52 protein-coding genes and 2 pseudogenes (2 of these 54 only partly in view) are annotated in these 56932 nt (G+C 71.0%); 8 read left to right on the forward strand and 46 right to left on the reverse strand.

Annotated elements, in window-relative coordinates; translation table 11 throughout:
- The 8 genes and pseudogenes from rlmN to rpsB form a co-directional block, all read right to left on the reverse strand.
- Positions 1-923: the 5' portion of a 23S rRNA (adenine(2503)-C(2))-methyltransferase RlmN gene (rlmN, locus tag ABZ464_RS19160; protein ID WP_359278319.1), read on the reverse strand. It extends 184 nt beyond the left edge of the window; the window shows 923 of its 1107 coding nt (coding positions 1-923); it begins with the start codon at positions 921-923; its stop codon lies beyond the left edge, outside the window.
- A gap of 137 nt (positions 924-1060) precedes the next feature.
- Positions 1061-1294 (reverse strand): annotated as a pseudogene (locus ABZ464_RS19165) (DUF4265 domain-containing protein); the annotation flags it as partial.
- Positions 1295-1422: 128 nt separating this feature from the next.
- Complete coding sequence (locus ABZ464_RS19170; RefSeq protein WP_359278321.1) at positions 1423-1872, reverse strand: SRPBCC family protein; 450 nt, start codon at positions 1870-1872, stop codon at positions 1423-1425.
- 156 nt (positions 1873-2028) lie between these two features.
- Entirely contained in the window at positions 2029-3237 is a 1209-nt protein-coding gene (locus tag ABZ464_RS19175; protein WP_359278324.1) for a phosphatidate cytidylyltransferase, read from the reverse strand.
- A complete protein-coding gene (gene frr / locus ABZ464_RS19180) occupies positions 3237-3794 on the reverse strand; it encodes a ribosome recycling factor (protein WP_055633754.1) in 558 nt (185 codons plus the stop codon). The genes ABZ464_RS19175 and frr overlap by 1 nt, the downstream gene beginning before the upstream one ends.
- 176 nt (positions 3795-3970) lie before the next feature.
- Positions 3971-4729, reverse strand: a complete 759-nt coding sequence (gene pyrH / locus ABZ464_RS19185; protein WP_359278327.1) for a UMP kinase — start codon at positions 4727-4729, stop codon at positions 3971-3973.
- A 192-nt stretch (positions 4730-4921) separates the two neighbouring features.
- On the reverse strand, positions 4922-5758 hold the full coding sequence (tsf, locus tag ABZ464_RS19190; RefSeq protein WP_359278330.1) for a translation elongation factor Ts: 837 nt from the start codon (positions 5756-5758) through the stop codon (positions 4922-4924).
- Between the two features lie 158 nt (positions 5759-5916).
- Positions 5917-6849, reverse strand: a complete 933-nt coding sequence (gene rpsB, locus ABZ464_RS19195; protein WP_359278333.1) for a 30S ribosomal protein S2 — start codon at positions 6847-6849, stop codon at positions 5917-5919.
- 328 nt (positions 6850-7177) lie between these two features.
- Here rpsB and ABZ464_RS19200 point away from each other — a divergent pair.
- A pseudogene (locus tag ABZ464_RS19200) lies at positions 7178-7666 on the forward strand (M23 family metallopeptidase); the annotation flags it as partial.
- Positions 7667-7671: 5 nt separating this feature from the next.
- On the opposite strand, the gene ABZ464_RS19205 reads toward ABZ464_RS19200, so the two are convergent.
- The 18 genes from ABZ464_RS19205 to proS all read right to left on the reverse strand — a co-directional run bounded on the left by ABZ464_RS19205 (position 7672) and on the right by proS (position 22443).
- Positions 7672-8229: a helix-turn-helix domain-containing protein gene (locus tag ABZ464_RS19205; protein ID WP_359278522.1), complete on the reverse strand. Its 558-nt coding sequence runs from the start codon at positions 8227-8229 to the stop codon at positions 7672-7674.
- 94 nt (positions 8230-8323) lie between these two features.
- Positions 8324-9166, reverse strand: coding sequence for an RNA polymerase sigma factor WhiG (gene whiG, locus ABZ464_RS19210; protein ID WP_359278336.1), 843 nt, complete (start codon positions 9164-9166; stop codon positions 8324-8326).
- 284 nt (positions 9167-9450) lie between these two features.
- Positions 9451-10611, reverse strand: a complete 1161-nt coding sequence (dprA, locus tag ABZ464_RS19215) for a DNA-processing protein DprA (protein WP_359278339.1) — start codon at positions 10609-10611, stop codon at positions 9451-9453.
- Positions 10608-12233: a YifB family Mg chelatase-like AAA ATPase gene (locus ABZ464_RS19220; RefSeq protein WP_359278342.1), complete on the reverse strand. Its 1626-nt coding sequence runs from the start codon at positions 12231-12233 to the stop codon at positions 10608-10610. Before ABZ464_RS19220 ends, dprA begins: the two co-directional genes overlap by 4 nt.
- 1 nt (position 12234) lies before the next feature.
- Positions 12235-12597, reverse strand: a complete 363-nt coding sequence (locus ABZ464_RS19225; RefSeq protein ID WP_359278345.1) for a YraN family protein — start codon at positions 12595-12597, stop codon at positions 12235-12237.
- Between the two features lie 108 nt (positions 12598-12705).
- Positions 12706-13014 carry a DUF2469 domain-containing protein gene (locus ABZ464_RS19230; protein WP_005311352.1) on the reverse strand — a complete coding sequence of 103 codons (309 nt, stop codon included), beginning with the start codon at positions 13012-13014 and terminating at the stop codon, positions 12706-12708.
- A 56-nt stretch (positions 13015-13070) separates the two neighbouring features.
- Positions 13071-13595 (reverse strand): NUDIX hydrolase, encoded by a 525-nt coding sequence (locus ABZ464_RS19235; RefSeq protein ID WP_359278348.1) that lies wholly within the window; start codon positions 13593-13595, stop codon positions 13071-13073.
- Complete coding sequence (lepB, locus tag ABZ464_RS19240; protein ID WP_359278351.1) at positions 13585-14367, reverse strand: signal peptidase I; 783 nt, start codon at positions 14365-14367, stop codon at positions 13585-13587. Before lepB (ABZ464_RS19240) ends, ABZ464_RS19235 begins: the two co-directional genes overlap by 11 nt.
- 101 nt (positions 14368-14468) lie before the next feature.
- A complete protein-coding gene (lepB, locus tag ABZ464_RS19245; RefSeq protein ID WP_359278354.1) occupies positions 14469-15452 on the reverse strand; it encodes a signal peptidase I in 984 nt (327 codons plus the stop codon).
- Positions 15340-16437 (reverse strand): signal peptidase I, encoded by a 1098-nt coding sequence (gene lepB, locus ABZ464_RS19250; protein ID WP_359278357.1) that lies wholly within the window; start codon positions 16435-16437, stop codon positions 15340-15342. Before lepB (ABZ464_RS19250) ends, lepB (ABZ464_RS19245) begins: the two co-directional genes overlap by 113 nt.
- Positions 16430-17161 carry a signal peptidase I gene (lepB, locus tag ABZ464_RS19255; protein ID WP_359278360.1) on the reverse strand — a complete coding sequence of 244 codons (732 nt, stop codon included), beginning with the start codon at positions 17159-17161 and terminating at the stop codon, positions 16430-16432. Before lepB (ABZ464_RS19255) ends, lepB (ABZ464_RS19250) begins: the two co-directional genes overlap by 8 nt.
- 79 nt (positions 17162-17240) lie before the next feature.
- A complete protein-coding gene (gene rplS, locus ABZ464_RS19260; protein WP_020128707.1) occupies positions 17241-17591 on the reverse strand; it encodes a 50S ribosomal protein L19 in 351 nt (116 codons plus the stop codon).
- Positions 17592-17724: 133 nt separating this feature from the next.
- Positions 17725-18558: a tRNA (guanosine(37)-N1)-methyltransferase TrmD gene (gene trmD / locus ABZ464_RS19265; protein ID WP_359278363.1), complete on the reverse strand. Its 834-nt coding sequence runs from the start codon at positions 18556-18558 to the stop codon at positions 17725-17727.
- Positions 18558-19133: a ribosome maturation factor RimM gene (gene rimM, locus ABZ464_RS19270; RefSeq protein WP_359278366.1), complete on the reverse strand. Its 576-nt coding sequence runs from the start codon at positions 19131-19133 to the stop codon at positions 18558-18560. Before rimM ends, trmD begins: the two co-directional genes overlap by 1 nt.
- 82 nt (positions 19134-19215) lie before the next feature.
- The gene (locus tag ABZ464_RS19275; RefSeq protein WP_003973401.1) at positions 19216-19455 is read right to left on the reverse strand and encodes an RNA-binding protein; all 240 of its coding nucleotides are present in this window, start codon (positions 19453-19455) and stop codon (positions 19216-19218) included.
- Positions 19456-19457: 2 nt separating this feature from the next.
- Positions 19458-19877 (reverse strand): 30S ribosomal protein S16, encoded by a 420-nt coding sequence (rpsP, locus tag ABZ464_RS19280; RefSeq protein WP_359278369.1) that lies wholly within the window; start codon positions 19875-19877, stop codon positions 19458-19460.
- A gap of 290 nt (positions 19878-20167) precedes the next feature.
- Positions 20168-20767, reverse strand: a complete 600-nt coding sequence (locus ABZ464_RS19285) for a hypothetical protein (protein WP_067257435.1) — start codon at positions 20765-20767, stop codon at positions 20168-20170.
- Positions 20768-21027: 260 nt separating this feature from the next.
- A complete protein-coding gene (gene proS, locus ABZ464_RS19290; RefSeq protein WP_359278374.1) occupies positions 21028-22443 on the reverse strand; it encodes a proline--tRNA ligase in 1416 nt (471 codons plus the stop codon).
- 199 nt (positions 22444-22642) lie between these two features.
- On the opposite strand from proS, the gene ABZ464_RS19295 reads away from it, so the two are divergent.
- Positions 22643-23596, forward strand: a complete 954-nt coding sequence (locus tag ABZ464_RS19295) for an SAM-dependent methyltransferase (protein WP_359278377.1) — start codon at positions 22643-22645, stop codon at positions 23594-23596.
- Positions 23597-23601: 5 nt separating this feature from the next.
- Here ABZ464_RS19295 and ftsH read toward each other — a convergent pair whose 3' ends face one another.
- The 6 genes from ftsH to ABZ464_RS19325 form a co-directional block, all read right to left on the reverse strand.
- On the reverse strand, positions 23602-25554 hold the full coding sequence (gene ftsH / locus ABZ464_RS19300) for an ATP-dependent zinc metalloprotease FtsH (RefSeq protein ID WP_359278379.1): 1953 nt from the start codon (positions 25552-25554) through the stop codon (positions 23602-23604).
- Positions 25555-25665: 111 nt separating this feature from the next.
- Positions 25666-27216, reverse strand: a complete 1551-nt coding sequence (ffh, locus tag ABZ464_RS19305) for a signal recognition particle protein (RefSeq protein ID WP_359278382.1) — start codon at positions 27214-27216, stop codon at positions 25666-25668.
- Between the two features lie 110 nt (positions 27217-27326).
- Positions 27327-29825: a [protein-PII] uridylyltransferase gene (locus ABZ464_RS19310; RefSeq protein ID WP_359278385.1), complete on the reverse strand. Its 2499-nt coding sequence runs from the start codon at positions 29823-29825 to the stop codon at positions 27327-27329.
- Between the two features lie 26 nt (positions 29826-29851).
- Positions 29852-30190, reverse strand: a complete 339-nt coding sequence (locus ABZ464_RS19315) for a P-II family nitrogen regulator (protein ID WP_003997576.1) — start codon at positions 30188-30190, stop codon at positions 29852-29854.
- Entirely contained in the window at positions 30187-31521 is a 1335-nt protein-coding gene (locus tag ABZ464_RS19320; protein WP_359278388.1) for an ammonium transporter, read from the reverse strand. The genes ABZ464_RS19315 and ABZ464_RS19320 overlap by 4 nt, the downstream gene beginning before the upstream one ends.
- A 345-nt stretch (positions 31522-31866) precedes the next feature.
- On the reverse strand, positions 31867-33351 hold the full coding sequence (locus ABZ464_RS19325; RefSeq protein ID WP_359278391.1) for a hypothetical protein: 1485 nt from the start codon (positions 33349-33351) through the stop codon (positions 31867-31869).
- A 447-nt stretch (positions 33352-33798) separates the two neighbouring features.
- On the opposite strand from ABZ464_RS19325, the gene ABZ464_RS19330 reads away from it, so the two are divergent.
- On the forward strand, positions 33799-34455 hold the full coding sequence (locus ABZ464_RS19330) for a bifunctional DNA primase/polymerase (RefSeq protein WP_359278394.1): 657 nt from the start codon (positions 33799-33801) through the stop codon (positions 34453-34455).
- 123 nt (positions 34456-34578) lie between these two features.
- Here the strand turns inward: ABZ464_RS19330 and ftsY are convergent, their stop codons facing one another.
- Positions 34579-35784: a signal recognition particle-docking protein FtsY gene (gene ftsY, locus ABZ464_RS19335; protein WP_359278397.1), complete on the reverse strand. Its 1206-nt coding sequence runs from the start codon at positions 35782-35784 to the stop codon at positions 34579-34581.
- Positions 35785-35915: 131 nt separating this feature from the next.
- On the opposite strand from ftsY, the gene ABZ464_RS19340 reads away from it, so the two are divergent.
- Positions 35916-36887, forward strand: coding sequence for an LLM class flavin-dependent oxidoreductase (locus ABZ464_RS19340; protein ID WP_359278400.1), 972 nt, complete (start codon positions 35916-35918; stop codon positions 36885-36887).
- Positions 36888-37863: 976 nt separating this feature from the next.
- Here ABZ464_RS19340 and ABZ464_RS19345 read toward each other — a convergent pair.
- From ABZ464_RS19345 to ABZ464_RS19360, 4 genes are all read right to left on the reverse strand, one after another.
- Entirely contained in the window at positions 37864-39282 is a 1419-nt protein-coding gene (locus tag ABZ464_RS19345; RefSeq protein ID WP_359278403.1) for a sugar porter family MFS transporter, read from the reverse strand.
- Positions 39283-39354: 72 nt separating this feature from the next.
- The gene (gene smc / locus ABZ464_RS19350; RefSeq protein ID WP_359278406.1) at positions 39355-42960 is read right to left on the reverse strand and encodes a chromosome segregation protein SMC; all 3606 of its coding nucleotides are present in this window, start codon (positions 42958-42960) and stop codon (positions 39355-39357) included.
- Between the two features lie 261 nt (positions 42961-43221).
- A complete protein-coding gene (locus ABZ464_RS19355; protein WP_030793895.1) occupies positions 43222-43425 on the reverse strand; it encodes a hypothetical protein in 204 nt (67 codons plus the stop codon).
- Between the two features lie 378 nt (positions 43426-43803).
- Positions 43804-44085: an acylphosphatase gene (locus tag ABZ464_RS19360; RefSeq protein ID WP_133915839.1), complete on the reverse strand. Its 282-nt coding sequence runs from the start codon at positions 44083-44085 to the stop codon at positions 43804-43806.
- Between the two features lie 167 nt (positions 44086-44252).
- Here ABZ464_RS19360 and ABZ464_RS19365 point away from each other — a divergent pair, with 167 nt between their 5' ends.
- Positions 44253-45380, forward strand: coding sequence for a CAP domain-containing protein (locus ABZ464_RS19365; RefSeq protein WP_359278410.1), 1128 nt, complete (start codon positions 44253-44255; stop codon positions 45378-45380).
- Positions 45381-45404: 24 nt separating this feature from the next.
- Here the strand turns inward: ABZ464_RS19365 and ABZ464_RS19370 are convergent, their stop codons facing one another.
- On the reverse strand, positions 45405-45992 hold the full coding sequence (locus tag ABZ464_RS19370; RefSeq protein WP_359278413.1) for a flavodoxin family protein: 588 nt from the start codon (positions 45990-45992) through the stop codon (positions 45405-45407).
- Between the two features lie 114 nt (positions 45993-46106).
- On the opposite strand from ABZ464_RS19370, the gene ABZ464_RS19375 reads away from it, so the two are divergent.
- The gene (locus ABZ464_RS19375) at positions 46107-46508 is read left to right on the forward strand and encodes a helix-turn-helix domain-containing protein (RefSeq protein ID WP_359278415.1); all 402 of its coding nucleotides are present in this window, start codon (positions 46107-46109) and stop codon (positions 46506-46508) included.
- Here the strand turns inward: ABZ464_RS19375 and mutM are convergent.
- From mutM to ABZ464_RS19415, 8 genes are all read right to left on the reverse strand, one after another.
- The gene (mutM, locus tag ABZ464_RS19380) at positions 46481-47341 is read right to left on the reverse strand and encodes a bifunctional DNA-formamidopyrimidine glycosylase/DNA-(apurinic or apyrimidinic site) lyase (RefSeq protein WP_359278418.1); all 861 of its coding nucleotides are present in this window, start codon (positions 47339-47341) and stop codon (positions 46481-46483) included. The genes ABZ464_RS19375 and mutM overlap by 28 nt on opposite strands.
- Positions 47342-47412: 71 nt before the next feature.
- A complete protein-coding gene (gene rnc, locus ABZ464_RS19385; protein WP_359278421.1) occupies positions 47413-48264 on the reverse strand; it encodes a ribonuclease III in 852 nt (283 codons plus the stop codon).
- Positions 48265-48271: 7 nt separating this feature from the next.
- The gene (gene rpmF, locus ABZ464_RS19390) at positions 48272-48445 is read right to left on the reverse strand and encodes a 50S ribosomal protein L32 (RefSeq protein WP_003951102.1); all 174 of its coding nucleotides are present in this window, start codon (positions 48443-48445) and stop codon (positions 48272-48274) included.
- Positions 48446-48447: 2 nt separating this feature from the next.
- Positions 48448-49098: a DUF177 domain-containing protein gene (locus ABZ464_RS19395; RefSeq protein WP_359278424.1), complete on the reverse strand. Its 651-nt coding sequence runs from the start codon at positions 49096-49098 to the stop codon at positions 48448-48450.
- Between the two features lie 131 nt (positions 49099-49229).
- Positions 49230-50294 (reverse strand): ATP synthase F0 subunit B, encoded by a 1065-nt coding sequence (locus ABZ464_RS19400; protein ID WP_359278427.1) that lies wholly within the window; start codon positions 50292-50294, stop codon positions 49230-49232.
- A gap of 58 nt (positions 50295-50352) precedes the next feature.
- Complete coding sequence (gene coaD, locus ABZ464_RS19405; RefSeq protein ID WP_359278525.1) at positions 50353-50832, reverse strand: pantetheine-phosphate adenylyltransferase; 480 nt, start codon at positions 50830-50832, stop codon at positions 50353-50355.
- 26 nt (positions 50833-50858) lie between these two features.
- Complete coding sequence (gene rsmD / locus ABZ464_RS19410) at positions 50859-51443, reverse strand: 16S rRNA (guanine(966)-N(2))-methyltransferase RsmD (protein WP_359278430.1); 585 nt, start codon at positions 51441-51443, stop codon at positions 50859-50861.
- Positions 51444-51550: 107 nt separating this feature from the next.
- Positions 51551-54760 carry a helicase-related protein gene (locus ABZ464_RS19415; RefSeq protein ID WP_359278433.1) on the reverse strand — a complete coding sequence of 1070 codons (3210 nt, stop codon included), beginning with the start codon at positions 54758-54760 and terminating at the stop codon, positions 51551-51553.
- Positions 54761-54926: 166 nt separating this feature from the next.
- Here ABZ464_RS19415 and ABZ464_RS19420 point away from each other — a divergent pair, with 166 nt between their 5' ends.
- Positions 54927-56771 (forward strand): HSP90 family protein, encoded by a 1845-nt coding sequence (locus ABZ464_RS19420; protein ID WP_359278436.1) that lies wholly within the window; start codon positions 54927-54929, stop codon positions 56769-56771.
- On the forward strand, positions 56768-56932 hold the 5' portion of the coding sequence (locus ABZ464_RS19425) for a tetratricopeptide repeat protein (RefSeq protein WP_359278439.1). Its footprint extends 2808 nt past the window's final position; the window shows 165 of its 2973 coding nt (coding positions 1-165); its start codon is at positions 56768-56770; the stop codon falls past the right edge of the window. Before ABZ464_RS19420 ends, ABZ464_RS19425 begins: the two co-directional genes overlap by 4 nt.

A 56932-nucleotide genomic window follows, 5' to 3' on the forward strand; every position in this document is an offset into this window, starting at 1 on the left:
GGCTTGCCCCGGAGCAGCCGCCCGAGCCGGTCCCCACGCCAGGCCTGGTCGTTGATGTCACGGATCAGCGCGTACTCGATGGACAGCCGCCGTCCCGACTTCTCCACGTAGTCGAATCCGGCATCGAGCACCTCACGCACCTTCCAGCGCGTGTTCACGGGGACGAGGGTGTCGCGCAGCTCGTCGTCCGGCGCGTGCAGCGAGATCGCGAGCCGGCACTTGAAGCCCTCGTCGGCGAACCGGTGGATGGCGGGCACGAGCCCGACCGTCGAGACGGTGATCCCGCGCTGCGACAGCCCGAGGCCGTCCGGAGCGGGATCGGTGAGGGCCCGGATCGCGGTGACGACCCGCTTGTAGTTGGCGAGCGGCTCCCCCATCCCCATGAAGACGATGTTGGACAGCCGCGCCGGCCCGCCCGGGACGTCCCCGTCCCTGAGCGCCCGCATCCCGTCCACGATCTGGTGCACGATCTCGGCGGTGGACAGGTTCCGGTCCAGCCCGGCCTGCCCGGTCGCACAGAACGGGCAGTTCATCCCGCAGCCCGCCTGCGAGCTGATGCACATCGTGACCCGGTCCGGGTACCGCATCAGCACCGACTCGACGAGCGTGCCGTCGAACAGCCGCCACAGCGTCTTGCGGGTGGTGCCCGCGTCGGTCGACAGATGCCGTACGACGGTCATCAGCTCGGGCAGCAGCGCCTCCCGCAGCTTCTCCCGCGCACCGGCGGGGATGTCGGTCCACTCCGCCGGGTCGTGCGCGTACCGCGCGAAGTAGTGCTGCGAGAGCTGCTTGGCACGGAACGGCTTCTCACCGATCTCCGCGACGACGTCCTTCCGCTCCGCAGGCGAGAGATCGGCAAGATGCCGCGGCGGCTTCTTGGCTCCGCGCGGCGCGACAAAAGTGAGTTCTCCGGGCTTAGGCATGGCTGTACCAGTGTCGCAGATCGAATCGTGTGACCTGCGCCGCGTGCCGTGAGCGGTGGTCTCTGCAGGTCGTTGCCGGTCGCCGGGGTCCTTTATGCGCTCCACCACGCGTCGGTGCCGGTGCCGTGAGGGCCACCGATCGTGCGATTGCCCGCGGAACGGACCCGCCCGATGGCCCAGTGCGGCCCGTCGGTATCGGTCCGAAACTGGACGACGTCACCCTCGGCCACGCCGTTCTGGAGGAACGGAGCGTTCCGGATCCTGGCCGTGTCCGCACCGAGCCGCGTCGCCCACAGACCCTCCGTGTCCTGCTGGAGCCAGCCCTCACGCGGGACGAACCGGAACCAGACCTTGATCTCCGAGGGAGAGATTCCGGACTGAAGCTGCGGCCCGGCCGAAGTGCGAGCTCCCCTCGCAACAGGCCCCTGCCGGTGCCTTTCCACAGCCGGCAGGGTCCTGGCATTGCCGCGAGAGTGGCGGGGCATGTCAGGGACGCGCACTATGCCGTCCGGTGCTCCAGTCGGTCCTTCAGAAGTCGTTCGTTGAGCGGGAGCTCCTTGCGGACCTGAGGGCGGACGACCAGGGGAAGAAGGACCTTGCCGATGCCCTTGCCCTCGAAGTCGAGTTCCATGGTCACGCGGGAGCGGTCGCCGGCGCCGAGCGGGGTGATCTCGCCGTGGACATGGCCGCGGATCGGACCGTCGACGCCCTGCAGGCCCCAGGCGTGCGGAGGGTCGTACTCGGTGTACTCCATGGTCATCGGGATCTCCCGACGGCCTACGTGGCGGGTGATGCGCAGCCGGGAGCCGACCTGGACCGGGCCGGGGTCGAGCTGCTCGGCCGATACCGCGCTCGCCTGCCATTCGGGCAGATGGGACGGGTCGATGAGGTACGCCCACACATCGTCGGGGCTGCGGTCCACGTCGATCGATTCACGGAAGCCGGACATGATGCCCATCCCCTTTCATGACATTCCCGGGAAGAGGGATCTTTCGGGACTTCCAGGGGAAATCGTCCCACTCGGCCGGCCCTCGGGTAAAGGCGGCGGGCCCCCGTCCTGGTCGTTCAGGACGGGGGCCCGCGAGCTGCGCGCGTGGGTCGCCGGTCAGCCGGAGCCCACGAACAGCACGAGCAGCAGCCAGACGACCGGAGCCGTCGGGAGCAGGGAGTCCAGCCGGTCCATGATGCCGCCGTGGCCCGGCAGCAGCGTGCCCATGTCCTTGATGCCCAGGTCCCGCTTGATCATGGACTCGCCGAGGTCGCCGAGCGTGGCGCTGGCCGCGACCGCGAGGCCCAGCAGCAGACCCTGCCACCAGCTGCCGCCGTCGATCAGGAACTCCATGCACAGCGCGCCCACGACCATCGCGAACGACACCGCGCCCAGCAGTCCCTCACGGGTCTTGCCGGGGCTGATGCGCGGGGCCAGCTTGTGCTTGCCGAAGCGCCAGCCGACGGCGTACGCACCGGTGTCGCTGACGACCGTGAGGAGGAAGAACATCAGCACGCGCTGCGGACCGTCGTCCGCGGTGAGCATCAGGGCGACGAAGGTGGCCAGGAAGGGGACGTAGAACGCCGCGAAGACGCCGGCCGTGACGTCCTTGAGGTAGCCCTCGGGCGGTTCCGTCATCCGCCAGACCAGGACCGCCAGCGCGGTCAGGGCCATGGCGACCCAGGCCCCCTCGGGCCCCCGGACATATCCGGCGATGACCATCGCGGCGCCGCCGAGCGCGAGCGGCACGAGCGGCGCCTTGATCTGCTTGCGCTCCTGCAGCCTGCTGGTCAGTTCCCACAGACCCACGACGACGGCGACCGCTATGACGCCGACGAACACGGCCTTGACGATGAACAGCGACGCGACGATCACCGTACCGAGGCCGACCGCGACCCCTATGGCCGCGCCCAGGTCTCGGCCCGCGCTCTTCTTCTGCGGTGCGGGCGCGGGGTGCGGGGCGTCGGGCATGTGATCCGGATTCTGCGGCACCGCCGCGGGGGGCTGTGCCGACGGGGTCTCGTGGCGGAACGTCTCCGCACCGAAGGACGCCTGGTCGGGCGCCATGGAGCGGTACGCCTCGTCGCGGAACGAGGGGCCGCCCAGCCGAGCGGCCCCCGGGTCGTCATCCTGGTTTCCGCCGTGCGCGGGTACGTCGGGGACGATGGGCATGGGGCGAGTGTGCTGCGCCTCAGGCGCATCGTACGGGGGACCCGCCGGGGCGGCCCCCTGGACAGGCCCCTGGTAGGCCCCCTGGTCGGTGGGCCCCCAGTACCCGGCCTGTGTCCCGGCTGGTGGCGGAGAGCCCCAGGAAGAGTCGTTCATCAGACCTCGAGCAGCTCCGCTTCCTTGTGCTTGAGGAGCTCGTCCACCTGAGCGACGTACTTCGCGGTGGTGTCGTCGAGCTCCTTCTCCGCACGGCGGCCCTCGTCCTCGCCGACCTCGCCGTCCTTGACGAGCTTGTCGATCGCGTCCTTGGCCTTGCGGCGCACGGAACGGATGGACACCCGGGAGTCCTCGGCCTTGCCCTTGGCGACCTTGATGTAGTCCCGGCGGCGCTCCTCGGTGAGCTCGGGGAACACCACACGGATGATGTTGCCGTCGTTGCTGGGGTTGACGCCCAGGTCGGAGTCGCGGATGGCCTGCTCGATGTTGCGCAGCGCCGTCTTGTCGAACGGGGTCACGACCGCCATGCGCGGCTCCGGCACGGAGAACGAGGCCAACTGGTTGATCGGCGTCAGCGCGCCGTAGTAGTCGGCCACGATCTTGTTGAACATCGCCGGGTGCGCACGACCGGTGCGGATCGCGGCGAAGTCCTCCTTGGCGACCACGACGGCCTTCTCCATCTTCTCCTCGGCCTCGAGGAGGGTCTCTTCGATCACCACTTGCTCCTGCGTGTCTTGAGTAAGGCCCGGCTGCAGTTCACTGTCGGTGGCGGCGGCCGGCTGCGTCGCGTCTTCTTCCTGCACGGTTCCCGACCGGCAGGACATTGTCCATCCTCCGACCAGGGTCCGTCCCCCGGTCAGGTGTTGTCGTACGAACCCGGGGATTTTCCCGGTCAGCCCCGGCTGCTCTGCTCACCCACCAGCGTGCCGATCTTCTCACCCTTGACGGCGCGGGCGATATTGCCCTCCGCCAGAAGCTCGAAGACGAGGATCGGGAGCTTGTTGTCGCGGCACAGCGTGATGGCGGTGGCGTCGGCGACCTTGAGGTCGCGCGTGATGACCTCGCCGTAGCCGAGGGCGTCGAACTTGACGGCCTCGGGGTTGGTCTTGGGGTCGGAGTCGTAGACGCCGTCCACCCCGTTCTTGCCCATGAGCAGCGCCTGGGCGTCGATCTCCAGGGCGCGCTGGGCGGCGGTGGTGTCGGTGGAGAAGTAGGGCATGCCCATACCGGCGCCGAAGATGACCACGCGCCCCTTCTCCAGGTGGCGTACGGCGCGCAGCGGGATGTACGGCTCGGCGACCTGCCCCATGGTGATGGCGGTCTGCACGCGGCTGTCGATGCCCTCCTTCTCCAGGAAGTCCTGGAGGGCGAGGCAGTTCATGACCGTGCCGAGCATGCCCATGTAGTCCGAGCGGGCCCGGTCCATGCCGCGCTGCTGGAGTTCGGCGCCGCGGAAGAAGTTGCCGCCGCCGATGACCACGGCGATCTCGGCGCCGTCCCGCACCACGGCCGCGATCTCACGGGCGATCTTGTGCACCACGTCGGGGTCCACGCCCAGGCCCCCGCCGCCGGAGAATGCCTCACCGGACAGCTTCAGCAGAAACCGGCCGTGTACTGTGCCGTCGTCGTTCTTCTGGGCCTTGGTGGTCATGGGAGATCCCGCCTCTTTCACGTGGTGCACATACGAAGAAGGCCATTGCCGGTGGGGTGTCGTTCGCAACCCATGCGCGGCAATGGCCTCCTCGTCAGATCTGCTGTCGTCCGTCACGCACGCGCGCGTGACGGCGTACCGGGACGACTGCTTACGACCTTATAGGGGCCGGGCGTCCGTCGCGGTACGGACTCAGATGCCGACCTTGATGCGCGAGAAGCGCTTCAGGGCGACACCGGCCTCGTCCAGGACCTTCTGGACGGACTTCTTGTTGTCGAGCGCGTACGGCTGACCGAGCAGCGTCGCGTCCTTGAAGAAGCCGTTGAGACGACCCTCGACGATCTTGGCGATCGCGGCCTCGGGCTTGCCCTCGGCGCGGGTGGTCTCCTCGGCGATGCGGCGCTCGGACTCGACGACCTCGGCCGGCACGTCCTCCTTGGCGAGGTACTTCGGCGCGAAGGCGGCGATGTGCTGGGCGACGCCGCGGGCGACCTCGGCGTTCGGCTTGTCGAGCTCGACGAGGACACCGATCTGCGGGGGCAGGTCGGGCATCGTGCGGTGCAGGTACGCGGTGACGAAACCGTCGTTGAACTGCGCGAAGCGGTCCAGGACGATCTTCTCGCCGAGGTTGGCGTTGGCCTCGTCCACGTACGCCTGGACGGTCTTGCCGGCCTCGATCTCGGAGGCGAGGAGCGCCTCGAGGTCGGCCGGGGAGGTCGCGGCGACGTGCTCGGCGATGGCCTTGGCGACGCTCTGGAACTTCTCGCCCTTGGCGACGAAGTCCGTCTCGCACTTCAGCTCGACCAGGACACCGGAGGCGTTGTCGTCGGCGATGATCGCGACCACTGCGCCGTTCTCGGCGGAGCGGCCCTCGCGCTTGGCGACGCCCTTCTGGCCCTTGATACGGAGCGCCTCGACGGCCTTCTCGACGTTGCCCTCGGCCTCGTCCAGCGCCTTCTTGCAGTCCATCATGCCGGCGCCGGTGAGCTCACGGAGCTTCTTGACGTCGGCGGCGGTGTAGTTCGCCATGAGTCTGTGAATCTTTCTCGAAGTCTGGAAGATCGAAGATCTGCACGGTCTGGGAACTCCAGTTGGCGGTAGCTCTCCGACTCTGTGCCGACCTACGGGTGAACGGCGGGGGCGGACTTGATGTCGCCGCCCCCGCCGTCAACCGTGACGCTGGACGGTCAGGCCTGCTCGGCGTCCGCGGCCGGAGCCTCGGCGGGGGCCTCGGCGGCTTCGGCGGCTTCTGCGGCCGGGGCCTCGGCGGCGGCCTCAGCGGCCGGAGCCTCGGCGGCGGGAGCCTCAGCGGCGGGGGCCTCGGCGGCCGGAGCCTCGTCGGCCTTCTTCTCGCCCTCGAGCAGGTCGCGCTCCCACTCGGCGAGCGGCTCGCTCGCGGCCTTCTCACCCTTGTCGCCGGTGGCGACGCCGGAACGGGAGATGAGTCCCTCGGCGACGGCGTCGGCGATCACACGGGTGAGCAGGGTGACGGAGCGGATCGCGTCGTCGTTGCCCGGGATCTTGTAGTCGACCTCGTCGGGGTCGCAGTTCGTGTCGAGGATGGCGACGACCGGGATGTTCAGCTTCCGGGCCTCGCCGACCGCGATGTGCTCCTTCTTGGTGTCCACGATCCAGACGGCGCTGGGAACCTTGGACATCTCGCGGATACCACCGAGGGTCTTCTCCAGCTTGGCCTTCTCGCGCGAGAGCACGAGAAGCTCCTTCTTGGTCAGACCGGACGCGGCGACGTCCTCGAAGTCGATCTGCTCGAGCTCCTTGAGGCGCTGCAGACGCTTGTAGACGGTCGAGAAGTTGGTGAGCATGCCGCCCAGCCAGCGCTGGTTGACGTAGGGCATGCCGACGCGGGTGGCCTGCTCGGCGATGGCCTCCTGCGCCTGCTTCTTCGTGCCGACGAACATGACCGTGCCGCCGTGGGCGACGGTCTCCTTGACGAACTCGAAGGCGCGGTCGATGTACGACAGCGACTGGAGCAGGTCGATGATGTAGATGCCGTTGCGCTCGGTGAAGATGAAGCGCTTCATCTTCGGGTTCCAGCGACGGGTCTGGTGACCGAAGTGGACGCCGCTCTCCAGCAGCTCCCGCATCGTGACGACGGCCATGGCCGTTCTCCTTGGGTTTCTCGGTTGTGCCGCGGGGGCCGGACGGCTCCCGCGCCTGACGCCCGCGGTGCGCCGAGCCACGAAGGACCGAGGGGCGCGGATACCGGAGAACCGACCGTGGCCGGCCCCCGATACCGGGGCGTGCGAAGTCGACCCGGTGACCCGGATCGCCAGAAGAAGTGTACGGGACCGGCGGGGCACCGGGTGACGCCGCTCTCCACAACCGGCGGGTTGTCCACAGCCCCGGCCGTGATCGGCGCGCTCGCGGGACGGTTCTCCCATGAACGCGCCGCACCGCATCTGTCTGCTGCTGCTCCTGCTGCTCACCCTGACGACGACGCCGACCTGGGCGGATCCCCCGCCCGGCCCGCCCGAGCCGCCTCCTCGGGTCCCGGCGATCGCCCGGACCTGGCCGGTGGGCGCCCGCCCGCCGGTGCTCCGCGCCTGGGAACCCCCGCCGACGCCCTACGCACGCGGCCACCGCGGAGTCGATCTGGCGTCCGCGCCCGGCACGCCGGTACGAGCGGTGGCGGCGGGCCGCGTGTCGTACGCGGGCCGGGTGGCGGGACGGGGCGTGGTGTCCGTGGAACTGACGGGCACGGACCTCAGAACGACGTACGAGCCGGTACGGCCCCTGGTCGGGAAGGGCGCCGAGGTGACCCCGGGCGAGGTGATCGCCGAGCTGGAACCCACGGGCTCCCACTGCACGACGACCTGCCTGCACTGGGGCCTGCGGCGGGCCCGGGCCTACCTGAACCCCCTCGACCTGCTGCCGCCCCGGCTCCTGCGGAGAGGCCCGGCACGGCTGCTCCCGCTCGCGGCTCAGCCGCAGACGCCCCGCAGCACCATCCGCACGGCGGCCTCGGTGATCGCCTCCGGCGCCTCCGCCGCGCCCAGCTCGATCCTGCGCACGGCCGAGTCCACGACCCCCTGCACCAGCATCGCCGCCAGCCGGGGCTCCGCATGCCCCATCTCCCCCAGCGCTTCCACGATCATCGCCACCAGACCCCCGTGCGCGGCCCGGATCTTCTCCCGGGCCCCGGCGTCCAGCTCACTCGCGGAGATCGCCACCACGGCTCGGTGCCGCCGGTCCCCGACCAGCGCCAACTGTCGCCGCACATAGGCCTCGACCTCGGCCCGGGGCCCGTCCGCCGCGGCCATCGCCGCCTCGACCTCCGCCGCCCACACGGGGAAGTCGACCTCGCACAGCTCCTCGACCACGGCCGCCCGCGACCGGAAGTACTCGTACACGGACGAGCGCGCGAGCCCCGTCCGCTCGGCGAGGGCGGGGAAGGTGAGGGCCTCGGTCCCGCCCTCGGACAGCAGGGAGCGTGCCGCGTCCAGCAGGGCGGCACGCTGCATCGACCGGTGCTCGGCCACGGAGGCCGCTCGAATCCTTGGCACGTCGACCACTTTACGGACGCGGACCGCCCGACGGGAGTGACCGAGCCCGCACGGTTCGTGTCCGGCCGGGTCAGCGGCCGAAGCTCGCCAGTTTCGCGCGCAGCTGGAGCACCGACTTGGTGTGGATCTGGCTGACCCGGCTCTCGGTCACCCCCAGCACGTTCCCGATCTCGGCGAGGGTCAGCCCCTCGTAGTAGTAGAGCGTGACGACGGTCTTCTCCCGGTCGGGCAGGGTGTTGATCGCCCTGGCCAGGAACCGCCGCAGTTCCCGGTCCTCGGCCACCTCCACGGGGTTGTCCGCGGCGGTGTCCTCCAGGGTGTCCATGAAGCTGAGCCCGTCGCCGCCCTCGTCGCCGACGTGCAGCAGTTCCTCCAGGGCGACCACGTTGGCGAGCGAGAGCTGGCTGAAGACCGCGTGCAGCTCGTCGACGCCGATGCCCATCTCGGCGGCCACCTCGCACTCCGTCGGGGTCCGCCGCAGCCGTGCCTCCAGCGTCGCGTACGCCCGCTCGACGTTGCGCGCCTTCTGCCGTACGGAGCGCGGGATCCAGTCGAGCGCCCGCAGCTCGTCGATCATGGCGCCCCGGATCCGGGTGATCGCGTACGTCTCGAACTTGATCTCCCGGTCGAGGTCGAACTTCTCGATCGCGTCGATCAGCCCGAAGATCCCCGAGGAGACGAAGTCGGCCTGTTCCACGTTGGGCGGCAGACCGACGCTCACCCGGCCCGCCACGTACTTCACCAGCGGCGAGTAGTGCAGGATCAGCTGCTCCCGCAGCCGCTCGTCCCCGGTCGCCTTGTACGACCGCCACAGCTCGTCGAGCGTCGAGGGAGCGGGCGGCCGCACGCTGCCACCGTCGCGGGCGGCTGGGGGAACCGCCGCCCGGTCGGACCCGGAGGTGTGCTGGGGCATTCGTCGCCTTGTGCCGTTCTGCCGTGAAGTACGTGGAGTCGGGGGTACCTGGGTGTCCTGCTGGTCTGAAGTCGCTCTACTGCCGTTCTGTACCGGAATCCTCGTGAGCGTAGCGTGACTGGGGTGTCGCGGTGCGCGAAGGGCGTGTCGGCACCGGTACGCAGATACGTTCCGCTGACCGCCCCGCCGGGGCGCGGCGATCGCTCCGGGTGACCGCCGCGGGGCGTCAACTGCGGGAAATCCCAAGGTCTTCGGCGTTCCCCCGGACGGCCGAACACGCTCGGTCAGGACGGCTGGGGACCCCCTCGAACGGAGGCGATCGCCTGGCGTGTCAACTTCCAGCCGTCGCCGTGTCGTTCGACGTAACCGAGTGCTCTGAGTTCGTACAGTCTCGCGATCGCGTCGTCCGGGGTGGTTCCGGCGCCGCGGGCGATCTCCTCGGCGTGCGCGGGGCGGCGGGCGGGGAGCGCCGCGAGGACGCGGCGGGCGCCGGGTTCCAGCAGGTCGCGCGGGAGTACCGGGCCGCGTCGGGCCGGGGCGAGTTCGCCCATGTCACCGACGAGTTCGACGACCTCCGCGGCGTCGGTGACCAGTTCGGCCTCGCCGCGCAGCAGCTCGTGCACCCCGGCGGAGAGTCCGCTGGTGGCGGGGCCGGGGACGCCCATGGTGTGCCGGCCGAGCCGCTGGGCCGCCCGTGCGGTGACCAGGGAGCCGCTGCGGTGGGCGGCCTCCACGACCACGGTGCCCCGGGTGAGCGCGGCGATCACCCGGTTGCGCAGGACGAATCTGCTGGGCGTCGGATGGTCGCCGGGTGGCAGCTCGCCCACGACCAGTCCCTGCTCGGCGATGCGGTTGATCAGCTCGGTGTGGCCGCGCGGGTAGGGCCGGTCGACCCCGCAGGCCAGGACGGCGACGGTGGCGCCGCCGGCGCCGAGGGCGCCCCGGTGGGCGGCGCCGTCCACGCCGTAGGCCCCGCCGGAGACGACCACCCAGCCGCGCTCGGCGAGGCCGGCGGCGAGGGTGGCGGCCATGTGGGCGCCGTACTCGGTGCAGGCGCGGGCGCCGACGACGGCGACGGACCGGAGGCCCCACATGCGCAGGCTGGGCCGGCCCCGCACCCACAGTCCGAGCGGGCGGGCGTCGCCGAGGTCGTCCAGGGTCCTGGGCCACTCCGCGTCGCCGGGACACAGAAACCGCACCCCGGCGGCCTCGGCGACCGCGAGATCCCGGGCCGGCTCGGCCGCCGCGGCCCGGGCCCTGAGCCCTTCCCACCGCCGCTCGCTCACCCCGGCGGGCGGCCGCCCTTCCTCCCGCAACCGCCGCACCAACTCCACAGCCCCCCACTCCCGCACCCACCGCCCACCGACCTCGTCCCCGGGTTCGAGCACCCGCCCGAGAAAGACCCGGGCGAGCCGGACGGGGTCCGGCTCACCGGTGCTGTTCACGCCAGGGCTCCGAGAGCCATCGGCACCCCGCGCGGCACCCCTGTCCGCAGTTGCAGGGCCAGGGCGACGTCGGTGGCGTCGGGCCGGTCGTGGCCGACGAGGTCGGCGACGGTCCAGGCGACCCGCAGGACGCGATCGAGCCCGCGAGCGGTGAGCACGCCCCGCTCCAGGTTCCGCTCGGCCTCGTCCATCGCGCCGGACCTCGCGTGCCAGCGGCTGCGCAGTTCCCGTCCCGGCACCTCGCTGTTGGTCCGCCACGGGGTGTCGACGAGCCGGGCCGCGGCACGCTCGCGCGCGGCCCGGACCCGGTCGGCGACCGTCGCCGTGGACTCGCCTCCGGGACCGCGGTGAGCGAGCTCGTGCCGGCCGACGGGGTCCACCTCGACCCGCAGATCGACCCGGTCGAGGAGCGGGCCGGAGAGCCGGGCCTGGTACCGGCGGATCGCCGAGGGCGGGCACTCGCACAGGGTGTCGCGCTGCGAGAAGCGGCCGCAGGGGCAGGGGTTGGCGGCGAGCACCATCAGGAACCGCGCCGGGAAGCGCACCACGCCCGCACTGCGGGCGATCACGACATGACCTGCTTCCAGGGGCTGGCGCAGGGCGTCGAGGGTCTGTGTGCTGAATTCCGGGGCCTCGTCCAGGAACAGCACGCCCCGATGCGCGAGGGAGACGGCGCCGGGGCGGGCGATTCCCGGTCCGCCGCCGACCAGCGACTGCATCGTGGCCGAGTGGTGCGGGGCGCAGTACGGGGCCACGTCGATCAGCGGCTTGCCCGGTGGCAGGAGCCCGGCGATCGAGTGAACCGCCGTGACTTCGAGGGAGTCCTCCCTGGTCAGAGCGGGCAGGACGGCCGGCAGCCGTTCCGCGAGCATGGTCTTGCCCGCGCCCGGCGGGCCCTCGAGAAAGAGGTGGTGACCGCCGGCGGCGGCGACTTCCACCGCTGTGCGCGCCGAGCGCTGTCCGACCACGTCGGCCAGATCGTGCCCCTGGTCGTGCTGTGCGGCGCCGAGGCTGTGCATGCCGGTGGCCGCGCCCGTGCCGGGCATGCGCAGACCGGCGAGGAGGGGATCAGGGCGGCCCAGGTCGTCCGGTTCCTCCTCGGGCACGGGTTCGTCCGCGAGGACCGCGATCAGCTGGCGCAGGCTGCGCACCCCGAGCACGGAGACGCCCGGCACCAGCGAGGCCTCGGCCGCCGCGCATTCGGGGACGACGACCTGTTCGTAGCCCGCCTCCGCCGCGGCCAGCACGGCGGGCAGGATGCCCCGGACCGGGCGTACCCGGCCGTCCAGCCCGAGCTCCCCGATCATCACGATGTCGGCGAGGACCCGGGGGTCGATCCGTTCCGACGCGCCCAGCACCGCGCAGGCGACGGCCAGGTCGAAGCCGCTGCCGGCCTTCGGCACCGACGCGGGACTGAGTCCGACGGTGAGTTTCTTCTGCGGCCACTCGTCGCCCGAGTTCACCACCGCCGCCCGCACCCGGTCCCTGCTCTCCGTCAGGCTCTTGTCGGGCAGGCCCACCAGGGTGAAGGCCGCCACGCCGGGCTCCAGGTCCGCCTGGACCTCGACGACGACGCCCTCGACGCCCACCAGCGCCACCGAGCACGTACGCGCGAACCCCATCTCAGGCCACCCCCCGTACGTGCTCCACGACGGGTGCTCCGCGGTCCGGGAGCAGGACTCCGACCAGGTCGATGCGGACGCCGCCGGGCGGTGCGCCGCCATGGGTCTGGATCCAGCGCTCCGCGAGGTCCCGCAGCCGCCGGGCCTTTCGCGGGGTCACCGCGGCCATCGGGTGCTCGTAGGAGCCGCCCTTGCGGGTCTTCACCTCGCAGACCACGAGGACGTCCCCGTCGTGGGCGACGATGTCGATCTCGCCGGTCCTGCCGCAGCGCCAGTTGCGCTCCAGAATCGTCATACCGGCCACGGACAGCCGCCGCGCGGCCACGTCCTCGCCGTACTTGCCCATCGCACGTCGTGCGTTCATGCAGGCACCACCTCCGGCGCCCACACTCACGCACCCACCCCACAGAAGTGGATCTTGGTGGATGAGTCACCTCTTGTGGATAACTCCGTCACCCACAAGCCGGACACCTCAGCTGCCCGGCAGCTCCAAGTCGCTCTTGTTCAGCTCCTCGATGTTCACGTCCTTGAACGTGAGCACCCGCACCTGCTTCACGAACCGCGCCGGTCGGTACATGTCCCACACCCAGGCGTCGGCCATCGAGACCTCGAAGAACACCTCGCCCTGGACCGAGTGCACCTGCATCTCGTAGTCGTTGGTCAGGTAGAAGCGCCGCTCGGTCTCGATCACGTATTTGAACAGACCGACGACATCGCGGTACTCCCGGTAGAGCTTCAGCTCCATCTCGGTCTCGTACTTCTCGAGGTCCTCGGCGCTCATGGCATGTTCCCCTTCAGCCGTGCGATCCCCCCATTGTGCGCCAGTCCCGTGGGCCTCTAGACGATTTCCGTGTCGAGGGTTACGGGTCTGGCCGGGGGACCTTCGTCTAGCAGCCTGCCCAGCAGTTCGGCGAGTCTGGTCGGATACACCGTCTCATGCGCCCGGCCCAGTTCCTGACACGTCCACCAGCGCGCTCCGGAGACACTGCGCCGCTCCAGCTCGGTCAGGGCCGTGGCCCGGGTGGCCGTCACCGTCGTACGGGCCAGGTAGTACCACTCGTCCTGGTCCCAGCGGCGGCCGGCGAACGGGAAGGAACAGGTCCTTCGCCACAGCACCGGGCCGAGTTCGACCTCGGTGATGCCGGTCTCCTCGGCGAGTTCCCGCAGCGCGGCCTGTTCACGGGTCTCGTCGCCCTCCACGCCACCGCCGGGCGTGAACCACCAGTCGTCGGCGGGATCGTCCGGTTCATGGCCGTGCAGCAGCAGGATGCGGTCCGCCGGGTCGAGGAGGACGACCCGGGCGACCTTGCGCAGACCCGCCTCGGAGAGGCCGAAGGGCCCCTCCGCCGTCTCAGCGGGCACCGGCCGGCTCCGGCCGGGTGCGGGGGCGGCGGCCCGAGGTCCGTTTGGCGATCGGGCCGTACGCGGCGCCGCCGAAGATCAGCACGGTGCCGCCGACGATCGTCCAGAGGATCATCCGCAGCGGGCCGGGCTGGGACAGGGTGCCCAGGGCCTTGAAGCCCGTGGGGCTCTTCAGCATGCCCTTCCACGGAAAGACGACGGCGTCCACCCGGGACCTGACCGCGCTGCGCGCCACCGTGCCCTGGGCCGCGTCCGTGAGGTGGGCGGTGGAGTCCAGGGAGCCCTGCCGTTCGTCGCCCAGCAGGAAGAGCCGGCCCTCGGGGACCGTCACGGTCGGGAAGTCCTGGATCTCGGCCAGGCTGCCCTCGGGCAGATACGGTTCCTCGATCTCCTTGCCGTTGACGGTCAGCTTGCCGTTGGTGCAGCAGGCGACGGTGTCGCCGCCGACCGCGACCACGCGCTTGACCACGAGCGCGTTGCTGACCCACGCCTTGTCGCTGAACACGACGACGTCACCGCGGCGCACCTCGTCGCCGTCCACCTTCTGCGCCAGCACTCTCGAGCCGGCCTCGATGGTCGGGCTCATGGAGCTGGTGGGCACGGTGTAGGGCCGGTAGACCAGGGCCGCCCAGCCGAAACCGCCCAGGAACAGCGCGAGGCCCAGTGCGACGACCAAGCCGGACAGACGCTGTCCGGTCCGGCTGCCCACCGGGCCACTGCTGGTGCCACCGCCGCTGCGCGGGGCCGTACGTGTCGTGCTCTCGCCGCCCATGGGTCCGCACCCTACCCGGCGGTACCGAACCGGGTCAGCCCTTCTTCCCCAGCCATGGTCACAAGCTTGGGAAAGGGTTTACACACGGGACGGGGGCGCGATCAGCCGTTCGCGGAGTCCGCCGTCGCGCGCCGGCGGCGCCACAGGACCAGCGGGACCGCGCCGACGAGCGCGAGGCCCTCCGGGGCGACCGTCAGGGCCGCGGAGGCCGCCGACTGGTCGTTCAGCCCGGACTGGTCGAAGGTGTCCGGCACCGGCAGCGTGCCCCAGCGGGTGATCGGCCAGGCCTTGACGATGGCGCGGCCGACGACCTGGTCGACGGGCACCATGCCGTGGTTCTCGTCCGACTGGTTGTAGCGGGAGTCCCGCGAGTTCTGCCGGTGGTCGCCCATGACCCAGACGAAGCCCTTGGGGACCTTCACCGTGAACTGGCCGCCCTGGTCGTCCTGGCTGCACGGGGTGTTCCCGGGGTAGACGTACGGCTCGTCCAGCGCCTTGCCGTTGACCTTCAGCGGGCCGGTGCCCTTGCAGGAGACGGTGTCGCCGCCGACCCCGATGACCCGCTTGATCAGGTCCTTCTCCTCCGCGGACGGCATCAGGCCGATCCAGCTGAGGAAGGTCTGCACCGCGTTCGGCTCGGTCGTCGCCTCGCCCGCCAGCCAGTTGTCCGGGTCGTGGAAGACCACGACCTCGCCGCGCTCGGGCTCCGAGCCGAACCACGGGGTCAGCTTGTCGACGAGCACCCGGTCGCCCACCCTGAGGGTGTTCTCCATCGACGCGGACGGGATCGAGAACGCCTGCACCAGGAAGGTCTTGATGATCAGCGCGAGGACGAGCGCGATCAGGATCAGGATCGGCAGCTCCTTCCAGAAGGAGCGCGGCTTCTTCGCGTTCGGGGTCCGGTCGCCCGGACCGTCGCCGCCGCCACCCGGGGGCTCGTCCGACGGGGGGCCCTCGCCGCCCGCCGCCGGGTCACTCCCGGAGGTCACGGCGCCGTCCCCGGCCGGGTCGGCGGTGTCCACGGGACGTCCGCGGTGTTCCTCGCCCTCGTGCCCGGACCGTGCGCCAACCGCCACATCCCCCACGCCAACTCCCATCTCCGTGCCGCCGCCTGCCCCATGCGCGGCGCAGGCCCACCACTCCCATAACGAGCGGGAGTTCCGCAGGGGTCGGGAGCTGTTGGATCGTTCCGGTCGGAACCTCCTGGGCAACCCTATGCGACGGCTGGGCGGCGGACGCCGTCGTGGCGACCGAGCCGGTCACGGAAGAGAAAGTTTGCGGTTCCTTGAGACGTACCCAGTGGCCGAACGGCCATGCGATCACCATGGCCCGGCCGACCACCTCGTCCTCCGAGACGGTGCCGCCGTAGTCCGTGTTCTGGTGGGAGCGGGAGTCCGCGGAGTTGGCGCGGTGGTCGCCCATCACCCACAGCCGCCCCTGGGGGACGGTGATGTCGAACGCGGCGTCGGACGGGTTGTTCCCGGGGTAGAGGTAACTTCCCTCTTCCAGGGGAACGCCGTTGACGGTGACTCGCCCTTGCGTGTCACAGCACTTGACGTGGTCGCCGCCCACGCCGACGACCCGCTTGATGAGGTCCTTCTCGTTGTCGGACGGCAGCAGACCGATGAAGGTGAGCCCTTCCTTGACCTGCTTGACGACGACGGGGTCCGCTTTCTTCGTCGTGGTCGTCTCGTCGTTGAGCCAGCCGCCGGGGTCCTTGAAGACGACCACGTCCCCGCGCTGCGGCTTGGAGCCGAACCACGGGGTGAACTTGTCCACCAGGACGCGGTCGCCGATGCGGATCGTCTGTTCCATCGACCCCGAGGGGATCACGAAGGCCTGCACCAGGAAGGTCTTCAGGACCAGGGCTATCAGGACGGCCACGCCGACCAGCAGCGGTATCTCGCGGGCGGCGGACCGCCTGCGCTTGCGCTTGACCTTGCGCTGGAGTTTGCGCCGTTCCGCGCGCGTACGGCCGCCGGACGGACTGGAGGCGCGCCGGGCGCCGGTGGGCAGGAGCTGGTCCGCGGGCGAGGAGGGGATGCCGCGGGGTTTACCTCGGTTACCCATGGGCACCCGCCGCCGTCCGTGCGTCGCTCGCCCCCTGGCCGCTCGCGGCGGGCACGCGCGCGTAGGCGTTCGGGCGGGACAGCCGGGTGAGATGACCGTACGGCCAGACGATCCAGTCGGCGCGGCCGATCACCCGGTCCACGGGGATCATGCCGCCGCCCGGTGAGCCCAGGTGGTCGCGGGAGTCGCTGGAGGCGCCGCGGTGGTCGCCGAGGACGAACAGGGTGCCCTCGGGAACCTTGACGTCGAAGTCCACCGTGGACGGGCTGTCGCCTGGATACAGGAACGACGACTCGTCGACCGACCGGCCGTTCACCCGGATCCTCCCCTCCTTGTCGCAGCAGACCACGTGGTCTCCGCCTACCCCCACGACGCGTTTGACGTAGTCGGAGTTCCCGAAGTACTCGGTGCCGTCGAACACGACGACGTCGCCGCGCTGCGGCCCGGCACCGAAACGGTACGCCAACCTATTTACGAGAACGCGGTCGCCGATCCTCAATCCGTTTTCCATGGATCCGCTGGGAATCTGGAATGGTTGGACCACGAAAGCGTTGAGGAGCAGCAAAAACACCAGGCAGATCAGCAGGGTGAGGCTGATCCGGCCGCCCGGCAGCCACGCGGCGATCCGGGCCGTCAACGAGAAACGCGACCGGCCCTCCGCGGTCCCCTGATGGGGGCGGGAGGAGCGGTCGCGCTCCGTCGTCGGCTGAGCTTCGGTGTCCATCGGGGTCAGATGCTATCCGGCCCTTCTGTGGATCACCCGGGTGCGCTCAGTGGATCACCAGTGGATCCACTGTGCGGGCTCAGTTGTCGCGCTTCTCCTTGATCTTCGCGGCCTTGCCGCGCAGCTCACGGAGGTAGTACAGCTTGGCGCGACGCACGTCACCGCGGGTGACGAGCTCGATCTTCTCGACGATCGGGGTGTGCACCGGGAAGGTGCGCTCGACGCCGACGGAGAAAGAGACCTTGCGGACCGTGAAGGTCTCGCGGACACCGGCGCCCTGGCGGCGGATGACGACGCCCTTGAACTGCTGCACACGAGAGCGGTTGCCCTCGATGACGCGGACGTGGACGTTGACGGTGTCGCCCGGGCGGAAGGCCGGGACGTCGCTGCGCAGCGACGCGGCGTCGACGGAGTCGAGCAGGTGAGACATTTCGTCTGCTTTCTTCGCCGATGCCACAGGTCATCAGCGGGAGCTGGGTTCCAAGAGGTCTGCCGGCGGCGTCAGGGCGGGCGTCGTGTCCCCCTGTGGCAGGGGCGCACGCCGGACGGCGCACAACAGCGGTCTATTGTTCCATGGCCTCGGGCCTGCGCCAAAATCGGCCGTACGGCTCGCCCTCGGGGTCGGGCGCCCAGCCCAGGATGGAGAGCATCTCGCGGTCCTTCTTGTCGAAGGCCCGGGGCTCGCAGCGCTCGATCAGGTCGGGCCGGTGGGCCGTCGTACGGCGCAGGGCCTCGTCGCGGCGCCAGCGGGCGATCTTGCCGTGGTGGCCGCTGAGCAGGACTTCCGGGATCTCCCTCGCCCGCCAGACGGGCGGCTTGGTGTAGACGGGCCCCTCCAGGAGGCTCGCCATGGCGCCGGGCGCGAAGGAGTCGTCGCGGTGGGACTCGGCGTTGCCGAGCACTCCGGGCAGCAGCCGGGCCACGGCCTCGGTGATGACGAGGACGGCCGCCTCGCCGCCGGCGAGCACGTAGTCGCCGATGGAGACCTCGTACACGGGGACGCGGGTGGCGTACTCGTCGACGACCCGCCGGTCGATGCCCTCGTAGCGGGCCGGGGTGAAGATCAGCCAGGGCCGCTCGGAGAGTTCGACGGCGAGTTCCTGGGTGAAGGGGCGGCCGCTCGGGGTGGGGACGACGATCGCGGGGAGCGTGGCGCCGGTCTCGTAGCCGTCGGCGAGGAGGGTGTCCAGGGCGTCGCCCCAGGGCTCGGTCTTCATGACCATGCCGGGTCCGCCGCCGTAGGGGGTGTCGTCGACGGTGTTGTGCCGGTCGTAGGTCCATTCCCGCAGGTCGTGGACGCGTACGTCGAGCTGTCCCCGGGCGCGTGCCTTGCCGACGAGGGAGACGTTCAGCGGGTCGAGGTACTCGGGGAAGATCGTGACGACGTCGAGGCGCATTACGACTCGTCCCCGGCGGCGTCGTCCCCGGCAGCGGCGTCGTCCCGTGTGGAGTCGATCTCGGCGCGGTCGTCGATCAGACCGGGCGGCGGGGCGATGACGGCCCGCTGCTCCTCCAGGTCGATCTCGACGACGATCTCGGAGACGAACGGGATCATCGCCTCGGTGCCGTCCGGGCGCTCGACGATGAAGAGGTCCTGGGAGGGCAGGTGGGAGATCTCGGTGATACGGCCGACCTCCGTGCCGTCCTCGGTGACCACGTCGAGGTCGATCAGCTGGTGGTCGTAGTACTCGTCCTCTTCCTCCGGCAGCTGCTCCGGGTCGATCTCGGCGATCAGGAGCGTGTTGCGCAGGGCCTCGGCGCCGTTGCGGTCCTTGACGCCCTCGAAGCGCAGGAGGAGGCGGCCGCTGTGCACCCGGCCGGTCTCGATGGTGAGCGGTCCCGCGGCGGCGGGATCGGTGGCGAGTACGGCGCCGGGCGCGAGCCGGAGTTCCGGCTCGTCGGTACGGACCTCGACGGTGACCTCGCCCTTGATGCCGTGGGCGCGGCCGACGCGAGCGACTACCAGCTGCACTGTGCTTGTTCTCCCTGTAGTACGACTACGGGCCGGGGACGGCCCCATGGCCCTCCCCGGCCCGAGCCGGTGCTGCGATACGTCAGCGGACGTGGTCCACGTCGACGAGGTCGACACGGACTCCGCGGCCGCCGATGGCGCCCACGACGGTGCGCAGAGCGCGTGCGGTGCGGCCGTTGCGGCCGATCACCTTGCCGAGGTCGTCGGGGTGGACCCGGACCTCGAGAACGCGCCCGCGACGCAGGTTGCGCGAGGCGACCTGCACATCGTCAGGGTTGTCGACGATGCCCTTCACGAGGTGCTCGAGAGCCTCCTCGAGCATGCTCAGGCCTCGGTCGACTCGGACTCAGCGGTGGCCTCGTCCTTCTTCTCGGCCTTCTTCTTCTGGGTGATCGCCTCACCCTTGCCCTCGTCGTCGCCGCCCAGGGCCTCGAACGAGGGGCGCGCCTTCTTGGGCGCGGCCACGAGCAGCGGAGCCGGGGCGGGCTCGCCCTTGAACTTCTGCCAGTCGCCGGTCTTCTTCAGGATGGCGAGCACGGGCTCGGTCGGCTGCGCGCCGACACCCAGCCAGTACGCGACGCGGTCCGCGTCGACCTCGATGATCGACGGGTTGTACGTCGGCTGGTACTTGCCGATCTCCTCGATCGCACGGCCGTCACGGCGGGTGCGGGAGTCGGCGACGACGATGCGGTAGTGAGGCGAACGGATCTTGCCCAGACGCTTCAGCTTGATCTTGACTGCCACGGGAGTGGACTCTCCTGGTTTTGACGTGATTGGGCACGGCGAGAGAGCCGCGTGGGGTTGCGGTACCCGAGTGCCCGATGGACGCGTCAGCCGGAGGAGAGAGGGGTCCTGTGCGGCTGTCGAGTACAGCTAGCCATTGTGCCACACCCCACGGGTCGCCTCGTGCCGAGGGTGTGCGCGGGCATGCCTCGGCAGCGCCCGGCGCTCGGCGGGGAGCCCTTGGAACCACGGCTCCCCGCACCACGCTGAACCGGCAGCCACGAGATGCCGGTGCATCACGGTCGTACGGCTTACGCGGCGCCCGCGATCTCGGGGATACGGAACGGCTTGCCGCAGCCGCCGCACACGATCGGGGCCTGGGCCAGAACCGACGGGACCACCCGGACGTTGCGACCGCAGTCGCAGACCGCCTTGACGCGGACGCCGCCGCCGGAGGAGCCGTGGCGGGCGGCGGGGCCGCGGAAGGTGCGGGTGGTGCTGTCGGCGGAGGTGGCCGCCGTGTGGGCCTTGAGGGCCCGCTGGAGGCGCTCGATCGTCGGACGGTAGCGGCGCTTGGCCTCGGGGTTGAGCGTGACCAGCGAGAAACCGCTGCTCGGGTGCGGTTCCTCGGGGTGGTCCAGGCCCAGCTCCTCGGCGATGGCGAGGAATCTGCGGTTGTGGTAGCGACCGGCGCGGGAGGTGTCGCGAACGCCGCGGGCTGCGGCGATGCCATGGACTGCCTCATGGAGCAGTCGCTCGAAGGAGAGCTCGTGACCGCAGGCGGACGACGACTCCCCGATCAGGGACTCTGGCGCGGCAAGGTCCGGCAGCTCGGGGTGGTACCGCTGAATGTCGGCCCACGCCTGTGCCAGCTCTGCGGCGAGAACAGGTGGTGTCTGTGTCGTGCTCACGTAATGACAACGAGCGGGGGTGCCGCTGTGTTCCTATTCCGGGGCATCCCAAATAATTTGCACGTACCCGTCAGTTGCCGCTGATGCGTGGAGACGAGGGCGGGTGCGCTGATCTGCGGAGAAGCCTCACAGCTCACCCCAAGGTGGTGCGTAGTTCGCCGTACGCCCCGGCGCGTAGGCCCCGTCCGCGCGCCGGGGAACAGGTGTACGGCGGGGCGCAAGAGGCGTTTCGGTCGCTCTGCCCGCCGGAGCGCGCCGTCTCAGTAAGCGCGCGCGACGACCGCGACGTTACCGGGCGCGTCCTCGCTGTCCGGCACCGACCCGTCCTCGGCGACCAGACACCGTACGGTCACGGCGTGCTCGGCGAGGGCGGCCTCGCCCTCCGCGCCCAGGACCGCCCAGGGGATGCGCGCCCAGCGGCCGGCGGTGGCCGCCTCGACGGCCTCCCGGGCCGTGGCCACCTCCACCGTCCGCGCCTCGCGCCGCTGCAGCGACTGCGTCAGCAGCAGCGCCTGGTCCTCCTCCAGCACGGACGGCAGCAGCTGTACGAGGCTGTCGACGGCCACCGGCTCCTTGCCTCCCGGGATGCGGCGGGCCAGCATCGCCGTGCCGTTCTCCAGGTCGCGCGGCCCGATCTCGACGCGGACCGGCACGCCCTTCAGCTCCCAGTCGACCGCGCGCCGCCCGAAGGGCACGTCGGTCCGGTCGTCGACGTGCACCCGGATCCCGGCCGCCTTCAGCCGGTCGCCCAGCTCGCGGACCTTGGCGAGAACCGCCTCGTCGCCCTTGACGGCGAGGATCACGGCCTGGATCTGCGCCAGCCGGGGCGGCACCCGCAGCCCGTCGTCGTCGCCGTGCATCATCACCAGGGCGCCGATCATGCGGGTCGTCGAGCCCCAGGAGGTCTGCCAGACCAGTTCCTGCGTGCCGTCCTTCGACAGGTACGTGGTCTGGAACGCCTTGGCGAAGTTCTGGCCCAGTTCATGGCTGGTGGCCATCTGGAGCGCCTTGCCGTCGCCCATCATCCCTTCGAGGGTGAGGGTGTTGACGGCTCCGGCGAACCGCTCCCGGGTGGTCTTGCGGCCGGCGACCACGTCCATCGCCAGGACGTTCACCATGAAGTCCTCGTAGACCCGCCGGTGGATGTGGGCGGCGAAGTCGCGGGCGTCCTCGTACGTGGCGTGCGCGGTGTGCCCCTCCTGCCAGAGGAATTCGGTCGTGCGCAGGAACAGCCGGGGGCGCAGCTCCCAACGGACCACGTTGGCCCACTGGTTGATGAGCAGGGGCAGGTCGCGGTAGCTCTGGACCCACTTGGCGAAGTACTCGTTGATGATCATCTCGGAGGTGGGACGGACCACCGCCGGCTCCTCCAGCTCCTTGCCGCCGCCGTGCGTGACCACCGCGAGCTCCGGGGCGAATCCCTCGACGTGATCGGCCTCGCGGGTGAGGTACGACTGCGGGATCAGCAGCGGGAAGTACGCGTTCTGGGTGCCCGTCTCCTTGATGCGGGCGTCCATCTCGGCCTGCATCCGCTCCCACAGCCCGTACCCGTACGGTCGGATGACCATGGTGCCGCGCACCGGACCGTTGTCGGCCAGTTCGGCCTTGTTGATCAGATCCTGGTACCAGCGGGGGAAGTCGTCCGCCCGCGGGGTGAGAACGGGTGCCTTGGCCATGGCGCGATGGTACGGGTCCACATTGCCGGAATGTGAATTCTCGCCACTCGCACAGCGCGTCCACAAGCAGGGCCCCGAGACCCCTGGACGCGGCCGCAGAGGGGGAGTTACCTGGCATACGGGGGAAGTGCGAGCGCACTGCACGGGGGTCACCTCATCGGTACAGCGGCAAATTCTCGGCGGAATGGGGCGCTTATTCATGACACCTGTGCTCGTGCGACAGCACCTTCCCACCGCGGGGCCGGTGCCCCGCGCGGACCTGGGTGCACGCGCGCGTGACTGGTCCGAGATCCAGGAACGGATGCTGGTCCCGCTCTACGAAGCCGTCTACGAGCGGCTGGAAGTGGGCCCCGGCACCCGGCTGCTCGGCCTCGGCTGCGGCTCCGGGCTGGCCCTGCTGATGGCGGCCTCCAGAGGCGCGTCCGTCACCGGTGTCGAGCCCGGCTCCCCCGAGCGGCTGGCCCTCGCGCGCGAGCGGCTGCTGCCGCCGGCCGGGGAGGCACGCGCGCGGGGAGGCATCCGGCTGACCGGCCGGTCACCGAGCCGGTCACCGAGGGACGCGGCCGACGCGGAGACGCCCGCGTACACCCTGGTGACCGCCTTCGAACCGATCGGCTGTCTCGCGGGCGATGCGGAGGCGCTGGCCGGGCTGCTGACCACGGCGGTCCCGCTCGCCGAGCGGGGGGCGCCGGTGGTGCTGGTCGGCTGGGGTCCGCCGGAGCGCTGTGCCACCTGGGAGGTCCTGCGCGCGGTGGCCGGACCGGACGCCATGGCGCGCGGTACGGCCGGACCGGACCCGACGGCGGACCCGTCCGGGCCTGAGGGCCGTCGGCGCTCCGGCGGCGAGGACGGTCTCCCGGGCGGCACGGGCCGGCTGCGGCCCGCCCTGCGGGACGACCTGGAGGAGGCCGCGCAGCGGGCGGGGCTCAGGCTCGACGGTTCCGGGCGGGTGGCCTGTCCCTTCGGGTACGCCGGGGTCGACAGCGCGGTCCGGGGCCTGCTGTCGACGGGCCTGTTCGACACGGCGGTCGCGGCGACGGACCAGGAGCAGGTCGGCAAGGAGCTGACGGAGGCCCTGCACCCCCACCGCCGGCGGGACGGCACGGTGTGGATGCCGAACGTGTTCCGGTACCTGATCGCCCGGACGCCCTGATTTCTCTACGCCTGGTCGTCGGATTCCTTCGTCAGGCGGGTGATCCCCGCGACGCGGTACGCGTCGGCCTCCTCCAGGGTCTCGTGCTCCAGCAGCGCCTCGGCCAGGGCGTCCAACTGGCCGCGGTGCTCGCGGAGTTTGTGCAGCGCCTCCTCGTAGCACTCGTCGACGATCCGGCGCATCTCGTCGTCGATGACGTCGAGGGTGGCGGGGGCCGCGGCGAGGCCGTACGCCTGCTGGGCGTCGCTGGGCAGGGCGGAGAGCCGGCCGACCCGGTCGCTCATGCCCCAGCGGGCGACCATGCCGCGCGCGATGTTGGTGACCTGTTCGAGGTCGTTCTCGGCGCCGGTCGTGACGACCCCGTAGATCACCTCCTCGGCGGCCATCCCGCCGAGGGCGCCGATGATGCGGCCGCGCAGGTACTGCTCGGAGTGCGCGTACCGCTCGACCTCGGGGGTCGACATGGTCACCCCGAGGGCGCGGCCGCGCGGCACGATCGTGACCTTGCGGACGGGGTCGGCGCCGGGCTGGAGCATGCCGAGGAGGGCGTGGCCGCTCTCGTGATAGGCGGTGCGGCGGCGGTCCTCCTCGGGCATCACGAGGGTGCGTTCGGCTCCGAGCTGTACTTTCTCCAGGGCTTCGGACAGATCGGACTGGGTGACCTGGCCCTGTTTGCGCTTGACGGCGAGCAGGGCGGCCTCGTTGGCGAGATTGGCCAGATCCGCTCCGGTCATGCCCGGAGTGGTGCGGGCCACCTGGGTGAGGTCCACGTCCGGGGCTAGCGGGATCTCACGGGTGTGGATGCGCAGGATCGCCTCGCGTCCGCCGCGGTCCGGCGGGGAGACGTTGACCACCCGGTCGAAGCGGCCGGGCCGGGTGAGCGCCGGGTCCAGGATGTCGGCGCGGTTGGTCGCGGCGATGACGATCACGCCCTCGGAGCCGGAGAAGCCGTCCATCTCGGTGAGGATCTGGTTCAGCGTCTGCTCGCGTTCGTCGTGGCCGCTCACCGAGGCGCCCCCGCTGCGGACCCGGCCGATGGTGTCGATCTCGTCGATGAAGATGATCGACGGCGCCACCTTGCGGGCCTCGGCGAACAGCTCCCGGACCCGGGAGGCGCCGACGCCCACGATCATCTCGATGAACTCCGAGGCGGAGGCGGAGAAGAAGGGCACCCCCGCCTCGCCGGCCACCGCGCGGGCCAGCAGGGTCTTGCCGGTGCCGGGCGAGCCCGCGAGCAGCACCCCGCGGGGCATCTTCGCGCCCATCCTGCGGTAGGCGTCCGGGTGTTCCAGGAAGTCGACGACGTCGTCCAGCTCGCCCTTGACCTCGTCGATGCCGGCCACGTCGGCGAAGGTGGTGCGCTGGGTGCCGGGCCGCAGCTCGACCGGTTTGGGCGGCGCCTTGCGGCCGAGCATGCCGCCGGCCCCGCCGAGGCCCCCGGCGAACCTGCGGGCGAAGAAGACCCACACCGCGACCAGCAGCACGATCGGGATCAGCGAGATCAGCAGGTTGGAGAGCAGACTGCGCTGCTGCACGACCGGCCGGGCGGTGACCGTGACGTCGTGGCTGCTCAGGTTGTGCCAGAGGTCGTCGTCCGCGAAGGCGGGGCGCTGTGTCTTGAACCGGGTGTAGGTGCCGTCGTCGTCGGGGTTGTCCCGGGCCTTCTTCAGCTGGCCCTGGATCGCGTCGCCCTTGGAGTAGATCTTCTCGACGTTGCCCTCGTCGACCTGCTTGCTGAACTCGGTGTACGAGATGGTCGGCTCGTTGCCCTGGCCGAGGTAGTTCAGTCCGACGTAGACGATCAGGAAGACGATCACCGCGGTGACGGCGAGGCCCCACCAGCGGCCCCGGGGCCGTCTGCCACCGGAGCCGCCGGGGGGCGGTGTTCCCTCGTCCGGGGTGCCCTCGGAGCGCCATGGCTGGTCGGGGGCCCTGCGCGGCGGAGCGGCATTGCTCATATCTGGACGTTACGGCAGACACCGGGCCTCGGCATGCGCTGAGGGCGCCCTTCCCGGCGGAAGGGCGCCCTCAGCGACGTACACCCAAAGGCGTCAGCCCAGGAACTGGCGTCAGCCCATGAACTTCTTGAACTCGTCCGGCAGCTCGAAGTCCTGGGCGCCCTGCTGCGGAACCCCGAACGCGTTGCCGCCCTGGGCCTGGGCCTCGCGGCGCTGGGCCGCCTCCAGCTCCTGCTGCCGGCGCTTCATCGGGTTGCCGGAGCGCTGCTTGCCCTTGGCCTGCTTGGGCTGCTTCTTCTGCCGGCCGGGGCCGCCGCCCATGCCCGGGATCCCCGGCATACCGGGCATACCGCCGCCCTGGGCCATGCGAGACATCATCTTGCGGGCCTCGAAGAACCGCTCGACCAGGCCCTTGACCGCGCTGACCTCGACACCGGAACCCTTGGCGATACGCGCGCGGCGCGAGCCGTTGATGATCGTGGGGTCCTGGCGCTCGGCCGGGGTCATCGACTTGATGATCGCGGCGGTGCGGTCGACGTCCCGCTCGTCGAGGTTGTTGATCTGGTCCTTGATCTGGCCCATGCCGGGCAGCATGCCGAGCAGCTTGCTGATGCTGCCCATCTTCCTGACCTGCTCCATCTGGGCCAGGAAGTCGTCCAGGGTGAAGTCCTGGCCCTTCTTGGACGCCAGCTTGGAGGCCATCTTCTCGGCCTCTTCCTGGCTGAACGTCTTCTCCGCCTGCTCGATCAGGGTGAGCAGGTCACCCATGTCGAGGATGCGGGAGGCCATCCGGTCCGGATGGAAGGCGTCGAAGTCGTCGAGCTTCTCGCCGTTCGACGCGAACATGATCGGCTTGCCGGTGATCTGCCGGATCGACAGGGCCGCACCACCGCGGGCGTCGCCGTCGAGCTTGGAGAGCACCACGCCGTCGAAGCCGACACCGTCACGGAAGGCCTCGGCGGTGTTGACGGCGTCCTGGCCGATCATCGCGTCGACGACGAAGAGGATCTCGTCGGGCGAGACGGCGTCGCGGATGTCCGCGGCCTGCTGCATCAGCTCCTGGTCGATGCCGAGGCGGCCGGCGGTGTCCACGATCACGATGTCGTGGACCTTCGACTTCGCGAACTCGATGGAGTCCTTGGCGACCTGGACCGGGTCGCCGACGCCGTTGCCCGGCTGCGGGGCGTAGACCGCGACACCGGCGCGCTCGGCGACGACGCTGAGCTGGTTGACGGCGTTGGGGCGCTGGAGGTCGCAGGCGACGAGCAGCGGCGAGTGGCCCTGCTCCTTCAGCCAGCGGCCGAGCTTGCCCGCGAGGGTGGTCTTACCGGCACCCTGGAGACCGGCCAGCATGATCACGGTGGGCGGCTGCTTGGCGAAGCGCAGCCGGCGGGTCTCACCGCCGAGGATCGTGACGAGCTCGTCGTTGACGATCTTCAGGACCTGCTGGGCCGGGTTGAGCGCCTTGGACACATCGGCGCCCATAGCCCGTTCCTTGACGTTCTTGATGAACGTCCGCACGACGGGCAGGGCCACGTCCGCCTCGAGCAGCGCGATGCGGATCTCGCGCGCGGTGGCGTCGATGTCCGCCTCGGAGAGCCGTCCCTTGCCGCGCAGGTTCTTGAAAGTCGCTGAGAGGCGATCGGAGAGAGTATCGAACACGGCGGCGTCGGTCCTCGGGGTCGGGGGCGGTATGAGCGTCTTCAAGGGTATCCCGGACGGGCAAGACCGGGTCACGGTCGTGCCGCGACCCGGTCCCGGGGTGTGCCGGGTCAGCCCCGCAGGGCCTCCTCCAGTGTGCGCGACACGGCCGCCGCCTCGTCGCCGGGCAGCGGTGAGCCCTCCGCGCCGGTGACGTAGAAGGCGTCGACGGCGTTGGCGCCGAGTGTGCTGACGTGCATGCTGCGCACCCGTACCGCCGCGTCCTCCAGGGCCGAGCCGATCCGGAACAGCAGCCCGGGCGCGTCCTGGGCGCGCACCTCGATGACGGTGGCGTGCCGGGAGGCCGCCGGGGCGACCGTCACCCGCGGCGGGGGCGCGACCACGCCCCGGCGCCGGGGGTAGGCCGCGTCGCGTTCGGCGAGCCGTCCGGCGATGTCCAGGGAGCCGTCGAGGGCGCGCACGAGGTCGGCGCGCAACCGGGCGGCCTGGGGCAGGGAGCCATACTCGGCGGCGACCCGCCAGTTCAGCAGCAGCACGGACCCCTCGACGCCGTCCGGCAGGTCCAGGGCGCGCAACTCTGCGGTGCGCACGGTCAGCCGGTGCACGGCGAGCACCCCGGCCACCGCGGGCAGCACGCCCGCCTGGTCCGGTACGGCGATGAGGAGCTCCACGCCGAGCGGCTCGGGGTCGCCGGGGGGCTGCTCCCCCGCGTCGGCCGGCACCTCGGTCTGGGCGCGCAGGGCCAGCACCGGGCTGCCGGTGGCGACCGCCTCGATGGCGAGCCGTTCCTGCTCGGCGGTGGGCGCGGCGGCGTCCGGTTCCTCGGGCTGGTCTCCGGCGAGGACCGCCCCGACCCGCTTGACCAGGTCCGCCACGAGCGAACCCCGCCAGGTGGACCAGGCGGCGGGCCCGGTGGCCAGCGCGTCCGCCTCGGTGAGCGCGTGCAGCAGTTCGAGGGTGCTCTGCGAGCCGACGGCGTCGGCGACCGAGCGGACCGTGGCCGGGTCCTCCAGATCGCGCCGGGTCGCCGTCTCGACGAGCAGCAGGTGATGCCGTACGAGGCAGGAGAGCACCGCCACGTCCGCGCGGTCGAAGCCGATGCGGGCGGCGACGTCCCTGACGATGATCTCGCCGGCGACCGAGTGGTCGCCGGGCCACCCCTTGCCGATGTCGTGCAGCAGCGCGGAGACCAGGAGGAGGTCGGGGCGGCTGACGCGGCGGGTGAACTCGGAGGCGCGCACGGCGGTCTCGATGAGGTGCCGGTCGACGGTCCAGATGTGCACGGCGTTGCGCTGCGGCCGGCAGCGCACCCGCTCCCAGTCGGGCAGCAGCCGGGTGATCAGGCCCTCGGCCTCCAGCGCCTCCCAGACCTCGACGGTGGGCCGGCCGGAGCCGAGCAGGGTGACCAGCTGCTCGCGGGCCTCGGCCGGCCAGGGGGTCGGCAGGGCGCGCACGGTGGCGGCGAGGCGCCGTACGGCGTGCAGGGAGAGCGGGAGACCGGCCTGGGCGGCGGCGGCCGCGGCGCGCAGCGGCAGCACGGGGTCGCGTTCGGGGCGGGCGGCGCGGGCGAGCACCACTTCGCCGTCCTGCTCCACGACGCCTTCGGCGAGCGGGGACCGCTCGGGGACGGGCTTTCCGCCGCCGAGCATGGCCCGCAGCCTCGGCCGTACGGCCCGCGAGCGCAGCACGCGGGCCACTTCGCGCCAGGTGACGTCGCTGGCGTACGAGATGACGCGCGCGGCCTCGTAGACCTGCCGCAGAAGGGTGTCGGCGTCGAGGAGGCCCAGCTCGGCGGCGACCTGGTCCTGCTCCTGGAGGGCGAGGCGGTCGGTGGCGCGGCCGGTGGCCAGGTGGAGGGCGTCGCGGACGTCGAGGAGGCGGCGGCGGGCGTCGTCGAGGCCCTCGCGGGGTGCGTCGGCGAGCCAGGAGGCGGCGACGGCGCGCAGGGCGGTGGCGTCCCGCAGGCCGCCGCGGGCCTCCTTGAGGTCGGGTTCCAGGAGGTATTGCAGCTCGCCCTGGCGTTCGGCGCGCTCGGCGCAGAGTTCCTGGAGTTCGGGCAGGCGTTTGGGGGCCTGGTTGCGCCAGTCGGCGAGGACGGTCGTCCGCAGTGCGGAGGTCAGGGCGAGGTCGCCGGCGAGGTGGCGGGCGTCGAGGAGGCCGAGGTGGACCTTCAGGTCCTCCCCGGCGGTCTTGCGGGCCTCGGTGGGGGTGCGGACCGAGTGGTCGAGGGCGAGGCCGAGGTCCCAGACCGGGTACCAGAGGCGGTCGGCGAGGGCGGCGACCGCCTTGGGTTCGCTGCCGTCGTGCAGGAGCAGCAGGTCGAGGTCGCTGCGGGGGGAGAGCTCGCCGCGGCCGTAGCCGCCGACGGCGACCAGGGAGACGCCCTTGAGCGCCTCGGCCGCGGAGGCCGCGGCCGCGCCGGTCGGTCCGAAGGCCTCGGTCGCGCCGGCGGTGAACAGTCCGGCCAGCCAGTCGTCCGTGAGCGCGGAGAGGGCGGCACGGCGCGGCGGCCCGGACCGCGCCTCCTCCGTGAGGAGGCGCAGCCGGGCCGCCGCATAGCCGCTGGGTCCCGAGTCCTCTGCTTCGTTTCGCACGTCCGTGCCCGTCACCCAGCGACTCCTGTTCTGTTCTGCGGTCAGAGCGCGTCCGGGCCGCGCTCGCCGGTGCGGACCCGTACGGCCGTCTCGACCGGGAGGGACCAGACCTTGCCGTCACCGATCTTGCCGGTGCGGGCCGCCTTGACGATGACGTCGATCAACTGCTCGGCGTCGTCGTCCTCGGCCAGCACCTCGATGCGGATCTTGGGGACCAGGTCGACCGTGTACTCGGCGCCGCGGTAGACCTCGGTGTGTCCCCGCTGACGACCGTAACCGCTCGCCTCGGTGACCGTCAGGCCGTGCACGCCGAAGGCCTGCAGGGCCTCCTTGATCTCGTCGAGCCGGTGGGGCTTGACGACGGCGGTGATGAGCTTCATGCGTCCACCTTCTTGCTCGCGGCGGCACCGGCGGCGGCCGGCGTGGCGGTCCGGACGGCACCGCCACCGGCACCGCTGAAGTCGTACGCGGTCTCGGCGTGCTCGGCCTGGTCGATGCCGGAGATCTCCTCGTCCTCGTCGACCCGCATGCCGATGGTCTTGTCGAGGAGGAAGGCGAGTATCGCGGAGGCGATCAGGGAGTAGGCGAGGACGGCGAAGACACCGGCGCACTGCTTCCAGAACTGGTCCAGGCCGCCGCCGTAGAAGAGGCCCTTGACGTCGGACTGGCCCGTGCCGCTGGCGAAGAAGCCGATCAGCAGGGAGCCGATGACACCGCCGACCATGTGGACGCCGACGACGTCGAGCGAGTCGTCGTAGCCGAACTTGTACTTCAGGCCGACGGCCGCGGCGCAGGCGACACCGGCGATGGCGCCGACCGCGATCGCGCCGATCGGGGTGACCGCGCCACCCGAGGGGGTGATGGCGACCAGACCGGCGACCGCGCCGGAGGCGGCACCCAGCGTGGTGAACGCGCCGTGGGCGATCTTCTCGTAGGCGAGCCAGGCGAGCATGGCGGCGGCGGTGGCGATCTGGGTGTTGACGAACATCAGGGAGCCGACGCCGTCGTCGTTGCCGAGCCACGAGCCGGCGTTGAAGCCGAACCAGCCGAACCAGAGCAGACCGGCACCGAGCATGACCAGCGGGAGGCTGTGCGGGCGCATCGGGTCCTTCTTGAAGCCGACGCGCTTGCCGATGACGAGGATCACGCCGAGCGCCGCGGCACCCGCGTTGATGTGGACCGCCGTACCACCGGCGAAGTCGATCACACCGAGCTCGAAGGCCCAGCCGCCGGTGCCCCAGACCCAGTGGGCGACCGGGAAGTAGACGACCGTGGCCCACAGCAGCACGAAGAGCGACCAGGCGGAGAACTTCACGCGGTCGGCGATGGCGCCGCTGATCAGGGCGGGGGTGATGATGGCGAACATCATCTGGAAGACCGCGAAGGCGAGGACCGGGATCGTGTACCCGGACCAGATGTCGGCCTTGTCGATGCCGGTCCATCCGACGAAGTCGGACTCCCAGCCGATGAGCGAGCCGTGGTCCGTACCGAACGCCATGGAGAAGCCGTACAGCACCCACAGGATGGTGACGATACCCATGCTGATGAAGCTCATCATCAGCATGTTGAGGGTGCTCTTGACGCGGACCATGCCTCCGTAGAAGAAGGCGAGGCCCGGGGTCATCAGGAGGACCAGGGCGGAACAGATCAGCATGAAGCCTGTGTTGGCCACAGACAGCTTGTCTGCGGCGAGCGTGATGGCTGGTGCCATCGGCGTCTCCTCGTCGTAGGTACGGCCCCGTGCGGGCGAAGCCTGAGCGGATTGAGGGGTGGGCCGGTTATGCGCCATGAGATTGACGCAGCGCGGTTTCGGTGGAAGCCCCTCGTTGTTTCGCCGCCGTGACGAAGGCGCCTGGCGCGTTACACGTGGGTGAACTGGCTGATGTTCGCCGAGTGGATCGTTATCGTGGCGCAACCTTCCTCGGGGGAAGGAAACCGGCCGCGGACGGCCCTCCGATGACCTGGCATGGGGGAGCCGAGTCGGGCACTTCGGGAGGGCCGGCCGCGGCCGGGGTTCAGGGGTTCTGCGTGGTGGAGCGGGCGGTGGGGCGGGTTGTCAGACGGCCTCGGCCGTCTCCGGCAGCTCCATGGCGAGCCGCTCGGTGAGGTCCACGACCTCGGTCAGGTCGCCGAACTCGCGGACGGCGCTGTCGACGGTCTTTCGAATACGAGTGTTGACGCGCTCGGAGCGGACCTTCTTGGCCTCGTGCATGGCCTGCGCGGCCAGTGTGGCGCTCTGCTCGGGTTCCTGGCGCAGCAGATGGACGGTGGCCATGCCGATGAGGTTCAGCACGTACGAACGCTTGTGGTCGGCGTCGTCCGCGAACAGCCGCACGGCCTTCTGCATCAGGGGTTCGGCGAGTGAGGCGTACGCGGGGCTGCGGCCGGCGACATAGGCGAGGTCGCGGAAGGAGTGGCTGTTCTCGCCGTACAGCTCGGCCTCGGAGAAGAAGCGGATCCAGTCGGGGTCCGGCTCGTCCCACTCGTCGGCGTCGGCGAAGGTGTCCTCGGCCATCCGCACGGCCCGTTTGCAGCGGCCCGGCTGGCCCATGTTGGCGTAGGCGCGGGCCTCCATCGCATACAGCATGGACTGGGTGCGCGGGCTCGCGCAGTCCCGGCTGCCGTACTGCGCGAGGTGGATCAGCTCCAGGGCGTCCTCGGGCCGTCCGAGGTGGATCATCTGGCGGCTCATGCTGGACAGGACGTACGAGCCGAGCGGCCGGTCGCCGGCCTCCTTGGCGGCGTGCAGGGCGAGGACGAAGTACTTCTGGGCGGTCGGCTGGAGCCCCACGTCGTAGCTCATCCAGCCGGCGAGCTCGGCCAGCTCGGCGGCGACCTTGAACAGCTTGCGGGAGGTGGCCTCGGGCTGGGGTTCCTGGAGGAGGTCGGTGACCTCGTGCAGCTGGCCGACGACGGCCTTGCGGCGCAGTCCGCCGCCGCACTGGGCGTCCCACTGCCGGAACATCACCGTGGTGGACTCCAGCAGGTCCAGCTCGGGCTTGGAGAGCCGGCCGCGGGCCCGGCTGGTGGGGACGGACTCCGGTTCCGTGAGCGGGGAGGGCGGGGTGGGGACGAGCCAGCGCTGCATCGGCTCGATCAGGGACGGGCCCGCGGACAGCGCCAGCGACGTTCCGAGGAAGCCACGCCGCGCCAGCATCAGGTCGCTGCGCGAGAACTCGCTGAGCAGGGCCACCGTCTGCGGGCCCGTCCAGGGCAGGTCGACACCGGTCGCGGAGGGTGTCTGGCGGGTGGGGCGCAGACCGAGGTCCTCGACCGAGACGACACAGCCGAACCGCTCGGAGAACAGCTCGGACAGGATCCTGGGGATCGGCTCGCGGGGGTTCTCGCCGTCCAGCCAGCGGCGCACGCGTGAGGTGTCCGTGGAGATGTGGTTGGCGCCCAACTGGCGTGCGCGACGGTTGACTTGCCGGGCCAGTTCGCCCTTCGACCAGCCGCTGCGCACGAACCAGGAGGTGAGCAGCTCGTTCGGGCGCTTGTCCGCATGCGAAGCGTTACTCCCGCTTCCGTCGTTGCCGCTCACTGGAACGCCCCCATCCCTGAGACCACTTGTCACTGAGTGCGCCAAGCCTTATCAGAATGCCGATAAATACGGCCCCTCGTCCGGTAGTTGTCACCCTTCGAACGGAAAGTCGACTTGCCTCCGGCATACCCACAAACGCATGTGCCTCCAGGACCCGCACACTCAAAGTAATCCTACGATCACGGACCCGGCCACGAGGATCCCGGAAACGCCACCATTCGCCACCCCTTCGAATGAACTACCGATGGCCCGTAAGCGATTCACTTGACACAGGACGGGTGGGGATGAGCGGAGGGAAGCACTCAGGGGCGCGTGTCGCCGACCACACCACCCGGCGCGCTTCCGGACGCCGCCTGGGACGGGCGGCCGACGGGCAGCGAAAGCACGCAGAGTTACGACATGCGACCGTTACGTAACCACCGGCGCGTCACACCCGTTGGAGGGGGCATGGGCTTCACGATCGGCGGCATTCGCGAGATCCGCTCCGGCGCGCGCAGGCGCGGTCGCTCGTCCGAGTGCACCGCCGTCGCCGAGTTCACGGGGCTGTGGGGCTGGGACGTCGTACCGGGCGCCCGGGCCGCGGGCGGCGTCTGCTCCTGCGGCCGCTCCGGCTGCCGCGCACCCGGCGCCCACCCCCTGGAGTTCGCGGCACGGGTGCCCGCCGGCGCCACCCTCGACGATGTGACGCGGGCCTGGGCGGAGTTCCCGGGCGCCGCGGTGATGCTGCCGGCCGGGCGCGCGTTCGACGTGATCGAGCTGGCCGAACCCGCCGGGCGGCGCGCCCTGGTCCGCCTCGAGCGCATGGGCCTGCCCCTCGGTCCGGTCACCGCCACCCCCGAGGGCCGCACCCAGTTCTTCGTCGCCCCCGGCGCCGCCGCCGAGCTGAGCGGCCTCCTCTACCGCATGGGCTGGGACGATCCGGCCGCCCTCGACCTGCGCGGTCTCGGCCCCGGTACGTATGTCACGGCCCCGCCCTCCGACCGCGGCGGCCTCGGCCCGGTGCACTGGCTGCGCCCGCCGGCCCTGGACTCGGCGACCCGGCCCCCGGAGGCCCGGCTGCTCCTCGGGACCCTGGCGTACGTGGCGCACCGCTCCCGCGCATAGCCCGTACGGGACGTAGGACGTACACAGCGAAGCGCCCGCTCCCACTGCACCTGGGGGCGGGCGCCTCTCGCCGATCCCGCATCCGGGATCACGGGGCTTACGGGGCTCCCCGCTAAGAGCGGGTCATTCTCCGATGAGGGCGTCAACGAACGCCTCCGGCTCGAACGGCGCCAGGTCGTCCGCGCCCTCGCCGAGGCCGATGAGCTTGACGGGGACGCCCAGCTCGCGCTGGACGGCGACGACGATGCCGCCCTTGGCGGTGCCGTCGAGCTTGGTCAGCACGATGCCGGTGATGTCGACGACCTCGGCGAAGACCCGCGCCTGGACCAGGCCGTTCTGCCCGGTGGTGGCGTCGAGGACGAGCAGCACCTCGTCCAGCGGGGCGTGCTTCTCGACGACCCGCTTGACCTTGCCGAGCTCGTCCATGAGCCCGGTCTTGGTGTGCAGCCGGCCCGCGGTGTCGATGAGGACGACGTCCACCCCCATCTCCTTGCCCTCCTTCACCGCGTCGAAGGCGACGGAGGCGGGGTCGCCGGCCTCGGGCCCGCGCACGGTGTGGGCGCCGACCCGCTCGCCCCAGGTCTGGAGCTGGTCGGCGGCGGCGGCGCGGAAGGTGTCGGCGGCGCCGAGGACGACCGTACGGCCGTCGGCGACCAGCACCCGGGCGAGCTTGCCGGTGGTGGTGGTCTTGCCGGTGCCGTTGACCCCGACGACCATCACGATGCCGGGCTTGCGGTCCTCGGGCTCGGTCTTCACCGTGCGGTCGACGTCGGTACCGACCAGCTTGAGCAGCTCCTCGCGCAGCAGACCGCGCAGCTCCACGGGGGTCCGGGTGCCGAGCACCTTCACCCGTTCGCGCAGCCGGTCCACCAGCTCCTGGGTGGGCAGGACGCCGACATCGGCGGTGAGCAGGGTGTCCTCGACCTCCTCCCAGGTGTCGTCGTCGAGGTGCTCGCGCGAGAGCAGCGTGAGCAGCCCCTTGCCGAGCGCGTTCTGGGAGCGGGAGAGACGGGCGCGCAGGCGTACGAGACGCCCCGCGGTGGGCTCCGGGATCTCGATCTCCGGGGCCTCGACAACGGGCGGTTCCTCGACCGCGACCCCGGTCGGGCCGCCGTCGGGAAGATCCACCTCCTCGATCGTGCGGCGCGGTTCGTCGCGCGGCGTCTCGGCCTCGTCGCCGACGTGCGGCTCGGCCGGAGGCGCGGTGATGTCGGGCGCTGCGGGGGGCGGCGGGGGCAGCGGCTTCTTGCGCCGGCTGCCGACGACGAGCCCGCCGAGCACCGCGAGCACGACCACGGCGATGACTACAGCAAGGATGACGGTTTCCATAACCCGTCCAGTATCCATCCCGCCCCGGTCCGGGGCCCGGCTCCCCGGGGCGGTGTCTCCGTACTCCGTACCCCTGGTTACCTGACGGCTCGTCAGCTACGGTCCCCCCACATCCGCCGAAGGGGGTCGCCATGCCCGTCACCGTCGTCCGCTTCAACCTCGTCGCGCCCGGGGCCTCCCCCGCCGAGCTGGGCGCCCGGTACCGGGCCGCGCTGGAGATGGCCGCGTACGCCGACGAGCACGGGGTGACGACCGTGCAGACGGAGGAGCACCACGGCGTCGAGAACAACTGGCTGCCGTCGCCGTTCGTCTTCGCCGGGGCGGTGCTGGGGGCGACCCGGCGGCTGGCGGTCACGGTGTCGGCGGTGATCGGCCCGCTGCACGACCCGCTGCGGCTGGCCGAGGACATCGCGGTCCTGGATCTGCTGAGCGGCGGCCGGCTGCTCACGGTCGCGGGGATCGGCTACCGGCCCGAGGAGTACGCGCGGGCGGGCGTCGACTGGAAGCGGCGCGGCCGGCTCCAGGACGAGCTGCTGGAGACCGTACTGAAGGCGTGGACCGGGGAGGAGTTCGAGTACCGGGGCCGTACGGTACGGGTCACCCCGCGCCCGGGGTCCGATCCGCACCCCCTGCTGCTGGTCGGCGGCTCCTCGAAGGCCGCCGCCCGCCGGGCCGCCCGGCTCGGCCTGCCGTTCTTCCCGAGCGCGCATCTGCCGGAGCTGGAGACGTACTACAAGGAGCGGCTCGTGGAGTACGGGACGCAGGGCTGGACGATGATGCCGGGCGCCGAGACTCCGCTGCTCCACCTCGCCGAGGACCCGGACCGGGCCTGGGCCGAGTACGGCGGCCACTTCCTCCACGAGGCCCGGACCTACGCCTCCTGGCAGTCCGGCGAGATCCACTCGGCGGTGCGTTCGGGCGCGACGACGGTCGAGGAGCTGCGCGCGGAGGGCGTCTACCGGATCCTCACCCCGGAGGAATGCGTGACCCAGGGCCTCGACCACCTGGTCCTGCACCCACTGGCGGGCGGAATGCCCCTGGAGGAGGGCTGGCGCAGCCTGCGACTGCTCACGGAGCGCGTACTTCCGGCACTGGAGACCTGACAGGCTCCCGGCGAGCAGCGCCGGGGGGCGGCCGGCCTGCGGTGACCCGGGCCGGACAGCTGGCTGGCCGCGGGTGAGCAGTGCCGGAGGGGCGGCTGGCCCGCGGTGACCGACACCGGACGCCTGACTGACCTGCGGTGACCCGCGCCGGACTGCGGCTGGCCTGGGGGGAGCAGTACCGGAGGGGCGGCTGACCTGCAGCGACGCGCGCGGACGGCCGACTGGCCCGCACTGGCCGGCACCGGACGGCTGGCTGACCTGCGGTGAGCAGTGCCGGCAGGGCCGACCAGCCCGCGGTGATCGTGACCGACACCGGATGGCCGACTGGCCTGGGGTGACCTGCGCCAGACTGTCGGCTGGCCTGGGGGGGAGCAGTACCGGAGGGGCGGCTGGCCTGCAGTGACGCGCGCGGGACGGCTGGCTGACCTGCGGTGAGCAGTGCCGGACGGGCCGACCAGCTCGCGGTGACCGTGACCGACACCGGATGACCGACTGGCCTGGGGTGACTCGCGCCAGACTGTCGGCTGGCCTGGGGGGAGCAGTGCCGGACGGGCCGACCAGCCCGCAGTGGCCGGCACCGGACGGCCGGCTGGCCCGCAGTGGCCGGCACCGAACCGTCGGCTGGCCCGCAGTCGCCGACACCGGACCGTCGGCTGGCCTGGGGTGAGAGTGCCGGACTGCCGACTGACCTGCGGCGACCCGGGTGCCGGACAGCCAGCTGGCCTGCGGAGAGCAGTGCCGAAGGGGCCGACCTGCCCACGGTGACTACGCCGGACGGCTGACCGGCCCGCATGCCCCCTGCGCCCCGACCGGCTCGCGCGACCACCGCGCCCCGACCGGCACACGCGCCCCCGGCACCCCCGGCCCCCTCGCAGCGCGCCGCCGCCCCCGGTCCGGGGTGACGGGGCGGGGGCGGCGGGCGGAGGCGGGGAAAAGGGCGGCGGGGTGTGGGCCCTTCTCCCCGGGCTCGTGGGCGTCAGCCCATCTCCTCCAAGGCCTTGCCCTTCGTCTCCTTGACGTACTTGAGGACGAAGGGGACGGAGAGGGCGGCGAAGGCTGTGTAGATGACGTAGGTGACGGAGAGGTTCCAGTCGGCCAGGGACGGGAAGCTCGCGGTGATGGCCCAGTTCGCGATCCACTGCGCGGAGGCGGCCACGCCCAGCGCGGCGGCGCGGATCCGGTTGGGGAACATCTCGCCGAGCATGACCGAGACGACCACGCCCCAGGACAGCGCGAAGAAGAGGACGAAGACATGGGCGGCGACCAGGGCGGTCCAGCCCTGTGCGGCCGGCAGCCTGCCGTCGACGAGGTCGTAGGAGAAGGCCCAGGCCTCCAGGGCGAGGCCGATCACCATGCCGACCGAGCCGATGACGGCGAGCGGGCGACGGCCGATGCGGTCCACCAGGAGCATCGCGACGACGGTGCCGACGATGTTGATGAGCGAGGTGGTGAAGGAGTAGAAGAACGACTCCGCCGGATCGACGCCGACCGACTGCCACAGCGTCGAGGAGTAGTAGAACGCGACGTTGATGCCGACGAACTGCTGGAAGACGGACAGGTCGATGCCGATCCAGACGATCGGCTTGAAGAAGAAGCCGCCGCCGAGCAGGTCCCGGAAGGTGGACCGGTGCTCGCTGTTCATGGCGTGCTCGATCTCGGCGACCCGGGCGTCGAGATCACCGCTCCGGCCCTCGACCTCGGCGAGGATCTCCCGGGCCCGCTCCCGCCTGCCCACGGAGATCAGGAAGCGCGGGGACTCGGGGATGGCGAAGGAGAGCAGGCCGTAGAGGACGGCCGGGACGACCATCACGCCGAGCATGACCTGCCAGGCCTCCAGGCCCATCAGCCGCCCGCGCTGGTCGCCGCCCGCCGCGTTCAGCAGACCCCAGTTGACCAGCTGCGAGACGGCGATGCCGATCACGATCGCGGCCTGCTGGAAGGAGCCGAGCCGGCCGCGGTAGGCGGGCGGGGCGACCTCGGCTATATAGGCGGGGCCGATGACGGAGGCCATGCCGATGGCGAAGCCGCCGACGACCCGCCACAGGGCGAAGTCCCAGAGGGAGAAGGGCAGCGCCGAGCCGACCGCGCTGACGGTGAACAGCGCGGCGGCGATCTGCATGACCCGGATCCGGCCGATGCGGTCGGCGATCCGGCCGGCGGTGGCGGCGCCGATGGCGCAGCCGATCAGGGCGATCGCGATGACCTGGGCGAGGGCGGCGGAGCCGATGTCGTAGCGGTCCCGGATGGCCTCGACGGCGCCGTTGATCACGGAGCTGTCGTAGCCGAAGAGGAATCCGCCCATCGCCGCTGCCGCCGCGATGAAGATGACGTGCCCGAGATGGTCGGGAGGAGCCGTCGCGGCTCCTGACTTCTGTGCCTGCGCTGTACTCGTCACGTTCGTGAGAAAACAGGCACGGATAAGGAGAGCGTGTTCAAAGGTTGAAGATGTGAAAGCGGGGTAGCCGGGCTAGCGCAGCCGTTGGCTGATCACCTTCGACACCCCGTCGCCCTGCATGGACACGCCGTACAGCGCGTCGGCGACCTCCATGGTGCGCTTCTGGTGGGTGATCACGATCAGCTGCGAGGACTCCTGCAGCTCCTGCATGATGCGGATCAGCCGCTGCAGGTTGGTGTCGTCGAGGGCGGCCTCGACCTCGTCCATGACGTAGAACGGGCTGGGCCGGGCCTTGAAGATCGACACCAGCATGGCGACGGCCGTCAGCGACCGCTCACCGCCGGAGAGCAGGCTGAGCCGCTTCACCTTCTTGCCCGGCGGCCGGGCCTCCACATCGACGCCCGTGGTCAGCATGTTGTCGGGATCGGTCAGGATCAGCCGCCCCTCCCCGCCCGGGAAGAGCCGGCCGAAGACACCCTCGAACTCCCGTGCCGTGTCCCGGAACGCCTCGGTGAAGACCTGCTCGACCCGCTCGTCGACCTCCTTCACCACCTGAAGCAGATCGGCACGGGTCTTCTTCAGGTCCTCCAGCTGCTCACTGAGGAACTTGTGGCGCTCCTCCAGCGCGGCGAACTCCTCCAGCGCCAGCGGGTTGACCTTGCCGAGCTGCTGGTACGCCCGCTCGGCCGCCTTGAGCCGCTTCTCCTGCTCGGCCCGGCGGAACGCCACCGGCTGGTTGCGGGGGTGCTCCGGATCCTCGGGCAGCACCTCGCCCTCGGCGGGCGGGGACGGCGGTACGAGCTGATGGGGCCCGTACTCGGAGACGAGGCCCTCGGGCTCCACGCCCAGCTCCTCCAGCGCCTTGGTCTCCAACTGCTCGATCCGCATCCGCTTCTCGGCGCCGAGCACCTCACCGCGGTGGACCGAGTCCGTCAGCTTGTCCAGCTCGGCCTTGAGATCGCGCCCGGCGGTGCGGGCGGCGGCCAGCTCCTGCTCGCGGCGCGCCTTGGCGGCCTCGGCGGCGGTGCGCTCCGCGTCGGCCCGGCCGAGGGACACCTCTACATGCGCGAGCAGCTGGCGGGTGGCCGAGGCGACGGCCTCGGCGACGGCGGCCTCGTGGCGCAGCCGGGCCCGCCGCTGTTCGGCACGCGCGCGTGCCTCGCGTTCCGCGCGGGCCGCCCGGTCCAGGGAGTCGGCCCGCCCGGCCAGTCCCTTGACCCGCTCCTCGTGGGTACGGACCTGGAGCCGCGCCTCCATCTCGGTCTGGCGGGCGTTGGCCCCGTCGGCGGCGAGGCGGTCGCGCACGGCGGTGTCGGGCTCCTCCTCGACGGGCATCTCCTCGGCCACGGCCAGCCGTTCGGCGAGGACCTCGGCCTCCTCCAGCGCGCGGTCGAGCGCGTCCTGCGCGCGGGCGGCCGCCGCCGTGGACCGCTCGGCCTCGCCCGCCGCGCCCCGCGCCTGCCCGGCCAGCCGGCCGAGTTGCTGCGCCACGGCCGACTTCTCCCGGTCGGCGGCCCGGCGCCGCTCCCCCAGCTCCTCGACGAGGGCGGCGCACTCCTTGCGCCGGGTGCCGGCCGCTTGCTGGGCCTCGGTGAGGTCGGCGCAGCGTACGGCCAGCTCCTCCAGCTGTGCGGCTGCCTCGTCCACGGAGGCCTGTACCTCCAGGAGGCTGGGGGCGCCGGCGGAACCGCCGTGGGCGAAGTGGGCACCCAGCAGGTCGCCTTCGGCGGTGACCGCGGTGAGGTGGGGGTGCGTGTAGACGAGGTCTTCGGCGTCTTCGAGGGTGTCCACCACGACGATGTCGTGGAGGAGGCGGCGTACGGCGGGGAGGAGGTCGGAGGGGGCGCGGACGAGGTCTGCGGCGAGGGACCGGCGGTCGCCTGCGGGTGCGTCTTGGCTGGTCGCGCCCCGCGGCGGAGCCGCAGATTGATTCAGCCCCGCGCCCCTTTGGGGCGCGTCACCGCCCGCCAGCAACAGAGCCGCCCTGCCCCCGTCCTGCTTGCGCAGCAACCGGATCGCGTCGGCCGCGGCCGACGGAGACGCCACGGCCAGAGCGTCCGCCGCCGCCCCGAACGCCGCCGCCAAGGCCACTTCATGTCCCGGCGTCACCGTCAGCAGCTCGGCGGCCGGGCCCAGCAGGCCGGTGAGGCGGTCCTTCGCGCCGAGCAGGGCGCCCGTGCCGTCCTTCCGTCTCAGGCCCAGGGCCAGCGCCTCGTGGCGGGCCTTGGTCGCCGCGCGTTCGCGTTCCGCCGTGGTGGCCGCCTCGCGGGCCGCGGTGAGGGCGGCCTCGGCCTCGGTGAGCCACTGTTTCGCCGCGTCGTGCCGGGCGGCGAGTTCCGCGTCGCCCGCGTCGAGGCCGTCGACCTCGGCCTGGAGGGTCTCGTACTCCTCCTGCGCCGCGAAGGCCCGCTCCTGGGCCTCGTCCCTCGCCGATGCGAGGCGGTCGATCTCGGCCTGGGCGGAGGCGGCGCGGGAACGGGCGGCGTTGACCTGGCCGTTCAGCCGGGCGAGGCCCTCGCGGCGGTCGGCGATGGCGCGGGCGACGTCCTTCAGCCGGCGTTCCTCGACGGCGAGCTCGCGTTCCAGGTCGGCGCGGTGGGCGACGGTGTCGTCGAGGGCGTGCTGGGCCGCTTCGAGGGCGGCCTCCAGCTCGGCCTCCTGTTCCCGGACCCGGGCGGCCTCGCGCTCCATGTCCTCGGGGTCACGGCCGCGCCGCTCCTCGGGGGGCGCGGAGGTGGCGCTCTTCACGCGCGCGTCGGCGAGGGAGACGGTGCCGCGGACGCGTTCGCTGAGCTGGGAGAGCTCGTACCAGGTCTGCTGGGCGCGCTGGAGGCGCGGGGAGAGCCGGCGGACCTCGTCCTCCAGGAGCGCCTCGCGCTGGAGGGCCTTGCGCAGTTCCTGCTCGGCGGTCTCCTTGCGTTCCTTGAGCGCGGCCTCGTCGGCCACCTCGGCCCGGAGCGCGTCCCGCATCCGTACGAGATCGTCGGCGAGGAGGCGGAGCCGGGCGTCCCGCAGGTCGGCCTGGATGACGGCCGCCCGTCGGGCCACCGCCGCCTGGCGGCCCAGGGGCTTGAGCTGGCGGCGCAGTTCGTCGGTGAGGTCCTGCACGCGCGCGAGGTTGGCCTGCATCGCGTCGAGTTTGCGGAGCGCCTTCTCCTTGCGCTTGCGGTGCTTGAGGACGCCCGCCGCCTCCTCGATGAAGGCGCGGCGGCCCATCGGGTCGGCGTGCAGGACGGAGTCGAGCTGGCCCTGGCCGACGATGACGTGCATCTCGCGGCCGATGCCGGAGTCGGAGAGGAGGTCCTGGATGTCGAGCAGCCGGCAGGTGTCGCCGTTGATCTGGTACTCGCTGCCGCCGTTGCGGAACATGATCCGCGTGATGGTGACCTCGGCGTACTCGATGGGCAGGGCCCCGTCGGAGTTGTCGATGGTCAGGGACACCTCGGCGCGGCCCAGCGGGGGGCGCCCGGTGGTGCCGGCGAAGATGACGTCCTCCATCTTGCCGCCGCGCAGCGACTTGGCACCCTGTTCGCCCATCACCCAGCTGAGGGCGTCGACGACGTTGGACTTGCCCGAGCCGTTGGGCCCGACGACGCACGTGATCCCGGGTTCGAACCGGAGCGTGGTCGCCGAGGCGAACGACTTGAACCCTCGGAGGGTCAGGGCCTTGAGGTGCACGGCGCTGGACTCTACCTTCCGGGGGTGTCTCACTCCATGAACGCCCGGCAACCCCGCGGTTTCACCCATGAACGCGCAGGGCACACCACACGTTAAGAAGACTGAGGGGGCGGGGCGCTGGACGTACGGGCACGGAAAGCGCGGGGGAAAGAAAGAAGGGACGCCGAGGCGTCCCTTGCAACTTCTGACAACTTAGCGGTCCGACGCAGTTGAAACAGGTCGCCCAACCACTGCGTGTGCTGTCGTGGAGCGGTGCAGCGATCAGGTGAGCGCAGGCTCCGCCTGGTGTGCGTCGATGCTCTCCATGAACCTGTCGTGAGAAGCGGCAGCCGTGAGCGCGTCGTTCTCGGCCTGGATTCGTCCGAGTTCGGATTCCAGGTCCTGGACGCGCTGCTGGAGCCGTCGCATCTCGGCGAGGAGTCGCGGGTCGGAGCCGCCGACGTAACCGAGAAGCGCCTTTGCCATGATGGATGGTCCTCCACACTGAGTGACCGACCGAAGCGGTGTGGGTCGTGAGGGATTCGCACCCGCGGTCTTGGCTAGATCTTGTTCGTGCTGCCGTTCATCCATGCCAAACAGCTAGGTGCGCGGGGTGCTTTCAGCGTCTCACCAAAAAGTTTGACGGTCAACACGATCACGCCCCGTATTGGCGGGCAACCCACCGGCGCGCGGCCGAAACGGCGGCGCTGCGACGGACGCGGGGCCCTCGAGGCGTGGCGATCATCCTTGCGTGCGGAGCATCCCATCGCAAGCGATTCTTGGCAACCACCTGCTCCTTTCCGCCGTGGGCACATGCCGGTGGCACGTCCCTCCACTTCCCGGCGGCTCCCCGGCGCGGGACGGTCAGCGGATCGCGAAGCCGTCGTAGCCGCCGCGCGGTGTGTCCCATATCTCGGTGACTCCGTCCACGCGCCCGGGCGTGTCGTCACCCATGAGCCAGTCCAGCAGGCCCTCACAGCCTTCTTTGGCCCCCTCGGCGACCACCTGGACCCGACCGTCGGCCAAATTGAGAGCAAAACCACTCAGCCCGCCGATCTCCAGCGCCTTGGCCCGCGTGAACCAACGGAATCCCACGCCCTGGACGTGTCCACGCACCCAGGCGACCAGTCGCACATCCTCGCTCATGGGTGCAACCTAACCGGGCAATGTCCCTCGGGGCACTTCCTCCCCGGGCGCCATGCGGTACCGTCCCCACCCAATGATTCTCATATGAAACTCACTCGATCGGGTGAGATGGGTTACGCCCAAGATCGTATGAGACGGGTTGACCGATGGACGAGGAAGGCAAGGACATGGGACGCCACCGACGCTCCGCCGCCGGCCGCGCCGCCACGGGCCGCGCCACGGGGGTCACGGAGACGCACGGCTCGTACACGGACGGCCATGACCCGCAGTACTCGTACGCGGACGGCCCGGACACGCTCGGCATCGCGCCGTACCTGAACCCCCAGGCGTACGCCGACACCGTCGCGAGAAGCCAGGAGTACCTGTACGCGACGGAGGAGGGGTACGGCGTCACCTTCACGTCCGAGGGCTTCACGCCCGACGGCGGGCGGGGCGGGGCCGGCCGTCGCCGCCGTAGGAAGAAGGCCGCGACCCCGGTCAAGGCGGGGCTGCTCGGCGTCTCCGCGGCGGTCGCCCTCGGCACGGTCGCGGTGGCCACGGGCGTGGTGCCCGGCCTGGAGAGCTACCGGCTCGGCGGCGGCACCGGTTCCGGCGACAACGTGCAGGCCGCCGACGCCCCGAGCAACTCCACCACCGAGCAGGGCGGCACCTCCGGCTCCGCCGAGACCGGCCGCGCCGGTACGTCGACGAGCCGTGACGTGGGCCGCTCCGGATCGACGTCGACCTCGCCCAGCGCGTCGGCCTCCGAGTCGTCCACCTCGGCCTCCGAGTCCGCCTCCGCCTCCGCCTCGCCGAGCAAGACGGCCGAGAAGAAGCCCGAGGTCACCCCCTCGGAGGAGCCGGAGACCGCCGCCTCGAAGTCGAAGACGGCCACCAAGGCACCCCAGAAGTCCGAGTCCCCCGTGACGGTCTCGGCCGAGGCGCAGGCCGCGGCCGAGGTGCTCGCGCTCGTGAACGAGGAGCGGGCCAAGGTCGGCTGCAGCGCCCTCTCCGCGAACAGCGCGCTGTCGGAGCTGGCCGAGAAGTTCAGCGACGACATGGCCGCGCGGGGCTTCTTCGACCACACCGACCCCGACGGGAAGACCCCGTGGGACCGGGCCGAGAAGGCCGGCATATCCAGCCTCGGCGGCGAGAACATAGCCCGCGGCCAGGCGGACGCGGCCGCCGTCATGGAGGCCTGGATGAACAGCCCCGGCCACAAGGCGAACATCCTGAACTGCGACTTCAAGACGCTGGGCGTCGGCGTGCACTTCGGGTCCGGCGGGCCCTGGTGGACCCAGGACTTCGGGTACTAGCGCTTCCCGGATCCGCAGAAACGATCATGCAGCCTGGGCGCGGCCGGCCAGGAAGACCTTCGCGGTCTCGGTGACCCGTCGGCCCAGGTGCTCCGCCGTCGCCATGTCGGCCTTGTGGACGGCCTCCGCGCCCTCGTCGACGTTGGTCTGCGCGGCCGCGCCGAGGAACACGCCGAGGCGGTTGAGGTCGTGCTCGGAGGCGCTGCTGCTGTTCCAGCCGGGCAGCAGGCCGAGGTTGACCCAGTGCATGCCGAGCTGCGCGGCCAGGATCTGGAAGAACTGCAGCGTGTGCAGCTTGTCGCCGCTCTTGGACCCGGAGTTGGTGAAGCCGGCGGCGAGCTTGTCCTTCCACGCCTGGGTGGCCCAGCGCGCGGAGGTGGCCTCCGCGAAGACGTGAAAGGCGCTGGACGCGGTGCCCATGTACGTGGGCGAGCCGAACACGATCGCGTCCGAGCCGTCGAGCAGGGTCCACTGCTCCTCGGTGATCTCGTCGACCTTGATCAGATGCACCTCGGCGCCCGCCTCGACGGCACCGGCGCGGACCGCTTCGGCGAGGACGACGGTGTGGCCGTAGCCGGAGTGGTAGGCGACGGAAACCACGGGCTTGGGCATGAGCGGCATATGAACTCCTCGAACGGGCAGCTCGAAAACAGTAACCACAGGAAAGCACTAACTTTTGGTTAGTGCAACCTGTCGGTAAGCGCTGCCTTCGCGTACGCTGATGTCATGACCAGCACCCAGGAGCGCGCGGAGGACCTGGACCTCCCGTACAGCGTGTTCGCCAAGGCCTGCCCCTCGCGCGGCACACTGGAGCACGTCACGGGCCGCTGGGGCGGTCTGACGCTCGGGGCGCTGTACGAGGGATCGCTGCGCTTCAACGAACTGCGCCGCCGGATCGACGGCGTGAGCGAGAAGATGCTGTCCCAGACCCTGCACGCGCTGGAGCGCGACGGACTGGTGCATCGCGACGCCCAGCCCACCAACCCGCCGCGCGTGGACTACGAACTGACCCCGCTCGGCCGCGAGGTCGCCGAGCGGCTGCTGGCCCTCATCCACTGCGTGGAGGGCCGGATGGACGACGTACTGGCGGCCCGGGAGCGCTACGACGGGACGCGCGGCGCCTTCTGACACCTCGGGCAGAAGTAGCTGGACCGGTTCATCCACGGGCGCCGGCGCATCGGTGTGCCGCACCGCTTGCAGGGCAGTCCCTCACGCCCGTACGCGTCCAGGGAGCGGTCGAAGTAGCCCGATTCGCCGTTGACGTTGACGTACAGGCTGTCGAAGCTGGTGCCGCCGACGGCCAGGGCCGCGTTCATCACGTCCCGGACGTGTCCGAGGAGTTCCAGGGTGCGGGGCCGGGTGAAGCCGCTCGTCGGGCGGTCGTAGTGCAGACGGGAACGCCACAGGGCCTCGTCGGCGTAGATGTTGCCGACGCCGCTGATCAGCGACTGGTCGAGCAGGGCCCGCTTGATCGTGGTCCGCTTGCGGCGCAGTGCCTGGTGGAAGGCCTCGTCGTCGAACAGCGGATCGAGGGGGTCACGGGCGATGTGCCCGATGACGTCGGGCAGCCCGTCGGGGGTGGTCTCGTGCAGCGAGAGGCCGCCGAAGGTGCGCTGGTCCACGAAGCGGAGTTCGGTGGCGAGGGCGTCGGCGAAACGGACGCGGATGCGCAGGTGCTTCTCGTCGGGTGACCCCTGGGGCTGGACCAGCAGTTGGCCGCTCATCCCGAGGTGGGCGAGGATCGCCTGGCCGGTGTCCTCCAGCGGCAGCCAGAGATACTTCCCGCGGCGGCTGGGGGTGCCGATGCGATGGCCCTCGAGCCGGTGCGCGAAGTCGTCGGCGCCGGCGAGATGACGGCGTACGGCACGCGGGTGCAGCACCTCGGCGTCGGCGACGGTGCGATGGGCGACCCATCGCTCCAGACCGCGCCGGACGACCTCGACCTCGGGCAACTCGGGCATGGCGATCCCCCGGATGTGCGGCGCCCGCCCCTCGGTGGTCGAGGGACGGGCGCCGTACTGTCGTGTTCCGATCAGGCGGAGGCGGACTCGGCGTCCGCGCCGGCGTCGGCCTCGACGGCTGCCGCGGCCTGGGCCGCCTTCGCCACCTTGGCGCGCTCGTCCGCCGCGGCCCGGATGGACCGCCAGGCGGACTCGGCGGCCTGTTGCTCCGCCTCTTTCTTGCTGCGGCCGGTGCCGGTGCCGTACGAGACGCCTCCGACGCGGGCGGCAGCAGTGAAGGTCTTCTCGTGGTCGGGGCCGGTCTCCGTGACCAGGTACTCGGGCACGCCGAGCCCTTCGGTCGCGGTGAGCTCCTGGAGACTGGTCTTCCAGTCCAGGCCGGCACCGAGGTTCGAGGACTTCTCGATGAGCGGGTCGAACAGGCGGTGCACCAGTTCGGAGGCCGCGTCGAGGCCCTGATCGAGATAGACCGCGCCGATCACCGCTTCAAGGGTGTCGGCGAGAATGGACGCCTTGTCCCGGCCGCCCGTGCCCTCTTCACCCCGGCCGAGCCGGATGAAGGAGCCCAGGTCGAGGCCACGACCGACCTCCGCCAGCGCACGCGAGTTGACCACCGCGGCCCGGAGCTTGGCCAGCTGGCCCTCCGGCAGATCGGGGTGGGTGCGGTACAGCGTGTCCGTGACGACGAGGCCGAGCACGGAGTCCCCGAGGAACTCCAGCCGCTCGTTCGTCGGCAGACCGCCGTTCTCGTACGCGTAGGAACGGTGGGTCAGCGCACGCACCAGAAGGGCGGACTCGAGCTGATAGCCGAGCCGCCCTTCCAGAAGCGTGTGGGACGAGGCCGTGCTGTCCGCCTTTTTCTTGGCGGTGGAATCCGCCTTGGCGTCTTCCGCCTTCTTGGGGCTAGACACGGAGCCTCTCACCAGCCGCTCAGACCTCGAGGACCTGGCGCTTGTTGTAGGTGCCGCAAGACGGGCACGCGATGTGCTGCTGCTTGGGCTCGTGGCAGCGCTCGCACGCAACCAGGGTGGGGACCGCAGCCTTCCACTGCGACCGGCGGTGGCGCGTGTTGCTGCGCGACATCTTCCGCTTCGGAACAGCCACGGCTACTTCTCCTGCTTCTCGTCGACGCCCGCTTCCGCGTCGGCGCCGCTGATCTCGTCCTTCTCGCCGGGTTCAGGTGAACCTGCGAGTCCCTGCAAAGCCGCCCAACGGATGTCGACGGCGTCGTGGTGGTGGTCCGGGTCGTCCGCGAGCCGCGCTCCGCACTGGGAGCACAGGCCCGGACAGTCTTCCTGGCACACCGGCTGCATCGGCAGTGCGAGCACCACCGCATCGCGCAGCACGGGTTCGAGGTCGAACAGGCCGTCCTCGATGAAGAGCATGTCCTCGTCTTCCTCGGCGTCGTCGGCCGGCTCCGCCTTGGGGCGGCCACGGTCGTCGGCGTCGGGGTACGAGAACATCTCCTGGAAGTCCGCTTCGAGATCAAGCCCGAGCGGCTCCAGACACCTTACGCACTCCCCCTCGGCCCGTGCACGGGCGGTGCCTGTGACGAGCACCCCTTCCATGACCGACTCGAGGCGGAGTTCGAGTTCCACCGGGGCGCCTTCCGGCACTCCGATGACTCCCTGGATCCCCAGATCCTTGGGGGCGTCGATCTCACGGGTCAGGCGCTGCAGCGCGCCAGGACGCCGACCCAGCTCGTGCGTGTCGAACACGAGGGGGTTGCGGTGGTCGAGGCGAGCGTTGGGGGCCATTCCTGCTTTCGATCTTTCGAACTCTGAGGGCCGCCGCCCTCCGGTGTCGCGGGCAGCGGTGATCGCGGGCGTACTCGCGACCGAAGAGCCAGGATACTGGAGCTTTCGCTCACAGCCCAATCCGGGTGGCTCTAGAGCCCGCGGCCCTGTTCGTAGGCCCGCAGCTGCTCCGGCGTGATCATGCCCGTGTCGAAGAGGCTGGTCTCGTCGAGGGCATAGGACTGGTGGGCTTGTTGGGGCTGCTGGGCCTGCTGGTGCGGGTCGTAGGCGGTCTGCTGGGCGTCGTAGCCCTGGTAGGACGCCACGGCGTAGGGGTCCGCCTGCTGGTAGCCGTACTGGTCCTGCTGGGCGTACGTCTGGTCGTAGCCGTACCCGTCCTGCTGCTGGTAGCCGTAGGCGACCGGCTGTTCCTCGTACGACGGCTGCGGCGCCCCCTGTCCGACGGCGGCCGGGGCCCTGTTGTCCTGCTCGGCGAGGGCCGCTAGGTCGGCGAGGTAGTCGGCGTCGGAGGAGTGCTGGAAGGTCGTGTTGTCGTCGGCGAGGGCGCCGAGGTCGTCGCTGGCGATACGGCCGTGCAGCTTCTGCCGGCCCTTGCCGACGGCTTCCAGGGTCTTGGTGAGGACGGCCTCGAAGGCGCCCAGCTTGGTGTCGACGTAGGCGTCGGCGTCACGGCGCAGGGTCTCGGGGTCGTGGCTGCGCTCGGGGGCGTCGTCCTCCTCCGGGTCCGCGTACCCCTGCTCGCCGAAACCGGGACCGGTGCCGAGGAGCTTCTCGCGGCCGCGGCCGACCGAGCCGATGGTCTTGGTGAGGACGACCTCGAAGTTGGCGAGCTTGGAGTCGACGTAGTCGTCGGCGTCGGCGCGGACCTCCTCGGCCTCCCGGCGGGCCTCGGCGAGGATCCGGTCGGCCTCGGCCTGGGAGCGGCGGGCGATCTCGGTGTCGGAGATCAGCGAGCCGCGCTCGGCGTGCGCGGTGGAGATGATCCGGTCGGCCTCCTGGCGGGCCTGCTCGACCATCTGGTCGCGGTCGCCGATCAGCTCGCGGGCCTCGGCGAGCGAGTCGGGCAGGGCCGCGCGCACCTCTTCCAGCAGGGCGAGCAGCTCGGCGCGGTTGACCACGCACGAGGCCGACATGGGCATCGACCGGGCACTGGAGACCGCCGTGACGATCTCGTCGAGCTTCTTCTGTACGTCCACCGGTTGCTCGCCACTCTCTACAGCTGTGTTGGAGACGGACGGGACGACTGTAGCCCCATCAATCCCTGCGCAGGCGCTCGTTGAGGGCCTCGAGGACGAGCGGCGGGACCAGGTGGGAGACGTCGCCGCCCCAGGTCGCCACCTCCTTGACCAGGGAGGAGGACAGGAAGCTGTAGGTGGGGTTGGTCGGTACGAAGAGCGTCTCGACCCCGGACAGCCCGTTGTTCATCTGGGCCATCTGCAGTTCGTAGTCGAAGTCGCTGACCGCGCGCAGGCCCTTGACGATGGCGGGGATGTCGCGCTGCTTGCAGAAGTCGACGAGCAGGCCGTGGAAGGCCTCCACCCGTACGTTGCCGTATTCGGCGGTGACCTGACGGATCAGGTCGAGTCGCTCGTCGACCTCGAAGAGGCCCTTCTTCGACTTGTTGATCATGACCGCGACATAGACCTCGTCATAGAGACGGGAGGCGCGGGAAATGATGTCGAGGTGTCCGTTGGTGATCGGGTCGAACGACCCGGGACAGACGGCGCGGCGCACTTGTGATCCCTCGCTCTCCGGTCCGGTCATCGTGCGTCTTCGCACGTAGAGGCGGCGCGACCGTACCAAAACGTTCCCTCGCCGTAGCGACGGGCCCGGAGCGCTTCGAAGCCGTCCGGCCAGTCGAACTCCCCGCCTCTGGTGCTGCGCTCCACGGTGACGAGCGCGCCCGGCGCGAGCCAGCCCCCGGAGCGGAGTGTGAGGAGAATCTCGCGAAGATCGTCGTCCGTGACGGCGTAGGGCGGGTCCAGGAAGACGACGTCGTACGGCTCCGTGGGCGCCGTCTGGATCACTTGGCGGGCCTTGCCCGCGCGGACCTCGGCGCCGGGGAGGGCGAGGTTCCGCACGTTCTCGCGGATGACCCGGGCGGCGCGGGCGTCGGCCTCCACGAGGAGGGTGTGGCTCGCGCCCCGGGAGAGGGCCTCCAGGCCCACGGCCCCTGATCCGGCGTAGAGGTCGAGGACGCGTTCACCGTCGAGGGGGCCGCCGAGGAGGGACTGCCAGGTGGAGAGGAGGCCTTCTCGGGCGCGGTCCGATGTGGGGCGGGTGCCGGTCCCTGGCGGGACGGTGAGGCGGCGTCCGCCGGCCTTGCCGGCGATCACGCGGGTCATCTTCGGTCCTTGGTTGTGGGCGGCTTTACGTTCAGTGTGGCTGGTCGCGCACGCGCGGCGGTAGCCGCATGTTCAATACCGCCCCGCGCCCCTGGGTCGGCTGCCCCTCACCCCTTTTCCAAGTACTGCTCCCTCTCCTCGTCCAACAGGGCGTCCAGGGCTGTGCGCAGGCCGGGGAGTGCCGTCAGTTCGGGGTCGGCCGTGACCACGGCCACCGCCTCCTCCCTTGCCTCCGCGATGACCTCCTCGTCCTCGATCACCGCCAGGACGCGGAGCGAGGTGCGGGCGCCCGACTGGGCCTGGCCGAGGACGTCGCCCTCGCGGCGTTGTTCGAGGTCGATGCGGGACAGCTCGAAGCCGTCCAGGGTCGACGCCACGGAGTTGAGGCGCTGGCGGGCCGCGCTGGCCTCGGGCATCTCGGTGACCAGGAGGCAGAGGCCCGCCGCCGAGCCTCGGCCCACCCGGCCGCGGAGCTGGTGGAGCTGGGAGACGCCGAAGCGGTCGGCGTCCATGATCACCATGGCGGTGGCGTTCGGGACGTTCACACCGACCTCGATGACGGTGGTGGCGACCAGGACGTGGGTCTCTCCGGCGGCGAAGCGGCGCATGACCGCGTCCTTGTCGTCGGGGTGCATACGGCCGTGCAGCACCTCGACGCGGAGGCCTTGCAGCGGCCCCTTGGCCAGCTGCTCGGCGACGTCCAGGACGGCGAGCGGCGGGCGCTTCTCGGCCTCGTCCTCGGCGGACTTCTTCCCGGGGGCCACCTCCTCGTCGCCGATGCGGGGGCAGACGACGTACGCCTGATGGCCGTTCTGCACCTCCTCGCGGACCCGTTCCCACGCGCGGGCCAGGAAGTGGGGCTTGTCGGCGGCGGGGACGACATGGCTGGCGATGGGTGAGCGGCCGGCCGGGAGCTGGTCGAGGACGGAGGTCTCCAGGTCGCCGAAGACCGTCATCGCGACCGTGCGCGGGATGGGGGTGGCCGTCATGACCAGGAGGTGCGGGGGCTGCTTGCCCTTGCCGCGCAGGGCGTCGCGCTGTTCGACGCCGAAGCGGTGCTGTTCGTCGACCACGACCAGGCCCAGGTCGTGGAACTGGACCTTGTCCTCGATCAGCGCGTGGGTGCCGATGACGATGCCGGCCTCACCGGTGACCAGATCCAGGAGTGCCTGCCGCCGGGCCGCGGCTCCCATCGACCCGGTGAGCACCACCACCTTGGTGGCGTGCTCCGAGCCGCCCAGCATCCCGCCCTCGGCCAGCTCGCCCATCATCTCGACGACCGACCGGTGATGCTGCTGGGCGAGCACCTCGGTGGGGGCCAGCATGGCGGCCTGACCGCCCGCGTCGACGACGGCGAGCATGGCGCGCAGGGCCACCATCGTGTTGTGGGTGACCGTGAAGTTGTCGGTGACGTAGGCGTGGCTCGGATGGGCGACGCTGATGCACTGGACCGGCTTGCGTCCCACGTACTCGACGGCGCGAATTCCGCGGCGGAAGGTGTTGTCCTTCAGGCGAGGCCGCACGCGGTCCGCCTTGCGGGTCAGCCGAAATGGGGCGTACTCGTCGGGCAGCGCGACAAAGACCTCGAAAGCGGCTCGCTTCGGCAGGACACGCGCGCGGCCTCCCAGTGAACGCACAAGCCAGGCGACATCATCTGCGAGCCGCCGCGAAGCCGAACAGAACGAGACGCTCAGACCGTTCGCCTGGACGGTGCCGTCCGTGTCCAGGAGCCCTTGCAGCAGAGCGAGACGGTTCTTGACCGAGGTGTCCTTGAACTCGTCCGGCACGAACTTGCCGTGCGATGTCTCACCCCAGAGGTTCAGATCCCGCAGAACTCGGATCACCGGGTTGCGGGCCCCGCCGACACGCTGTGCGGGCTGGATGGTGTGATCACAGCGCGAGTTCTTCACGGGAACGAGTCGGCATTCAGGAGCCACAGCGGCTGCCACGGCATCCCGGATCTCGTCGTCGACGGTGGAGAGCCGCAGGTGGTGCCGGAACGAGCCGTCCCCGAGAAGGAGACCGAAGAGGTAGGGATCCAGGGGAAGTCCCGAGTCGCCTCCGAGGTCGACAGGGGCTGCTGCCGGGATGTACCACTTCGAAGACCCGTTCGCTTTGAGCGTGTCGAGACGGATCTCTCGAGTTGTCATGACCTTGGGAGCCCGGCCCCGGTGCCGGCCACCGCTCGTGCCGACGATCCAGAGGTGCTCGTCGTCGCACTCGACGGAGCTTCCGTCGGAAAGGACCAGACGCCAGACCTCACGCTCTCCCTGCGGGAAGACGCCGTCGACGAAGGCGATCTCTCCGTCCGGCACCACCACTTCATCACCCACCTGCATGTCCCCCATGCGACGGAACCCGGCGGGTGTCAGCACGAGTGAGTCGAGGGGCTGGGCCTTGCCCGAGCCGACCTCTCCCTGGAGCAGGCGGTGCATCGGGTGCTCGGTGGCCAGGTCGTCGAAGATCTCCTTGGAGACCTTCTGCTGGCCCTGTGTGAGGGTGAAGGGGAGGCAGTCGTCGAAGGCGGTGAGGAGGCCGTCGGGAGAGGGGCGGCGCGGGACGGCCGGGAGTTGGGCGTCGGCGTGGCGGCGGCGGGCGAGGGCGACCTGGAGGACGAAGGCCTCGTCCCACTTCAGACGGGCGCGGGCGTCGGCGATGTCGGCCTTGGTGTGGGGGCGGTGGATCTTGAGGAGGGCCTCGGGGAGGGTGACCAGGCCTCGGCCCTCGCGCAGGGCGGGCGGGAGGGGGTCGACGGCCTCCTGGGCGCTGGGCAGGACGGTCTGGATCGCCTTGCCGATCTTCCAGGACTCCAGTTTGGCCGTGGCCGGGTAGAGGGGGATCAGGGCGCCGGCCCAGGTCTCGACCGTCTCCTCGCCGTCCCCGCGCAGCAATTCGTACGCCGGATGCGCCAGTTGGAGGCGGCGGTTGAAGACGGAGACCTTGCCGGCGAACATCGCGCGGGTGCCCGGCAGGAGGTCCTTGTGGGGTTTGTGGACGCCGTTGCCGAAGAAGACCAGCTGGAGTCGGCCACTGCCGTCGGTGATGGTGACTTCCAGCCGCTGTCCCTTGCCGCGGGGGGCCTTGGCGGAGGCGAAGGAGTGCAGCCGGGCGTCGGCGACCATGGCGACCACCGTGACGTGCTCGTCCATGGGGAGGTCGGCCAGGTGCGTGAGCTGGCCGCGCTCCTCGTATCTGCGGGGATAGTGGTGCAGCAGGTCGCCGACGGTGTGCAGGCCGAGGTGTTCGGCCATCACCTTCGCGGTCGGTGGGCCGAGCACCTTCTTCAGTGGTTCTTCGAGTGCGGGCACGAGATCCATTGCACACCACGCCACTGACATTGCTCGATACGTGTCCTGAAACACCTGGTCAGACGGCTCGTTCGGGCTCTAGGATGACCGGCCTCCGCCATCATCCGCGGTCACCGCCCCACCGGGACCGCCCGACCCCGCGCCGTGCTCGTCCCCACTTCGCGGCGCTGCAGCGATGGACTCCCAGACCTCACAGTCATCCCAGGCATCACCGTCACCTCATACGTTCCAGGTCGACCTGCGTGGTCTGGTGGACCTGCTGTCCCATCACCTCTACTCCAGTCCCAAGGTCTATCTGCGGGAACTGCTGCAGAACGCCGTGGACGCCATCACCGCCCGGCGGGCCGAGGAGCCCGCCGCCCCCGCGCGGGTGCGGCTGTACGCCTCGGGCGGGACGCTGCGGGTGGAGGACTCCGGCATCGGGCTCACCGAGGCCGATGTGCACAGCCTGCTGGCGACCATCGGGCGCAGCTCCAAGCGGGCGGAGGGCCTCCAGGAGGCGCGGTCCGACTTCCTGGGGCAGTTCGGCATCGGGCTGCTGGCCTGTTTCGTGGTCGCCGAGCGGATCCGGGTCGTCAGCCGCAGCGCCCGTACCCCCGCCGCGCCGCCCGTGGAGTGGACGGCGCGCGACGACGGTTCGTACACCGTGCGGACGCTCCCGCACGACGAGCGGCCCGAGCCGGGCACCACCGTGCACCTGGTGGCGCGCGCCGGGGCCGGGGAGTGGCTCACCGAGGAGCGGGTGCTGAAACTGGCACGGGACTTCGGCTCACTGCTGCCGTACGACGTCCGGGTGGGCGAGGAGGCGGTCACCGATCTGCCGGCGCCCTGGGACCGGCCGTACCCCTCCCCCGCGAACCGGCGGGTGGCGCTGGCCCGGCACTGCCACGGGCTGTTCGGGTTCACGCCGTTGGACACGATCGAGCTGGATGTGCCGCTGGCGGGCATCCGCGGGGTGGCGTACGTGCTGCCGGCGGCCGTCAGTCCCGCCCAGCGGGCCACGCACCGGGTGCACCTGAAGGGCATGCTGCTGACCGAGCGGGCCGAACAGCTGTTGCCCGACTGGGCGTTCTTCGTGCGCTGTGTGCTGGACACGGACAGTCTGCGGCCCACGGCGTCGCGCGAGTCGCTGTACGAGGACGAGACGCTGGCCGCCGTACGGGAGGCGCTCGGGGAGCGGATCCGGTCGTGGCTGACGGGGCTCGCGGCGGGTGATCCGGAGCGGCTTTCGGCCTTTCTGGCCGTGCACCACCTGGGTGTGAAGTCGCTGGCGCGGCACGACACGGAGATGCTGCGGACCATGCTGCCGTGGCTGCCGTTCGAGACGAGCGACGGGCAGCTGTCGCTGGAGGAGTTCGCGCAGCGGCACCCGGTGGTGCACTTCACGCGGACGGTGGAGGAGTACCGGCAGGTCGCGCCGATCGCGGCCGCGCAGGGCGTCGGGGTGGTCAACGGCGGCTACACGTACGACAGCGAGCTGGTCGAGGCGCTGCCGTCGGTGCGGCCGGGGACGGTGGTCGCCGAGCTGGACGCGGACACCGTGACGGCGCATCTGGACACGGTGGACCCGGCGGAGGAGCTGGCGCTGTCGGGGTTCCTGGCGGCCGCGCGGGCGAAGCTCGACCCGCTGGGCTGTGACGTCGTCCTGCGGGCCTTCCATCCGCTGTCCGTGCCCGCGCTGCACCTGGACGACCGGGCGGCGCGGCACGAGCAGGCGCGGGCCGAGGAGGAGGCGCAGGCCGACGATCTGTGGGCGGGCATCCTGGGCTCGCTGCGCGGCGGCGCCCCCCGCGCGCGGCTGGTGCTGAACCATCTCAACCCGCTGATCCGGCGGATCAGTTCGCTTCGGGCGGCGGAACTGATCGGCACCGCCACGGAGTCCCTGTACGGGCAGGCGCTGCTGATGGCGCAGCGGCCGCTCAGGCCCGCGGACTCGGCCCTGCTGAACCGGGCGTTCATCGGCCTTCTGGAATGGGCCACGCACGGGGAGTCCGCACACGGGGAGGACGACCACCGATGAGTGAGATCAGGGACTTCGACGCGCTCCGCCGGGCGATGGCGGAGAACGGCGAGCAGCCGGAGGGCCCGGCTCGTAACGCGCGCGCGGAGCTGCTGCTGACGGAGGCCGAGAAGCTGAACATCCCGCTGGCGGTGATCGAGGCGCTCGGGCACCAGCTGAAG

This window comes from Streptomyces sp. NPDC005820 (assembly GCF_040630255.1).
Lineage (GTDB): Bacteria > Actinomycetota > Actinomycetes > Streptomycetales > Streptomycetaceae > Streptomyces.

What these genes read in the sequence shown, in the direction of transcription:
- ABZ464_RS19360 (WP_133915839.1), bottom strand. Translation starts at nt 44,085, where the DNA reads ATGAGCGAGGATGTGCGACTGGTCGCCTGGGTGCGTGGACACGTCCAG.
- ABZ464_RS19275 (WP_003973401.1), bottom strand. Translation starts at nt 19,455, where the DNA reads ATGCTCGAGGAGGCTCTCGAGCACCTCGTGAAGGGCATCGTCGACAAC.
- pyrH (WP_359278327.1), bottom strand. Translation starts at nt 4,729, where the DNA reads ATGACCACCAAGGCCCAGAAGAACGACGACGGCACAGTACACGGCCGG.
- ABZ464_RS19340 (WP_359278400.1), top strand. Translation starts at nt 35,916, where the DNA reads ATGCCCGTCACCGTCGTCCGCTTCAACCTCGTCGCGCCCGGGGCCTCC.
- ABZ464_RS19225 (WP_359278345.1), bottom strand. Translation starts at nt 12,597, where the DNA reads ATGAACGCACGACGTGCGATGGGCAAGTACGGCGAGGACGTGGCCGCG.
- whiG (WP_359278336.1), bottom strand. Translation starts at nt 9,166, where the DNA reads ATGCCCCAGCACACCTCCGGGTCCGACCGGGCGGCGGTTCCCCCAGCC.
- rplS (WP_020128707.1), bottom strand. Translation starts at nt 17,591, where the DNA reads ATGTCTCACCTGCTCGACTCCGTCGACGCCGCGTCGCTGCGCAGCGAC.
- mutM (WP_359278418.1), bottom strand. Translation starts at nt 47,341, where the DNA reads ATGCCCGAGTTGCCCGAGGTCGAGGTCGTCCGGCGCGGTCTGGAGCGA.
- ABZ464_RS19175 (WP_359278324.1), bottom strand. Translation starts at nt 3,237, where the DNA reads ATGAACGACTCTTCCTGGGGCTCTCCGCCACCAGCCGGGACACAGGCC.
- rpsB (WP_359278333.1), bottom strand. Translation starts at nt 6,849, where the DNA reads ATGGCCGTCGTCACGATGCGGGAGCTGCTGGAGAGCGGCGTCCACTTC.
- lepB (WP_359278360.1), bottom strand. Translation starts at nt 17,161, where the DNA reads ATGGACACCGAAGCTCAGCCGACGACGGAGCGCGACCGCTCCTCCCGC.
- lepB (WP_359278357.1), bottom strand. Translation starts at nt 16,437, where the DNA reads ATGGGTAACCGAGGTAAACCCCGCGGCATCCCCTCCTCGCCCGCGGAC.
- ABZ464_RS19420 (WP_359278436.1), top strand. Translation starts at nt 54,927, where the DNA reads ATGGACTCCCAGACCTCACAGTCATCCCAGGCATCACCGTCACCTCAT.
- ABZ464_RS19415 (WP_359278433.1), bottom strand. Translation starts at nt 54,760, where the DNA reads ATGGATCTCGTGCCCGCACTCGAAGAACCACTGAAGAAGGTGCTCGGC.
- trmD (WP_359278363.1), bottom strand. Translation starts at nt 18,558, where the DNA reads ATGCGCCTCGACGTCGTCACGATCTTCCCCGAGTACCTCGACCCGCTG.
- ABZ464_RS19295 (WP_359278377.1), top strand. Translation starts at nt 22,643, where the DNA reads ATGACACCTGTGCTCGTGCGACAGCACCTTCCCACCGCGGGGCCGGTG.
- ABZ464_RS19375 (WP_359278415.1), top strand. Translation starts at nt 46,107, where the DNA reads ATGACCAGCACCCAGGAGCGCGCGGAGGACCTGGACCTCCCGTACAGC.
- tsf (WP_359278330.1), bottom strand. Translation starts at nt 5,758, where the DNA reads ATGGCGAACTACACCGCCGCCGACGTCAAGAAGCTCCGTGAGCTCACC.
- lepB (WP_359278351.1), bottom strand. Translation starts at nt 14,367, where the DNA reads ATGGGCGGCGAGAGCACGACACGTACGGCCCCGCGCAGCGGCGGTGGC.
- ABZ464_RS19170 (WP_359278321.1), bottom strand. Translation starts at nt 1,872, where the DNA reads ATGTCCGGCTTCCGTGAATCGATCGACGTGGACCGCAGCCCCGACGAT.
- ABZ464_RS19370 (WP_359278413.1), bottom strand. Translation starts at nt 45,992, where the DNA reads ATGCCCAAGCCCGTGGTTTCCGTCGCCTACCACTCCGGCTACGGCCAC.
- ABZ464_RS19315 (WP_003997576.1), bottom strand. Translation starts at nt 30,190, where the DNA reads ATGAAGCTCATCACCGCCGTCGTCAAGCCCCACCGGCTCGACGAGATC.
- ABZ464_RS19330 (WP_359278394.1), top strand. Translation starts at nt 33,799, where the DNA reads ATGGGCTTCACGATCGGCGGCATTCGCGAGATCCGCTCCGGCGCGCGC.
- ABZ464_RS19220 (WP_359278342.1), bottom strand. Translation starts at nt 12,233, where the DNA reads ATGGGGTTCGCGCGTACGTGCTCGGTGGCGCTGGTGGGCGTCGAGGGC.
- ftsY (WP_359278397.1), bottom strand. Translation starts at nt 35,784, where the DNA reads ATGGAAACCGTCATCCTTGCTGTAGTCATCGCCGTGGTCGTGCTCGCG.
- ABZ464_RS19230 (WP_005311352.1), bottom strand. Translation starts at nt 13,014, where the DNA reads ATGAGCGCCGAGGACCTCGAGAAGTACGAGACCGAGATGGAGCTGAAG.
- ABZ464_RS19320 (WP_359278388.1), bottom strand. Translation starts at nt 31,521, where the DNA reads ATGGCACCAGCCATCACGCTCGCCGCAGACAAGCTGTCTGTGGCCAAC.
- ftsH (WP_359278379.1), bottom strand. Translation starts at nt 25,554, where the DNA reads ATGAGCAATGCCGCTCCGCCGCGCAGGGCCCCCGACCAGCCATGGCGC.
- ABZ464_RS19395 (WP_359278424.1), bottom strand. Translation starts at nt 49,098, where the DNA reads ATGGCCCCCAACGCTCGCCTCGACCACCGCAACCCCCTCGTGTTCGAC.
- rsmD (WP_359278430.1), bottom strand. Translation starts at nt 51,443, where the DNA reads ATGACCCGCGTGATCGCCGGCAAGGCCGGCGGACGCCGCCTCACCGTC.
- ABZ464_RS19355 (WP_030793895.1), bottom strand. Translation starts at nt 43,425, where the DNA reads ATGGCAAAGGCGCTTCTCGGTTACGTCGGCGGCTCCGACCCGCGACTC.
- ABZ464_RS19365 (WP_359278410.1), top strand. Translation starts at nt 44,253, where the DNA reads ATGGGACGCCACCGACGCTCCGCCGCCGGCCGCGCCGCCACGGGCCGC.
- proS (WP_359278374.1), bottom strand. Translation starts at nt 22,443, where the DNA reads ATGGCCAAGGCACCCGTTCTCACCCCGCGGGCGGACGACTTCCCCCGC.